Consider the following 56,875-nt stretch of genomic DNA (forward strand, 5'->3'; position numbering starts at 1 on the left):
CTGGGATTGAACCAGTGACCCCTACCGTGTCAAGGTAGTGCTCTCCCGCTGAGCTAATCGCGCCTGGTGTGGCGGTCCTGCAGCAGACCCCGAAGGATCCGACGTGCGCGATACTGGGATTGAACCAGTGACCCCTACCGTGTCAAGGTAGTGCTCTCCCGCTGAGCTAATCGCGCCTGGTGTGGCGGTCCTGCAGCAGACCCCGAAGGGCCCGACGTGCGCGATACTGGGATTGAACCAGTGACCCCTACCGTGTCAAGGTAGTGCTCTCCCGCTGAGCTAATCGCGCGGGGAGGTCTTCCGGTGGAACCGGTCGAACCTCTTGGAGGTGGAGACGGGATTTGAACCCGTGTACACGGCTTTGCAGGCCGTTGCCTCGCCTCTCGGCCACTCCACCAGGCAACACACGAGGAACGATCTTACACTGTTCCTCATCGAGCGGACGACGAGATTCGAACTCGCGACCCTCACCTTGGCAAGGTGATGCTCTACCAACTGAGCCACGTCCGCCTGTCTCCCGGGATCTTCACCGCTTTTCTTCGGCTGCGCTCCCTGGCGACGTGTTGAACTCTAGCGGATTCCCGGGCCAGCTAAAAATCCGTTCCCGCAGCGTGCCGAGGGGATGCCCGTCGAGCACCTCCCCGTCGCCCCCCGGAACCGGTCACCGGCCGCCACCTGCGGCGCTTCCGGACGATCATCCGCAGGTCACCCGGCGCACACCCGCGCGACGCCCGCCGGTGCTCACGCCCCGGGCCGGGCCCGCACTCCCGACCTACACTTCAGGCACCGCCGCCCAGCACGACCGCGCAGGAGAACCGTGTCCGGCCCCATCGACCCCCGCACCCCGCTCGCCCGATTCGGCGGCCGCCTGGCCACCGGTCTGCGCGACGTCACCTCGGACCCGGCCGCCCTGGACTCCACCGGCTACTGGGCCGTCGCCTACGACTTCGAGGGCCGGCTGACCTGCGCCCGCTTCGACGACGTCCGCCCCGCCCCCGCGCCGCCCTCCGGCGCAGGCTGGCGCGGACCGGAGGCCGGCGGCTGGCACAGCTCCCTGGACCGGGCCGCCTACACCGCGGGCGTACGCCGCATCCGCGAGCACATAGCCGCCGGCGAGGTCTACCAGGCGAACCTCTGCCGCGTCCTGTCCGCGCCGCTGCCCGACCCGGCCCGCAGCGACGTCGACGCCCTCACCGGCCTCCTCGCCCACGGCAACCCCGCCCCCTACGCCGGCACCATCCGCCTGCCCGAGCACGGGGTCGAGATCGCCACCGCCTCGCCCGAGCTGTACCTGCGCCGCACCGGCCGCACCGTCTCCTCCGGCCCGATCAAGGGCACCGGCCGCACCGAGGACGACCTCCTCGACAAGGACCACGCCGAGAACGTGATGATCGTGGACCTGGTCCGCAACGACCTCGGCCAGGTCTGCGCGACCGGCAGCGTCACCGTCCCCGACCTCTGTGCCGTCGAGAAGCACCCCGGCCTGGTCCACCTGGTCTCCACCGTCGAGGGCACCCTGCGCGAGGGCGCCGGCTGGCCCGAACTGCTCGCCGCCACCTTCCCGCCCGGCTCCGTCACCGGCGCCCCCAAGTCCAGTGCGCTGCGGATCATCGACGCCCTGGAGACCGCCCCGCGCGGCCCCTACTGCGGCGCCGTCGGCTGGGTCGACGCCGACCGCGGCGAGGGCGAACTCGCCGTCGGCATCCGCACCTTCTGGCTCGACCGGGCCGACCCCGAGGCCCCCGTCCTGCGCTTCGGCACCGGCGCGGGCATCACCTGGGGCTCCGACCCCGACCGCGAGTGGGCGGAAACCGAACTGAAGGCCGCCCGCCTGGTCGCGATAGCGTCGGGCAGCGAATCCGACCCCGCCGGGGCATAGGTCGCACGCACCGCCCCCACCCTCGCCCTAGGAGCAGCCCTCGATGCCGAACCCGACCACCAGCTGGGTCAACGGGACGCTCGTCGACTCCACCGCCGCCGCCGTCTCGGTCCTCGACCACGGACTCACCACCGGCGACGGGGTGTTCGAGACCATGAAGGCCACCGACGGCCGGGCCTTCGCGGTCACCCGCCACCTCGACCGGCTCACCCGCTCCGCCCGCGGCCTCGGCCTGCCCGACCCCGACCACGACCTGGTCCGCGAGGCCTGCGCCCGGGTGCTCGCCGCCAACCCGGCGCCGCTCGGCCGCCTGCGCGTCACGTACACCGGCGGCAACGCCCCGCTCGGCTCCGAGCGCGGCACCACCGGCCCCACCCTCGTCGTCGCCCTCGGCGCGATCAACCGCCGCCCCGACGAGACCGCCGCCGCCGTCGTCCCGTGGCGCCGCAACGAGCACAGCGCCGTCGCGGGCCTCAAGACCACCTCGTACGCCGAGAACGTCGTCGCCCTGGCCGCCGCCCACCGCGCCGGTGCCTCGGAGGCCCTGTTCGCCAACACCGCCGGCCTGCTCTGCGAGGGCACCGGCTCCAACGTCTTCGTCGTCCTGGGCGGCCGCCTGCTCACCCCCACCCTCTCCTCCGGCTGCCTGGCCGGCATCACCCGGCAGCTCGTCATCGACTGGTGCGGCGCCGAGGAGACCGACCTGCCGCTGAGCGCCCTCCAGGACGCCGAGGAGGTCTTCCTGACCTCCACCACCCGCGACGTCCAGGCCGTCACCCGGGTGGACGACCGCGAACTGCCCGGCGTCGGCCCCGTCACCGCCAAGGCCATGGCCGTCTTCGCCGAGCGCAGCGGCGACGACCTCGACCCGTGACCCCCGCCCGGCGTCGGAAGGACCGGCCGCCGCACCGGCGGCGCACAGCGGCGACACGGGCATAGGGCTCCGGGCGCGGGGAAGGGACCATCACATGACCACGACGCTGCGCCCCGAGGGCCCCGAGACACCCACCGCCGCCGGTGGCCGCACCAGGCGCTGGCAGATCTGCGCCAACGGCCGCCAGGTCGGCGCGCTGCGTACCACCGCCGTCCCGCATGGCAGTCAACTCTGGGGTGAGATAGCGGAGTTGGAGGTGAGAGAAGGCCGCGGTCGGGGCCGCGGCACGTTCGGCGCGCTGGCCGCGGAGGAGGTGCTGCGCGGCTGGGGCTGCACCCGGGTGGATGCCAACATCCCCGAACCGGCACGGATCGCCCGGGCGCTCGCCACCACCCTCGGCTACACCGAGCGGATGCGGAACCTGGCCAAGCGGCTGACCGCCTCCCCGGCCCTGCCCGCCGGCGTCACCGCCGACCGGATCGGGCCCGCGGAGTTCCCGGCCTGGCTCGACGAGACCGCCGAGGGCTACGTCCGCTCGCTCGTCGAGTCCGGCCTCAGCGAGGAGCAGGCCCGCGCCAAGTCGTACGTCGACCACCTGCGCCAGCTCCCGCAGGGCGCCGACAGCCCCGGTGTCGCCCTGCGCCGCCTGCGCGCGGCCGGCGGGTCCGAGCCGCTCGGCTCGCTCTGGGTGGACCTCCACCTGCGCGACCTGCCGGGCGGCGAGCCGCTGGCCTGGGTGATGGTCGTCGAGGTGTCCCCGGCCCACCGGGGCCGGGGACACGGCCGGACGCTGATGCTGCTCGCCGAACGCGAGTGCCTGGCCGCCGGGGTGCACAACCTCGGGCTCAACGTCTTCTCCGACAACGAGGTCGCGATCCGGCTGTACGCCTCGCTCGGCTACCGGGTCACCAACCGCATCTACGGAAAGTCGCTGTGACCCGGCATGTCGTCAGGAAGCCTTCGCCGCCTCGATGAGGGCCACGATCCGGTCCCGCAGGCCGTCCTGGCTCTGCCCGCCGTCCAGCCGCGTACCGCCGATCACGTACGTCGGCGTGCCCGTGACACCGATCGCCCGGCCCTCGGCCTGGTCGGCGTCCACGGTGAGCATGTGCCGCCCGTCGATCAGCGCGGTGTCGACCTCCTCGGCGTCCACCCCGACCGCCCGGGCCACCTCCAGCAGCACCAGCTGCCCCCGTGCGTCCAGCTCCTCGACCCGGGCCAGCAGCGCCTCCACGAACGGCCAGCCCAACCCCTGCGCGAACGCCTCCTCGGCGGCCTCCGCGGCCGCGTAGGCGTGCTTGTGCTTCGTCAAGGGGAAGTGCCGGACCTCGACGGGCAGCGCGTCGCCGTACTGCGCGCGCAGGGCCCGTACGTCGTCCAGCGCGGTGCGGCAGTCCGGGCACTGGAGGTCGCACCAGAACTCGAGCCGGGGGAGGGAACCATCGATCATTCCCCCAGTGTTTCACTAGTGGGCGCCCGCTCCGGCCGACGGTGCGCCCCTGCGAAGGCCGACAGGGAGGCAGTGATGACCAGGACGACCGGACGCGAAGGGGTGCAGCCGTGCTGACCGCGGCGATCAGCTTCGCCCTCACGGCGGGCGGGGTGGCCGTCGCCGGTCTGCGGGCCTACCGGCGGCGCTTCCTGTCCGCGACCCGCTGGCTGGCGGTGGCCCTCGTGCCGGCGGGGCTCTACCTGACCGGCCTGTTCCCGGTGGCCAGGACGATCGGCAGCGAGTTCGCCGCCTGGGCCACGAAGCTGGTGTTCGACCCCCGGGTCTGGACCGGCATCGTGCTGCTCGGCGTCTCCGCGGTCCTGCTGGTCACCACCCGCTGGGTGGGCCGCCGGGGCGCCGTGGACTCCGCGCCGGAGCGCCCGGCTGCCGCGGCCGCTGCGCCCGAGCGCCCGGCGGTGGCCTCCGCGCCGCCGAAGAAGCCGGCGGCGAGCAGGCGGGACGACGGCCTCGGCGACTTCGCCGACATCGAGGAGATCCTCCGCAAGCGCGGCATCTGAACCCCGCGGGGGGCAGAACGGCGTCAGGCGGAGGGCACGGCCTCCGCCGAGCGCTGCCGCGCCCGGTAGGCGGCGACGTGCATGCGGTTGCCGCAGGTGCGGCTGTCGCAGTAGCGCCGGGAGCGGTTGCGGGAGAGGTCCACGAAGACCCGCGCGCAGTCCGGTGCCTCGCACCGGCGCAGCCGCTCCCGCTCGCCCGCCATGAGGATGAAGGCCAGCGCCATGCCCAGCTCGGCGGCGAGGTGGTCACCCAGCGCGGCGTGCGGAGCGAAGTAGTGGATGTGCCAGTCGTGGTGGTCGTGGTTGGTCAGCCGCGGCGTCGTACCGGCGGCCGCGACGATCCCGTTGACCAGCTCGGCGGCCTCCGCGGTGGACTCCGCCCCGAACACCTCGCGCAGCCGGGTGCGCAGCCGCTGCACCTTGCGCAGGTCGTCCTCGGTCAGCGAGTCGATCTCGCTGATCTCCTGGCGGACCACGAAGGCGTCCAGCGCGGCCACGTCCGGCAGCTTCTCGGTGCCGCACACCTCGGGTGCGGTGTTGAGCAGCTCGACGAGGATGCTCAGCGCGCACTCGGTGTCATGGGTGATCAGCACGTTGGGGACTCCTCGCGCAGGGGGACTCCGGTACCCCGGTCCACGGTTACCCCAGACCATACCGGGCCGTGCGGCGGAAGGGCGGTGGGTTCTTTCGAAGCCCTGTACGGATTCCGTCAGGGCCCCGCCGCCGGGCCTCGTCGGGTGGACGGCGCCCGGCCGGACGGGCTCGCGCAGGAGCATCCGGACAGGCGACGGCGCCCGGCACCGAGGCCGGCCACCCGTATGGATGGCCGGCCTCGGTGCCGGGCGCCTGCGGTGTCGCGGACCCGCACCGGTGGGAGCGGGCCGTTCACCGGCCCCGAGACCGCGTCGTGCGCGGCTGAGTCTGCTGCCGTGCCCCCGAGTAGGACGGCTGCGGTGACGGCAGGAGGTAGCGACCCCGCTGACGGCGGGGCGTGACGGCCTCCGGACGGGGTCAGCTTTCAGCGAGGATGTGGGACAGCTCCCGGTCGAGGTCGAAGTGGCGGTGTTCGGTGCCGGGGGGCACCGCGGCGTCCGTCCGCTTGAGGAACGACTCAAGCGCCCGGGCCGGGGCCTCCAGCAGGGCTTCTCCTTCCGGAGAGCTCAGCGCGATGCAGACCACCCCTTGCCCGTGGCTGCGCGACGGCCAGACCCGGACGTCGCCGGTGCCCGTGGGTCGGTGCAGCCCCTCCGCAAGGAGATCTCGGGCGAACACCCACTCCACGGTCTCGTCCGCGCCCGTGTGGAACGTGGCGTGCACGGCGTAGGGGTCGGCGGTGTCATAGCGCAGGCCCGCGGGGACGGGCAGTGAGGACTCGCTGGACACGATGAGGCGCAGGTGCAGCTCGCAGCTGACCGTGGTGTTCATAAGCGCCATGGCCTTTCGCTCAGTGTGCGCTCGGGGAATCGCACGTCGGCGAACGGACCATCCCACCCCCAAGACCGATGTAAACCCCTCTGTCCCGATTCGGGCGCGAGTCGTACCCCTTACGGCGCATTGCGGAATCGTCCCGGAGTGGACGGGTCGGGCATTACCGGGCCGCTACTCGGTTAGTTTCCTGGCATGACTGTGCGAAACGACAAGACCGGCAAGAACACGGGAACGGGTGAAGCGGTCACGGCGGATGACGCAGCCGGCTCCGCGGCCGTCGACGGCGGCCGGGCGGTCGGCTCCCGCGCCCCGGCGTTCGTCCGCCGCTCACGGCCGCTGCACCGCACCTGGCAGGTGGTGATCTTCCTGGCCGGCCTCGCCGTGGTCGTGCTCGGCGTGATCATGCTGCCGCTGCCCGGGCCCGGCTGGGTGGTGATCTTCCTGGGCATGGGGATCTGGGCCACCGAGTTCGTCTGGGCCCAGCTGGCACTGCGCTGGACCCGCCGCAAGGTCGCCGAGGCCGCCCAGTGCGCCATGGACCCGCGGGTGCGCCGCCGCAACCTCACCGTCACCGCGATCGGCCTCGTCGCGCTCGTCGGGATCGGCGGCTGGTACTTCGCCCGCTACGGCCTGGTCGTCCCCTGGCAGGCGGGTGAGAGCTGAGCGACCCGGGAGCTGGGGCGGCCGCCGACCGGGGTGTTCGGACCACCCTCCGGGATGCGGTAATGTTTTCCCTGCACCCGGGCGATTAGCTCAGCGGGAGAGCACTTCGTTCACACCGAAGGGGTCACTGGTTCGATCCCAGTATCGCCCACCGGAATGCATTGTGATACGTGAGGCCCAGCCGATTATCGGCTGGGCCTCACGTGTATTTCCGGAATCCCCCCGGAGAACCCCCCGGGAATGCGGCTGAGGCTCAGTCATGTTCCGTGCGGAGCGCGAGTTCTGCGGGTGCGCCAGTGGTGCCCCGGAAGGGACGAGTTGTACGACGACCGCCAAATGGTGCTACAGTTCTTCTCGTTGCCCGGGCGATTAGCTCAGCGGGAGAGCACTTCGTTCACACCGAAGGGGTCACTGGTTCGATCCCAGTATCGCCCACCGGACAGCACGCAGGCCCTGACCAGGAAACCGGTCAGGGCCTGCGGCACGTTCGGGAGCCGGTGCCCGGCGGCCACCGCTAGGCCGCCGCCTCGCAGCCGTGCTCGGGCTCCAGCCGGCGGCCGCAACCGCACCGGGCGGGCCGCAGCGGCCAGGACGGGTCCACCCGCTCCGGCGTCCCCGACCGGTCGAACCAGTTCTGCAGCCCCCGCGCCTGCGCCGCGTGCCAGACCTCCTGGCGCAGATGCAGCTCCGCCGCCGTCAGCCCGCCCAGCGCCGCCGGGTAGCGGGCGCCTATCCGCCGGGTCAGCGCCAGTGCCGCCGTCGCGTCCACCGCCGCGTCGTGCGCCCCGGCCAGCTCCACGCCGTAGTGCGCGCACAGGTCGGTCAGCGTCCGGCGGCCCTTGCGGTAGCGGTCCACGTGCTTGTCCAGCACCCGCGGATCCAGCACCACCAGCCCGTCCGGGCCCAGCCCGCCGGCCAGCGTCCGCCCGTGGTGGCGACGCAACTCCCGGTCGAGCAGCGTCAGGTCGTAGGGCGCGTTCATCACCACCACCGGGTACCCGGCCCGTGCCTGGTCCGCCAGCGCGCGGGTGACCTCGGCCACCACCACGCCGATCGGGCGGCCGTGCGTCCGGGCGTGCTCGTCGGTGATGCCGTGCACCGCCCGCGCGCCGTCCGGGATCGGGACACCCGGATCGGCGAGCCAGGTGGTGGTCCGCACCGGTCCGTCCGGCGCGAGTTGGACGACCAGGGCGGCCGAGACGATCCGGTCGGTCTCGACGTCCACGCCGGTGGTCTCAGTGTCGAAGGAGGCGAGTGGGCCGGTGTACCAGTGCTGCTGCATGACTGCCCCTCAGGCGAAACGTTCCGCGCCCGGTTGATACCCGGTTCTGACGCCTGTTCAACCGTTTGGCGCAGGCCCGGCCGGGGATCCTGCCTTTGGGTCCGGGACGTTCCGTTCGAACCCGGACGGGCCCGGAGCCGGGGGAGGCCACGGGGCGATGGCACTGACGCAGCCGCAGCCCGAGGAGGCGGCGGCCGTTCTACGGGGGAACCTGGCGGTCACCGCGTGCATGGAGACGCTGCAGGTCGGCTACCTGCACGCGGTCGCCGCCGCCGCCGGCTGCTCGCTCTCCCAGCCGTTTCCGGACAACGGCATCGACTGGCAGGTCAGCCACGGCTCCCGGGCCCACGAGGTGGACGACGAGGTCACCATCAAGATCCAGCTCAAGGCCACCCAGCAGATCGCGGCCGACCCGGCCGGGCCGTTCTTCAGCTTCACCCTCGACAACGACCACCTGCGCAAGCTCGCCCGGGCGAGGGTCGCTGTGCCCCGCATCCTGGTCGTGATGCTGCTGCCGCGCCGGGTCGACCGCTGGCTGCACGCTGGCCCGGACGCGCTGGAACTGCGGCACTGCTGCTACTGGGTCAACCTGGCCGGCCACCCGGTCACCGGGCGACGGCGCACCAACGTCCGGGTGCCCACCGGCAAGGTCTTCGACGACCGCGCGCTCTGCGACATCATGGCCCGGGTCGGCGCCGGCGGCAGCCCGTGACCGCCCGGCCCGGCCCCGGCCCCCGGCAGCGAGGAGCAGCACCCATGACACCGCCGCACGCACCCGGCGAGCCGGTCCAGGCCCTGCCCGACCCCGCCGCCGTCGACCCGGCCGTGCTCGCCACCTTGCTCGCCCGGCACGGCTGGGTCCGGCGCGGCGGCCCCGCCGCCCGCTATGGCCGCTGGACGCCCCCCGACGACGAGTCCGGCACCAGCCTCCTCGTCCCCGCGGGGGACGGCTTCGACGACGCCGTCGACCTCCTCGCCGACGCCGTCGCCGCGCTGTCCCGCTCGTCCACCCCCTCCGCCGGCGCCATCCTGCTCGCGCTCGCCGTCCCCGGCGACGAACTGCGCTGGCACCGGGAGACGACCGGACCGGCCGAGGCCACCTCCTGGGACGACGCCGAGCGGCTCCAGCGGGCGGCCCGCGCGATGCTCGCCGCCGGGGCCAAGGCCGGCCGGGCCACGGCCGCCTACTTCGGGGCCCGGCTGGACGCCTACGCCGGGGACTTCCTGGACCGCGTCCTGGTCGTCGAGCAGGGCGCCGCCCTCACCGCCTACACCCCCGCCCCCGACGGCCGGGCCTCCGTCACCACCCTGGTCCGCGCCCTGGAGGCGCTGCGCGACGCCGTCGACTACCGCCGGGTCAGCGGCGGGCCCGAGGCCTTCGAGAACGCCGTCCAGGCCGGGGTCAGCCGGGAACTCGTCCAGTCCGTCGAGGACCTGGTCCGCGGCGCGACGGCGGCCCGACTGGCGGTCGCCTGGTCGGCCGCCGCCGGGACCCCGGGCGGCTTCGGGGACCGCCGGGTCGTCCTCGACTTCTCTCCCGGCGACCTGCCCGCCCTGGCCGAGGCCGCCGAACTGCTGGAACGGATCGAGCCCGCCGTCGCCGTCACCGTCGTCGGCGTGGTCGTCCGGCTCAAGCGCGCCGACCCGGCCGGACCGGGCGCGGTACGGCTGCGCGTGCTCGGCGGCGCCGAGGTCCGCGAACTCAAGCTCCGGCTGCCCGACCCCGACTACCGGCTCGCCGCCGGGGCCCACCTCGCGGGCCTGCCGGTCCGGGTCTCCGGCCGGCTGGAAAGCCGCGGCGGCTTCCGCCGGCTCACCCGCCCGCAGGGCCTGGAACTGTGCGGCTGGGAGGACGCCGAGCGCGAGCGGCTGCTGAAGTCCCTCGGCGAAGGGCTGGGCGAAGGGCTCGGGGACGGCCTTGAGGAAGGGGCAGCGGGGGCGTAGGTGCGCGGCCGGGGTGACGCGCTCGGTACCATCGTCACGCGCAGCGCAGTGTTGCGTCCTCTGAATCCAGCACGTCAGGAGAGACCGGTGACGGACGTCCGGGTAATCATCAGCCGCGAACCCGATCGGGAAGAGCGCGTGGTGACGACGGGCACTACGGCCGCCGAGCTCTTCGCCGACGACCGCTCGATCATCGCCGCCCGCGTCGGCGGCCAGCTCAAGGACCTCGCCCACGTCCTCCAGGACGGCGAGGAGGTCGAGCCGGTCGCGATCGGCAGCAAGGACGGCCTGGACATCCTGCGCCACTCCACCGCGCACGTCATGGCCCAGGCCGTGCAGCAGCTCTTCCCCGAGGCCAAGCTCGGCATCGGCCCGCCGGTCAAGGACGGCTTCTACTACGACTTCGACGTCGAGAAGCCGTTCCACCCCGATGACCTCAAGGCCATCGAGAAGAAGATGCAGGAGATCATCAAGCGCGGGCAGAAGTTCTCCCGCCGCGTGGTCACCGACGAGTCCGCCCGCGAGGAGCTGGCCGCCGAGCCGTACAAGCTGGAGCTGATCGGCCTCAAGGGCTCCGCCGCCACCGCCGGCGAGGGCGCCGACGTCGAGGTCGGCGCCGGCGAGCTCACCATCTACGACAACCTGGACGCCAAGACCGGCGAGCAGTGCTGGGGCGACCTCTGCCGCGGTCCGCACCTGCCCAGCACCCGGAACATCCCGGCGTTCAAGCTGATGCGCAACGCGGCCGCCTACTGGCGCGGCAGCGAGAAGAACCCGATGCTGCAGCGGATCTACGGGACCGCCTGGCCGACCAAGGACGAGCTGAAGGCCCACCTCGACTTCCTGGTCGAGGCCGAGAAGCGCGACCACCGCAAGCTCGGCAACGAGCTCGACCTCTTCTCCATCCCCGAGGAGATCGGCTCCGGCCTCGCCGTCTTCCACCCCAGGGGCGGCATCATCCGTCGCGCCATGGAGGACTACTCGCGCAAGCGGCACGAGGAAGAGGGCTACGAGTTCGTCTACACCCCGCACGCCACCAAGGGGAAGCTCTTCGAGAAGAGCGGCCACCTCGACTGGTACGCGGACGGTATGTACCCGCCCATGCAGCTCGACGAGGGCGTGGACTACTACCTCAAGCCGATGAACTGCCCGATGCACAACCTGATCTTCGACGCGCGCGGCCGCTCGTACCGTGAACTGCCGCTGCGCCTCTTCGAGTTCGGGACGGTGTACCGCTACGAGAAGTCCGGCGTCGTGCACGGCCTGACCCGGGCCCGCGGCTTCACGCAGGACGACGCGCACATCTACTGCACCCGCGAGCAGATGGCGGACGAGCTCGACTCGACGCTCACCTTCGTGCTGAACCTGCTCCGCGACTACGGTCTGACCGACTTCTACCTGGAGCTGTCGACCAAGGACCCGGAGAAGTACGTCGGCTCGGACGAGACGTGGGAGGAGGCCACCGCCGTCCTCGCGAGCGTGGCCGAGAAGCAGGGGCTGCCGCTGGTTCCGGACCCGGGCGGCGCGGCCTTCTACGGCCCGAAGATCTCGGTGCAGGCGCGGGACGCGATCGGCCGTACCTGGCAGATGAGCACCATCCAGCTCGACTTCAACCTCCCCGAGCGTTTCGATCTCGAGTACACGGCGGCGGACGGCTCGCGTCAGCGGCCGGTCATGATCCACCGGGCGCTGTTCGGCAGCATCGAGCGGTTCTTCGCGGTGCTGCTGGAGCACTACGCCGGCGCCATGCCGCCGTGGCTGGCCCCGGTCACCGTCACCGGCATCCCGATCACCGACGAGCACGTCCCGTACCTGCTGGAGGTCGCGGCCGAGCTGAAGAAGCACGGGATCCGGGTCGAGGTGGACACCTCGGACGACCGCATGCAGAAGAAGATCAGGAACGCGCAGAAGGCCAAGACCCCCTACATGCTCATCGCCGGCAACGACGACGTCGAGGCGGGCGCGGTGTCGTTCCGCTACCGCAACGGCGAGCAGAAGAACGGCGTGCCGGTGGCGGATGCCGTCGCCGAGATCGTGGACGCGGTGAAGAACCGCATCCAGGTGTGACGCCGTTCCCCGGCTGAGCGGGGGCGCGCGGGGCGGGCTCTCGATGAGTCCGCCCCGCGCGGCTTTGCAAGCAGCGCCGGGCGAATATGCTGATCAGCATGACGACTGAGCCGGAACTGCAGCGGGGCGTCGGCGAGCCGGACGGCTTCCGCCGCCTGTGGACCCCCCATCGGATGGCGTACATCCAGGGTGAGAACAAGCCCACCGGCCCGGCTCCGGACGACGGTTGTCCGTTCTGCTCGATCCCCGCGCTGAGCGACGAGGACGGGCTGGTCGTCGCCCGCGGTGGTGCCGTGTTCGCGGTGCTGAACCTGTACCCGTACAACGGCGGCCACTTGATGGTGGTCCCGTACCGGCACGTGGCGGACTACACCGACCTGGACGAGACGGAGACGGCCGAGTTGGCCGACTTCACCAAGCGGGCGATGGCCGCGCTGCGGGCGGCCTCGGGGGCGCACGGGTTCAACATCGGGATGAACCAGGGCGCGGCGGCCGGTGCCGGGATCGCAGCGCACCTGCACCAGCACGTGGTGCCGCGCTGGGGCGGGGACACCAACTTCATGCCGGTGGTCGGCCACACCAAGGTGCTGCCGCAACTGCTGGCGGACACCCGGAAGATGCTGGCCGAGGCCTGGCCGCAGGACTGACCGGGAACGCCGAAGGGGCCCGTCACCGCTGAGTCGGTGGCGGGCCCCTTCGGCATCGGCGCGGGGTTACTCGAACTGGTCGACCTTGTACGGGCGGGTGCCCTGGGCCTCGGACTTGATGATCGAGGCGCGGTTCTTGAAGCGGTCGGTGTCCAGGTCGTGCTCCTCCAGGAACTCCAGCGTGGCGGCGTGCACCGCGCCGAGGACCGGGACGGAGGCGTTGAGCGCGTTGTCCGTCATGAAGCGGCTGCCCCACGGCGGGCTCGCCCAGGCGTGCCGGAAGCCGAACGGCTCGGGCAGGCCCAGGCCGCCGCCGAGCCAGGAGAGCAGTCCGGGGGCGCGGGTGAACGGGGCGCGCAGGGCCTGGCGGATCACCTCGTCGTTGTCGATCAGGGGGAGCTGGACGGTGCGCTCCTCCCAGAACTTGCCCGTCTTCTGGACGGTCTTCTCCTTGGGCGAGGGCTTGTCGCCGAAGACGCCGTTGACCGGGCCGAGCGCGTAGCCGGCGACGGTGACGGTGAGGGTGTTGGCGAGCAGGGTGACGGTGACGGTGAAGGTGATGATCAGCTTTCCGTCGAAGGTGATGAACTGGGTGGCGAGGTAGTGCCGGGGGCCGCCGCCGGCGAAGGTCTGCTTGTCGGCGATGGTCTGGAGGGCGAAGTCGCGCATCCGGTCGCCGTCCATGTCGGCGTTGCCGGGGCGGGAGATCTCGTCGGCGTTCTCGCCGATTTCGAGGACCGCCCACTGCTTGACCGTGATGTTGGTCATCCCGCTGTTGGCGACCTCGCTGACGGCGAGGCCCTTGAGGTGCGAGGAGATCTTCCGGACCAGGTCCCAGGGGTGGAAGGCGCGGAAGTCGGAGTGCCCGGCGGCCGGCCGCATCACGTCGACCAGGCGCCATTCGCCCCAGCGCTTGCCGACGCCGAGGATGCCCTTGGGGCCGGCGTAGTGCTGGACGTTGGTCTCCTGCTCGGCCTCCATGCGGGCGAGCTTGTCACGCAGGTCGACGGCCTTCTTGTCGAGGTCGTCGCGGGGGACGGCCTTGGCGACGGTGGCGGCGACGGAGTTGCCCTCGACGAGGGCCAGCCAGCGTTCGCGGAGTTCCTTGGTGGAGCGCAGCACGATGCGTCGGGCCAGGATCCAGCCGATGATCGGCGGGACCATGGAGACGCGCAGGTAGACGCCGAGCGGGCCGTGGGCGGGTGGCTTGACCAGGAACAGGACGGAGACCACGGCCGCGGCCAGGAGGGCGAGGCTGCCGTAGAGCTCGTCCTGGAGGGTCTTGCCCTTCATGAGGTAGAGGCGCAGGTAGAACGCGCCGATCCAGATCAGGGTGCCGGGCAGCGCGAGCAGGCCGAAGAGCAGGGTGACCACGGTGAGTTTACGGTCGCGTGCGGCCCGCAACTCCTGGGCGGCGAGGCAGTGTTCGACGATCTGGCGGGTGTCGGTGCCGAACGAGGGCACGATCGGCTTGCGCCCGGCGCCGACGGTGCGGGAGATGACGGCGGCGCTGAACGCCTCGCCGAGGTTGGCCTCGAAGAGTTTGAACCTGGGCTTCTTGTGGGTCGCGGCGGTGACCTTGCCGACGAAGTCCTCGATCTTGCCGTCGCGGTACGCGACCGAGGAGAGAGCCGGGGTGACTCCGGTCTGCGGCCCGGCGTCGGTCCGGGGTATCTGCGCACCCGGGGTCATGTCCAGTGTGGTCACGGTGGCGTCCCCTCCTCCCCTTGTCAGCGGCAGGTTATCGTGCCGTGGTGCCGCCGCGCTCATGATCGTCTGAAGTGCCGTCACGATCGGGCCGCGTTCGGCTTGAGAGGCATGATGCCCAGCTTCGGGCGGGTCGATACCCGCCGGGGACGACGGGTGGGGGATGGGGCACGATGGTGACGACGGCGAGGAAGGGAGCCCGGACGATGGACCCGGTGCTGGTGTTCGACGGGGACTGCTCGTTCTGCTCGTCCTGCGTGCGGTGGGGGGAGCGCCATCTGCGGCAGACGCTGGCCTCGGGGGGCTGGGAGGCGGTGCCGTTCCAGTTCGCGGACCTGGCGGCGCTGGACGCGCGCGCGGGCGGGCTGGGTGAGGTCACCGCGGAGCGGGCGGAGCGCGAGGTGCTGTGGGTGACGCCGGCGGGCCGGGTGTACGGGGGCGCGCAGGCGGTGGCGCGGCTGCTGATGCGCTCGGGCGGCGCGTGGGCGTACCTGGGGGCGGTGTTGGCGCTGGCGCCGGTGCGACCGGTGGCGGGCCTGGCGTACCGCTGGGTGGCGCGCAACCGGCACCGGATGCCGGGCGGCACGGCGGCGTGCGCGCTGCCGCACCGTCCGGGCACCGCTTCGTCGGTGTAGGGCCGGTCCGGCAGGATCGGCCGGGCAGGCTCTGGGCGCTCAGTCGTCGTAGCGGGCGGCGAGGGCGGCGGGCATGGGTTCGTGACGCAGGTAGGCGCGGGAGAACTCGGCGGTGCCGTGGGTGAGTGAGCGCAGGTCGATCGGGTAGCGGACGAGTTCGAGCTCGGGGACCTCGGCGCGCAGCAGGGTCAGGCCCGGGCCGCCGGTCTCGGTGCCGAGGACGCGGCCGCGGCGCGCGGAGAGGTCGCCGAGGACGGCGCCGAGGTAGCCGTCGGGCAGCAGGACGGTGACGGCGGCGACGGGTTCGAGCAGGCGGATGACCGCGTGTTCGGCGGCGTCGCGCAGGGCCAGGGCGGCGGCGGTCTGGAAGGCCGCGTCGGAGGAGTCCACGGAGTGGGCCTTGCCGTCGGTGAGGGTGACCCGGACGTCGACGAGCGGGTGGCCGGTGACGACGCCCTTGGCGAGTTGGGCGCGCAGGCCCTTCTCGACGGAGGGGATGAAGTGCTTGGGCACGGCGCCGCCGACGACGTGTTCCTGGAACTCGAAGCCGGAGCCGGCCGGGAGGGGTTCGACCTCCAGGTCGCAGATGGCGTACTGACCGTGGCCGCCGGACTGCTTGACGAGCCGGCCGTGGCCGGCGGCGGCGGTGCCGAAGGTCTCGCGGAGGGCGACTTTGGGTTCGACGGTGTCGACGTGGACGCCGTGCCGGGTGCGCAGGCGGTCGAGGACGACCTCGGCGTGGGCCTCGCCGGTGCACCAGAGGACTAGCTGGTGGGTGTCGGGGTTCTGTTCGAGGCGCAGTGCCGGGTCCTCGGCGGTGAGGCGTGCGAGGGCCTGGGAGAGCCGGTCGTCGTCGGCCTTGCCGTGGGCCTCGACGGCGATCGGGAGCAGCGGCTCGGGCAGGCGCCAGCCGTCGAGGTCCACGGGGTGGCCGGGGTCGTGGACGGTGTCGCCGGCGCGGGCGGTGGTGAGTTTGGCGACGCAGACGAGGTCGCCGGCGACGGCGTGCGGGACGGGCCGCTGGAGCTTGCCGAACGGGCTGGTGAGGGCGGTGACGCGTTCGTCGCCGTTCTGGTCGGCGGTGTGGGCGGGGCCGGACAGGTGGATCCGGGTGTCGGGCCGCAGGGTGCCGGCGTACACGCGCAGCAGGCTGATCCGGCCGACGTAGGTGTCGCCGGTGACGCGGACGACCTGGGCGGCGAGCGGGGCGTCGGGGTCGCAGTCGGGGGCGGGGCGGGTGCGTTCGGTGGGGTCGGGGAAGGTGTGGACGACGAGGTCGAGGAGTTCCGCGGCGCCGAGGCCGTTCTCGCTGGTGGGGACGGCGGGGTGGAGGGTGCAGCTGAGGACTTCGCGGCGCAGGCCGGCTTCGAGGGCGTCGGTGTCGAGGGTGTCGCCGTCGAGGTAGCGCTCCATGAGGGTGTCGTCCTGGCCGGAGATCGCTTCGACGAGGCTGTCGTGGGCGGGGCCGGTGTCAGGCGGCGGGGTGGCCCGGCCGTAGGTGTCGCCGGTGAGCAGGTCGATGCTGCCGTCGGGGTGGCCGTCGTGCAGGACGGGCAGGAAGAGCGGGCGGAGGGTGTCGGGGCCCAGGTCGAAGGCGTCGTGGCAGGCGCTGAGGATGTCGTCGAAGCCGGTGCGGGCGAGGTCGAGCTTGGCGACGGCGACGGCGCGCGGGATGCCTTCGGCGGCGCATTCGCGCCAGAGTGCGCGGGTGGGGGCGGTGACCGGGTCGGTGGCGGAGACGACGAAGACGGCGGCGTCGGCGGCGTGCAGGGCGGCGCGCAGGTCGGCGGTGAAGTCGGGGTGGCCGGGCGGGTCGATCAGGTTGATCTTGACGCCCTTCCATTCGAGTGGGAGCAGCGAGAGCTGGACGGAGCGCTGTTGCTGGTGCTCGATGTCCTCGTGGTCGGAGACGGTGGTGCCGTCGGTGACGCGCCCGGCCCGGCCGGTGGCGCCGGCGGCGAGGGCGAGGGATTCGGCGAGGGTGGTCTTGCCCACACCGCTGGAGCCGATGAGGACGACGTTGCGCAGGTCCCGGGGGCCGGTGACGGCGGGTGCCTGGGCGGCTCGTGCCGTGCTGCGGTCGGGCATCGGGGTCTCCTCCCCTCGCGCCGGGGCTGTCTTTCGAAAGTGTAGGTGCGGGTCTCGGGACGGCGCGTGTCGTGCGGCCGCCCGGTGACCGTCCGTGTGCGCGGGTGCGGCTGGTGTGTCGTCGGGCGGTGCGTGCGACGGAGCGTGTCCCCGGCCTGGCTACGATGGGTGCGCCGGGCGGGCTGATCCGTCCGGCCGTCTGCCGCGCGTGTTGCGCCAGGCGGGTACCAGGAGATTCGGAGCGGTCGGGAAGGCCATGCTCAACAAATACGCGCGTGCCTTCTTCACACGTGTTCTGACCCCGTTCGCCGCGTTCCTGATCCGGCTGGGCGTGAGCCCGGACGCCGTGACGCTGATCGGTACCGCCGGTTCGGTGGCCGGTGCGCTGGTGTTCTTCCCGCGTGGGGAGTTCTTCTGGGGCACCATCACGATCACGCTGTTCATCTTCTCGGACCTGGTGGACGGGAACATGGCCCGCCAGCTGGGTCGGAGCACCAGATGGGGGGCGTTCCTGGACTCCACGCTGGACCGGGTCGCGGATGCGGCGATCTTCGGCGGGCTGGCGATGTGGTACGCGGGCAAGGGGGACGACAACCTGCTGTGCGCGGTGGCGATCTTCTGCCTGGCGAGCGGTCTGGTGGTGTCCTACACCAAGGCGCGGGCGGAGAGCCAGGGGCTGCCGTGCGACGTGTCGGGGCTGGTGGAGCGGGCCGAGCGGCTGGTGGCCAGCCTGGTGGCGGCCGGGGTCGCGGGTCTGCACAAGTTCGGGGTGCCGTACGTGGAGTGGCTGCTGCCGGTGGCGCTGTGGCTGGTGGCCGCGGGCAGCCTGGTGACGGTGTTCCAGCGGATGCTGACCGTGCGCCGGGAGGCGTTCGAGGCCGACCGAGCGGCGGCCGGGAGCTGATGGGGGGAGTCCTGCGGTGACGGACCGACTGGTGTACTGGGCGTACGCGCTGGGCTGGGCGGTGCTGAAGCACCTGCCGGAGCGGGTGGCTCGGGGCCTGTTCGACGGGCTGGCGGACTACGCCTGGCGGCGGCGCGGCAAGCGGGTGCTCCAGCTGGAGGCGAACCTGCGGCGGGTCCGTCCCGGACTGGACGAGGCGGGGATGCGGGCGCTGTCCCGGGCCGGGATGCGCTCGTACCTGCGGTACTGGATGGAGTCGTTCCGGCTGCCGGTCTGGAGCCCGGACCGGGTGGCCCGGGACGTCCAGGCGGAGGGCCTGGAGAACCTGCGGGCGCCGATCGAGGCCGGGCGGGGTGCGATCATCGCGCTGCCGCACATGGGCAACTGGGACCTGGCGGGCACCTGGGTGGCGCAGCAGGGCTTCCCGTTCACCACGGTCGCGGAGCGGTTGAAGCCGGAGCGGCTGTTCGACCGGTTCGTGGAGTTCCGGGAGGGCCAGGGCATGGAGGTCCTGGCGTTGACCGGTGGTGGGGTGAACGTGATCGGCACCCTGGCGCGACGGCTGCGCGAGGGTCGGCTGGTCTGCCTGGTGGGGGACCGGGACCTCTCGGAGGCGGGCGTCGAGGTGTCGTTCTTCGGGGAGGCGACCCGGATGCCGGCCGGTCCGGCGGCGCTGTGCCAGCGGACCGGGGCGGCGCTGCTGCCGGTGACGCTCTGGTACGACGGCCCGGTGCTGCGGGCGTGGATCCACCCCGAGGTGCCGGTGCCGCAGGAGGGCGACCGCAAGGAGCGGACGCAGGCGATGACGCAGGCGCTGGCGCAGGTGTGGGAGCAGGGGATCCGCGAGCACCCCGAGGACTGGCACATGCTGCAGCGGTTCTGGCTGGCCGACCTCCCGGTCCGTGAGACGGTGGGGGAGGCGGCCGGACCGCGTCCCGAGGCGGCCCGGGCGGCCGCGCCGGATCCGGTCGGCGAGCCGGCGGCGGAGGCGTCCGGGTCCTGAGCCCGGGCCTCGGGGCCGGGAGCCGACGTCCGGGCGCCGAGCCCTGGCCGCCCCGCCGGTGTCTGTCGGTGTCTGCGCAGGAGCATTCCGAAGGAGCATGAGGAACCCGTGAAGATCGGCATCGTCTGCCCGTACGACTGGGACGTCCCCGGCGGGGTGCAGTTCCACATCCGGGACCTGGCCGAGCACCTGATCAGCCTGGGCCACGAGGTGTCGGTGCTGTCGCCGGCCGAGGACGAGGAGGCGCTGCCGCCGTACGTGGTCTCGGCCGGGCGGGCGGTGGCGGTGCCGTACAACGGGTCGGTGGCGCGGCTGAGCTTCGGCGTCCTGTCGGCGGCGCGGACGCGGCGGTGGCTGCACGAGGGGCGGTTCGACATCCTGCACGTGCACGAGCCGGCCGCGCCGAGCGTGTCGATGCTGGCCGCCTGGTCGGCGTCCGGGCCGATGGTGGGGACGTTCCACACCTCCAACCCGCGCTCGCGGGCGATGATCGCGGCCTCGCCGATCCTGCAGCCGGGCCTGGAGAAGATGCGGGCCCGGATCGCGGTGTCGGAGTACGCCCGGCGGACGCTGGTGGAGCACCTGGGCGGGGACGCGGTGGTGATCCCGAACGGCGTGGACGTCGGCTTCTTCGCGGAGGCCGAGCCGGACCAGCGCTGGAGCGGCGGTGCGAGGGACGGCGAGCCGGGCACGATCGGCTTCGTCGGTCGGATCAACGAGCCGCGCAAGGGCCTGCCGACGCTGCTGGCGGCGCTGCCGACGATCCTGGCGGAGCGGCCGGGCGTGCGGCTGCTGGTGGCGGGCAAGGGTGACGAGGAGGAGGCCGTCGCGGGCCTGGCGCCGGAGGTCCGCCGGCAGGTGGAGTTCCTCGGCATGGTCAGCGACCGGGACAAGGCCCGGCTGCTGCGCAGCGTGGACCTGTACGTGGCGCCGAACACCGGCGGCGAGAGCTTCGGGATCATCCTGGTCGAGGCGATGTCGGCGGGCGCACCGGTGCTGGCCAGCGACCTCGACGCGTTCAAGCAGGTGCTGGACGGCGGGGAAGCGGGCGAGCTGTTCCCGGTGGAGGACGCGGACGCGCTGGCCCGGACGGCGCTGCGGCTGCTGGGTGACCCGGCGCGGCTGGAGGAGCTGCGGAAGGCGGCCTCCCGGCACGTGCGGCGGTTCGACTGGTCGACGGTCGGCGCGGACATCCTGGCGGTGTACGAGACGGTGGCGTCGGGGGCCGCGGCGGTGGTCGAGGAGGACGTGCGCAGCGGCCGGCGCGGCCGGTTCGGGCTGGCCCGGGACTGAAACCGGTCGGCCGGGACTTTCCGGGGCGTCGGCGGGGTTAGGGTCGGTCGACCGTAACGGGCGTGACGCATGGGGGCACCGATGCCGCAGATATCCGTCGACTACTCGCCGAGCCTGGCCGGCTCCTTCGACCGCCGGGCGCTGGGCGTGGCGATCAACCGGCTCGCGGTGCGGACGATCGACGCGAAGCCGGAGGCGTGCAAGACGCTGTTCCGGCAGAACGACGACGTCGTGGTGGGGGAGGGCGAGGGGGTCGACGCGCAGCTGTACGTCGAGTTCCAGATCTTCCCCGGCCGTACGCCGGAGGCCAAGGCGGCGCTCAGCGAGGGCGTGCTGGCGCTGCTGGCCGAGCACGTCGCGCCGGCGCCGGGCACCCGGCTGCACACCGCGGTCCACGTCGCCGACATCGACCGTGACGCTTACCGCAGCACGAGCGCGCAGGGGTGAACCGGTGACACCCGGTAGCGTTGCGCCCCGTGACTACCTGGATCTGGGCCGGCGTGGCCGTGGTGCTCTTCGGCATGTACCTGAGTTGGACGGCCGGTCGGTTGGACCGGCTGCACGCCAGGATCGACGCCGCACGGGCGGCACTGGACGCGCAGCTGGTCCGTCGCGCCTCGGTGGCGATGGAGCTGGCCACCTCCTCGCTGCTGGACCCGGCGGCCTCGCTGCTGCTGCTGGACGCGGCGCACGCGGCCCGGCAGGCGGAGGACGAGCAGCGTGAGGTGGCGGAGAGCCAGCTGAGCCTGGCGCTGCGGGCGGTGCTCGCCGAGCCGGAGCAGGTGGCGGCACTGGTGGCCGAGCCGGGCGGCGAGGACGCGGTGCGGGACCTGACGGCGGCGGTGCGCCGGGTGCCGATGGCCCGCCGGTTCCACAACGACGCGGTGCGGGCGGCCCGGGCGGTGCGCGAGCACCGTCTGGTGCGGTACTTCCGGCTTGCCGGGAAGGCGCCGTTCCCGATGGCGTTCGAGATGGACGATGCCGCGCCGCCCGCTCTCACGCCCGAGGGAGCGCCCGCCTAGGCTGTGCTCGGATACGGCCCGTTTGTCGCATCCCGTCGTCCGGGCTGGACTTGGTGGCGCATGGTCGGGTCACCCGTTCCGCCTACCATAGGGCGATAGCACTGGTTCATCTTCGAGTGAGGTCTCACGTGTCCACCACCCCCACCACCGCAGACCAGCCGCAGATCGGCACCGCCCGGGTGAAGCGCGGCATGGCCGAGCAGCTCAAGGGCGGTGTGATCATGGATGTGGTCAACGCCGAGCAGGCCAAGATCGCCGAGGACGCCGGCGCGGTGGCCGTCATGGCTCTGGAGCGGGTTCCGGCCGACATCCGCAAGGACGGCGGCGTGGCCCGCATGTCCGACCCCAACATGATCGAGGAGATCATCGAGGCGGTCTCCATCCCGGTGATGGCCAAGTCGCGGATCGGCCACTTCGTCGAGGCCCAGGTCCTCCAGTCGCTCGGTGTCGACTACATCGACGAGTCCGAGGTGCTGACCCCGGCCGACGAGGTCAACCACTCCGACAAGTGGGCCTTCACCACCCCCTTCGTCTGCGGCGCCACCAACCTGGGCGAGGCCCTGCGCCGCATCGCCGAGGGCGCGGCCATGATCCGCTCGAAGGGTGAGGCCGGTACCGGCAACGTCGTCGAGGCCGTCCGCCACCTGCGCCAGATCAAGAACGAGATCGCCAAGCTGCGCGGCTTCGACAACAACGAGCTGTACGCCGCCGCCAAGGAGCTGCGCGCCCCGTACGAGCTGGTCAAGGAGGTCGCCGAGCTCGGCAAGCTGCCGGTCGTGCTGTTCTCCGCCGGTGGCGTGGCCACCCCGGCCGACGCCGCGCTGATGCGCCAGCTCGGTGCCGAGGGCGTCTTCGTGGGCTCCGGCATCTTCAAGTCGGGTGACCCGGCCAAGCGCGCCGCCGCCATCGTGAAGGCCACCACCTTCTTCGACGACCCGAAGATCATCGCGGACGCCTCCCGCAACCTCGGCGAGGCCATGGTCGGCATCAACTGCGACACCCTGCCGGAGACCGAGCGCTACGCCAACCGCGGCTGGTAATCGCCCGCGACCGCTGTGCCGGCCCGCCGCAGCGCCCTCGGCGCGCGGCGGGCCGCGCCACGTACTTCCGTAGAACGATCGAAGAGGTTGAAGACCGTGAGCACTCCAGTCATCGGCGTTCTCGCCCTGCAGGGCGACGTCCGCGAGCACCTGGTCGCGCTGGCCGAGGCCGACGCGCTCGCCCGTCCGGTGCGCCGTGCCGAGGAGCTGGCCGAGGTCGACGCGCTGGTCATCCCCGGTGGGGAGTCCACCACCATGTCCAAGCTGGCGCTGCTGTTCGGCGTGATGGACCCGCTGCGCGAGCGGGTCGCCGCCGGGATGCCGGTGTACGGCACCTGCGCGGGCATGATCATGCTGGCCGACAAGATCCTGGACGGCCGGGACGACCAGGAGACCGTCGGCGGCATCGACATGACGGTGCGCCGCAACGCCTTCGGCCGCCAGAACGAGTCCTTCGAGTCCGGGATCGCCTTCCAGGGCCTGGACGACGCGCCGGTGCACGGCGTCTTCATCCGCGCACCCTGGGTCGAGGGGGTCGGCGCGGGCGTCGAGGTGCTGGCGGAGCTGCCCGCCGCGGACGGTCCGGAGAGCCGGATCGTGGCCGTGCGCCAGGGCAACCTGCTGGCCACCTCCTTCCACCCGGAGCTCACCGGCGACCACCGCGTGCACGCCTACTTCGTCGCGATGGTCGAGGAGCACCTGGCGGGCAAGTAGGCCGTGTTGACCGTGTGCGCCTCACCGGTGACGACACCGGTAAGATCTCATCTGTTTCATTTCCCTTTGGCGACGTAAAGGAGCTGGCGATGTCCGGCCACTCTAAGTGGGCTACCACCAAGCACAAGAAGGCCGTGATCGACGCCAAGCGCGGCAAGCTCTTCGCCAAGATGATCAAGAACATCGAGGTGGCGGCGCGCACCGGCGGTCCCGACCCGGCCGGCAACCCGACCCTCTACGACGCCATCCAGAAGGCGAAGAAGAGCTCGGTCCCGATCGACAACATCAACCGCGCCGTCAAGCGCGGTGGCGGCCTGGAGGCCGGCGGCGCCGACTACCAGACCATCATGTACGAGGGCTACGGCCCGAACGGCGTCGCGGTCCTGATCGAGTGCCTCACCGACAACCGCAACCGCGCCGCCTCCGACGTGCGCGTCGCGATGACCCGCAACGGCGGCTCGATGGCCGACCCGGGTTCGGTGTCGTACCTGTTCACCCGCAAGGGCGTCGTGATCGTCCCCAAGGCTGACGGCGTGGACGAGGACAAGCTCTTCGAGGTCGTCCTCGACCAGGAGCCGGAGGAGATCAACGACCTCGGCGACTCGTTCGAGATCGTCTCCGAGGCCTCCAAGATGGTCGCCGTGCGCACCGCGCTGGTGGACTCCGGCGTCGACTACGACTCGGCCGAGGCCAACTTCCTCCCGAGCATGCAGGTCGAGCTGGACGTCGACGGCGCCCGCAAGATCCTCAAGCTGATCGACGCGCTGGAGGACAGCGACGACGTGCAGAACGTCTTCGCCAACTTCGACATCTCCGACGAGGTCGGTGCGCAGCTCGACGCCGAGTGATCCTCGCCGACCGCTCCCGGTGGAGCGGTTGCGTGGGAGTGATCGTCGGTGAGTGATCGTTCTCACCGTCCGGCCCGGTGGTCCCAGGACCGCCGGGCCGGTGTCGTCGGTCGGGTTGTCGGACCCGGACGGTAGCCTTCGCAGGTCGGAGACGAGAGGCGGGGCTGTGGTACGGGTACTGGGCGTGGACCCGGGGCTGACCAGGTGCGGGATCGGCGTGGTCGAGGGTGCGCCGGGCCGGCCGCTGCGGATGGCCGGGGTCGGCGTGGTGCGCACCCCCGCCGAGGCCGAGATCGGGCCGCGGCTGCTGCTCGTGGAGCAGGGCATCGAGGGCTGGCTCGACGAGCACCGGCCGGACCTGGTCGCCGTCGAGCGGGTGTTCGCCCAGCACAACGTCCGGACGGTGATGGGCACCGCCCAGGCCAGCGCGGTCGCGATGCTCTGTGCGACGCGGCGCGGCATCCCGGTCACCCTGCACACTCCGAGCGAGGTCAAGGCGGCCGTCACCGGCTCCGGCCGGGCCGACAAGGCGCAGGTCACGGCCATGGTGCAGCGCCTGCTGCGGCTGGACGCCCCGCCCAAACCGGCCGACGCCGCCGACGCGCTGGCGCTGGCCATCTGCCACATCTGGCGCGGCGGGGCGACGAACCGCCTGGAGGCCGCGGTACGGGCGGCCCGCGCCACCCCCCTGAAAGGAAGCAGCCGGTGATCGCCTTCGTGCAAGGGCCCGTGGCGGCCATCTCCTCCGGGCTCGCCGTGGTCGAGGTCGGCGGGGTCGGCATGGCCGTGCAGTGCACGCCGAACACGCTGGCCGGGCTGCGGCTGGGTGAGCCGGCCCGGCTCGCGACCTCGCTGGTGGTCCGGGAGGACTCGCTGACCCTGTTCGGCTTCGCGGACGACGACGAGCGCGCCGTCTTCGAGATCCTGCAGGCCGCGCCGGGCGTCGGCCCGAAACTGGCGCAGGCGATCCTCGGCGTGCACAGCCCCGACGCGCTGCGGGCCGCGGTGGCCGGCGGCGACGAGAAGGCGCTGGTGGCCGTCCCCGGCATCGGGAAGGCGAAGGCGGCCAAACTGCTGCTGGAGTACAAGGACAAGCTCGGCGCCCCGCACGGCGCGGTGCCGGCGCAGAAGCCGATCGCGGCCGGCCCCGCTCCCTGGAGCGAGCAGCTGCACTCGGCACTGACCGGTCTCGGCTACGCTCCGCGCGAGGCGGACGAGGCGGTCGTGGCCGTCACACCCGAGGCGGAATCCCAGCAGACGCCGGACGTCGGCGCGCTGCTCCGGCTCGCCCTGCGCGGCCTCAACCGGTCCCGCTGAAGCCCGCCAAAGCCATCTGACGATCTGTCCTCTTGTCGACATTGGAGCCTGCAGCACGTGAGCGAGCGAAGCGGGGAGGGCGGATGAGCGAGCGGAGCGAGCTCACGGTCGAGAGGTGCGCGTGGGCGAATGCCCCTGCCGGGCGAAGCGGGGAGGGCGGATGAGCGAGCGGAGCGAGCTCACGGTCGAGAGGTGCGCGTGGGCGAATGCCCCCGCCGGGCGAAGCGGGGAGGGCGGATGAGCGAGCGGAGCGAGCTCACGGTCGAGAGGTGCGCGTGGGCGAATGCCCCCGCCGAGCGAAGCGAGGAGGGCGCATGAGTCCGTACGACGCGGACCCGGTCGACCGGCTGGTGACGGCCGCCGCCGACGGTGAGGACCAGGCGGTCGAGGCGGCGCTGCGCCCCAAGCAGCTGGACGAGTTCATCGGGCAGGAGCGGGTGCGCGAGCAGCTGTCCCTGGTGCTCCAGGCGGCCCGCAAGCGCGGCAGCGCGCCCGACCACGTGCTGCTCAGCGGGCCGCCCGGACTCGGCAAGACCACCCTTTCCATGATCATCGCCGCCGAGCTGGGCGCCCCGATCCGGATCACTTCCGGCCCGGCCATCCAGCACGCGGGGGACCTCGCGGCGATCCTCTCCTCGCTCACCGAGGGTGAGGTGCTCTTCCTCGACGAGATCCACCGGATGTCCCGGCCGGCCGAGGAGATGCTCTACATGGCGATGGAGGACTTCCGGGTCGACGTGATCGTCGGCAAGGGCCCGGGCGCCACCGCCATCCCGCTGGAGCTGCCGCCCTTCACCCTGGTCGGCGCCACCACTCGGGCCGGTCTGTTGCCGCCCCCGCTGCGCGACCGCTTCGGCTTCACCGGGCACATGGAGTTCTACGCCCCGGTCGAGCTCGAACGCGTGGTGCGCCGCTCGGCCGCGCTGCTGGACGTGGAGATAGACCCGGCCGGCGCCGCCGAGATCGCCGGCCGCTCGCGGGGGACCCCGCGCATCGCCAACCGGCTACTGCGCCGGGTCCGCGACTTCTCGCAGGTGCGGCACGACGGCCTGGTCACCGCCGAGATCGCCGCCCGGGCGCTGGACGTCTACGAGGTGGACGCCCGCGGTCTGGACCGGCTGGACCGCGCGGTGCTGGACGCCCTGCTGCGGCTGTTCGGCGGCGGTCCGGTCGGTTTGTCGACACTCGCGGTCGCGGTGGGGGAGGAGTCCGAGACGGTCGAGGAGGTCGCCGAGCCCTTCCTGGTCCGGGAGGGCCTGCTCGCCCGGACCCCGCGTGGGCGGATCGCCACCGCGGCCGCCTGGCAGCACCTCGGGCTGACGCCTCCGGTCCAGACCACTCGGGGCGCCGTGCCGGCCCAGTCCGAGCTTTTCCCGGCCGACGAGGGCTGAACGGGTGATCGGCGTCCACCGGTTCCCGCCGGGCGCCGACACACCGCCCCGGTGAGCGGTCCGCGCGCGAGCCGGGGGAGAAGTCCGGGGAAACAGTGCAGGCGGAGGGTCGCCACTTTCGGCGGCAGGATGCGATGCTTGGCGTTGTCCGATCAGTTCGGGGTCGCCTAGACTCCGCCGGACCGCCCCGCTCACCTGACGGGCCGACCATTACCACACAGGCCGCCGGTCGGCGGCCCGTAAAGGACCCTGGCTGCAGTGAACTTCATCATCCTTCTCCTCCCGATCATCGCGATCGTGCTCATGTTCCGGTCGCAGAAGAAGCGCCAGCAGCAGATGCAGCAGATGCAGACGGCGCTGGAGCCAGGGGCGGGGGTGCGCACCATCGGCGGCCTGTACGCCCGGGTGAAGGCGGTCAACGAGGAGACCATCGAGCTGGAGATCGCGCCCGGCGTGGTCACCCACTTCACCAAGAGCGCGGTCGCGGCCGTCCTGGACCCCCAGGAGTACGACGCGATCATCAACGGTCGCCCCGCCGATGACGAGCTGCCCGAGCCGGAGGCCGAGGACGCCGACCCGGTCGAGGACAAGCCGCTGACGCTCACCAAGGACGTCGCCGAGAAGAGCGATGTCGAGGGCGGGGCTCCCGCGAGCAAGTAGTACGGTCGGGCACCAGCCCGGCCGCGCGGCGCAGTGCCGCGAGCCCACAGGACCTCAGGGCCGCAGAACCGCCATGCCCCCGTCCCGCCACAAGCCGGACGGGGGTCCGGTCGGGGAGGTGGCATGGACAGGGAGAAACGAGCAAGGTGGCAACACCCAAGTCGCGCCCGCGCGACGGCTACCCAGGGCGGGCGCTGGCCCTCATCCTGGTCGTCACCGTCGGACTGGTCGCCCTCATGTTCGGGACGGGCCACACCAAGCCCCGGCTCGGGATCGACCTCGCCGGCGGCACCAGCATCACGCTGACCGCGAAGTCGACCGACCCCAAGGCGATCAACAAGTCCAGCATGGACATCGCCACCGGGATCATCGAGCGTCGCGTCAACGGCATGGGTGTCTCCGAGGCGGAGGTCCAGACCCAGGGTGACAACACGATCATCGTGAACATCCCCAAGGGTGGCGACCGGCAGAACGCGGCGGACCAGGTGGGTACCACCGCCAAGCTGTTCTTCCGCCCGGTCCTCGCGGTGGCGCCCAGCGGCTTCACGCCGCCCGCGCCCACCGCCTCCCCCTCGACCGGTGCCACCGGCACCCCGGGTGCGACCCCGTCCGCGGGCGCCACCGCCTCGCCCTCGGCCGGCGCCAGCGCCGCCGCCGGTACGCCGAGCGCCACCAAGCAGGGCCGCGCGGTCGGTGAGGCGCTGGCCGCCGAGGGCAGCAGCCCGAGCGCCGCCGCCACGGGCGCGAGCACCGCCCCGAGCGCCGCCACCGGCACGCCGTCGGCCGCCGCCACACCGCCCAGCGCCGCCGACGTCAGCGCCGCGATGACCCAGGGCACCGTGCCGCCGGAGCTGTCCGCGGCCTTCGCCGCCCTGGACTGCACCAAGCCCGAGGTCCGCGCCGCCCAGACCGGCGCCGAGGACAAGGCCGTCCTCGCCTGCTCCCAGAAGCCGGAGAACGGCTACTACGAGAAGCTGGCCCTCGGCCCCGTCGCCGTGAAGGGCTCGGACGTCTCCAAGGCCCAGCCCGGCCTGGACACCCAGACGGGTGCCGGCTGGCAGGTCCAGCTGCAGTTCAACGGCACCGGCACCGACGCCTTCACCAAGGTCACCGGCCAGCTGGCCACCCAGGCGCCGCCGAACAACCAGTTCGCGATCGTGCTGGACAACCAGGTCGTCTCGCACCCGGAGGTCAAGAACGCGATCCCCGGCGGCAGCGCCGTGATCACCGGCCGCTTCACCCAGACCGAGGCGCAGGACCTGTCCAACGTGCTGGGCTACGGCGCCCTGCCGCTGGAGTTCGCCAAGGGCGACATCACCACCGTCTCCCCGGCGCTCGGCAGCGACCAGCTGGAGGCCGGCCTGATCGCCGGCGCGATCGGCATGCTGCTGGTGGTCCTCTACTCGCTGGTCTACTACCGCGGCCTCGGCCTGGTCTCGATCGCCGGTCTGCTCGTCTCGGCGGCCCTGACCTACTCGATCATGAGCCTGCTCGGCGCCGGGATCGGCTTCGCGCTGAACCTGCCGGCGGTCTGCGGCGCGATCGTCGCGATCGGTATCACCGCCGACTCCTTCATCGTCTACTTCGAGCGCATCCGCGACGAGGTCCGCGAGGGCGCCCCGCTGCGCCCGGCGGTCCAGCGGGCCTGGCCGCGCGCCCGGCGCACCATCCTGGTCTCGGACTTCGTGTCCTTCCTCTGTGCCGCCGTGCTCTACGTGGTCTCGGTCGGCAAGGTCCAGGGCTTCGCGTTCACCCTCGGTCTGACCACCGCGCTCGACGTCGTGGTGATCTTCCTCTTCACCAAGCCGCTGATCACGCTGCTGGCCCGGCGCAAGTTCTTCTCCGACGGCCACCCGTGGTCGGGCCTGGACCCGAAGCGGCTGGGCGCCCGCCCGCCGCTGCGCAGCAGCCGTCGCCGTAGCCCCTCCTCTGCCGCCGTGAAGGAGGCCTGACACCGTGTCACGCTTCTCCAATCTGGGTCACCGGCTCTACCAGGGCGAGGTCAGCTTCGACTTCGTCGGCCGCCGCAAGGTCTGGTACTCCATCTCCGGCGTGATCGTGCTGATCGCGGCGATCGGTCTGGCCATGGGCCTGCACCTGGGCATCGAGTTCAAGGGCGGCTCGGTCTACACCGTGAGCAAGCCCGGGCTGACCGTCTCGCAGGCGCAGGAGACGGCGGACAACGTCGTCTCCTCGCACCCGCTGGTGCAGTCGACCGACAACGGCAAGATCCGCATCCAGGTCAGCGTCGAGGAGCAGAAGAGCTCGGACGAGATCCGCGCCCAGCTCTCCGAGAAGCTCGCGGTGCCGCTGGACACCGTCGAGGCCCAGGTGATCGGCCCCAGCTGGGGCAAGCAGATCTCCCAGAAGGCGCTCACCGGCCTGATCGTCTTCATGGTCCTGGTGACGATCTACCTGGCGATCGCCTTCGAGTGGCGGATGGCGGTGGCCGCCCTGGTCGCGCTCATCCACGACCTCCTGATCACCATCGGCGTGTACGCCCTGGTGGGCTTCGAGGTCACCCCCGGTACGGTGATCGGCTTCCTGACCATCCTCGGGTACTCGCTCTACGACACGGTCGTCGTCTTCGACACCGTGAAGGAGAACACCAAGGGGCTCACCAAGCAGAACAGGCTCACGTACAGCGAGGCGGCCAACGCGGGCCTCAACCAGACCCTGGTGCGTTCGCTCAACACCACCGTGGTCGCCCTGCTCCCGGTCGCCGCGCTGCTGTTCATCGGCGGCGGCCTCCTGGGCGCCGGCACGCTGAACGACATCTCGCTCGCGCTGTTCATCGGCCTCGCGGCCGGTGCCTACTCCTCGATCTGTGTCGCCACCCCGCTGCTGGCGCAGCTCAAGGAGGAGCAGCCGGAGATGAAGGCGCTGCGCAAGCGGGTCCTGCAGCACCGGGCCGCGGCCGCCGCCAAGGCCGCGGGGGACGCGGCTCCGGAGGGCGAGGAGATCGCGGACGAGGATCTGCCTGCGGGTATGGTCGGTCAGCGCGGCCGGGCGGCCGGCACCACGCGTGCCAAGGGCCGTCCGTCCACCAAGCGCTGAACCGACCCGACCGTAAGGACAAGCCGTGACCACCGCCGACACCACCCTGGCCGACCTGCTGAACAGCAGGATCCGGGACGTCCCGGACTACCCGAAGCCGGGTGTGCTGTTCAAGGACATCGCGCCGCTGCTCGCCGACGCCGACGCCTTCAGCGCCCTCACCAGGGCACTGGCGGACCGGGCGCAGGCGCTCGGGGCGACCAAGGTGGTGGGCCTGGAGGCGCGCGGCTTCGTGCTGGCGGCTCCGGCGGCCTTCGCGGCCGGACTCGGCTTCGTGCCGATCCGCAAGCAGGGCAAGCTCCCCGGCGCGGTGTTCCGGCGCTCGTACGAGCTGGAGTACGGCTCGGCGACGCTGGAGGTGCAGTGCGACGCCTTCGCACCCGGTGAGCGGGTGCTGGTGGTGGACGACGTGCTGGCCACCGGTGGCACCATAGGCGCCTCGCTGGACCTGGTGAAGGAGGCCGGCGCCGAGCTGGCGGGCGTCGTGGTGCTGATGGAGCTGGGCTTCCTGGACGGCCGGGAGCGGCTGGCCGGGCACCTGAACGGCGCCCCGCTGGAGACGCTGGTCACGGTCTGAGGGACCTGAGCGCAGGGCGGTGGTCGGATCATCCGACCGCCGCCCTTCCGTTTCCGGGCCGGGCGGATGAACACCGGGGCGCCCGGCTCGGTACCATGAAGATTCATCCCCTCCCGGTTGCGTCGCACCGTACGGGCCGCGGCAGGGGTAGGCCCCGGTGCCCCGAGGAGAGTCCTTGCCCGACGAGGTTGTGCCCACGGCCGAAGCGGCCGCCCCCGACGACCGTCCCACGCCCTCGGGGGCCACCCCGGCACGCCCGGCGCCGACCTCCTCGCGACCGATCGGCCCCACCGGCCGCGGCTCCTCCTCGGGCGGCATGCGCGCCCGCCTGGCCCGCCTCGGCGGTCAGCGCACCAGCGTGCTCAACCCCGTCCTGGAACCGCTGTTCCGGTCGATCCGGGCGAACGACCCGAAGGCCGACCCGGCGCTGCTGCGGGACATCGAGCGGGCCTACGCCGTCGCCGAGAAGTGGCACCGCGGGCAGAAGCGCAAGAGCGGCGACCCGTACATCACCCACCCGCTGGCGGTGGCCACCATCCTGGCCGAGCTGGGTATGGACGCCCCGACCCTGATGGCCGGGCTGTTGCACGACACCGTCGAGGACACCGACTACGGCCTGGAGACCCTGCGCAAGGACTTCGGCGACTCGGTGGCCCTGCTGGTGGACGGCGTCACCAAGCTCGACCGGGTCAAGTTCGGCGAGGCCGCGCAGGCCGAGACCGTCCGCAAGATGGTCGTCGCGATGGCCAAGGACCCGCGGGTCCTGGTGATCAAGCTGGCCGACCGCCTGCACAACATGCGCACGATGCGCTACCTCAAGCGGGAGAAGCAGGAGAAGAAGGCCCGCGAGACGCTGGAGATCTACGCCCCGCTGGCGCACCGGCTGGGCATGAACACCATCAAGTGGGAGCTGGAGGACCTCGCCTTCGCGATCCTCTACCCCAAGATGTACGACGAGATCGTCCGGCTGGTCGCCGAGCGCGCCCCCAAGCGCGACGAGTACCTGGCGACCGTCATCGACCAGGTCCAGGGCGACCTGCGCGGCGCCCGGATCACCGCCTCCGTCACCGGGAGGCCGAAGCACTACTACTCGGTCTACCAGAAGATGATCGTCCGGGGCCGGGACTTCGCCGAGATCTACGACCTGGTGGGCATCCGGGTCCTGGTCGACACCGTCCGCGACTGCTACGCGGCGCTGGGCACCATCCACGCGCGGTGGAACCCGGTGCCGGGGCGGTTCAAGGACTACATCGCGATGCCCAAGTTCAACATGTACCAGTCGCTGCACACGACGGTGATCGGCCCCGGTGGCAAGCCCGTCGAACTCCAGATCCGCACCTTCGACATGCACCGCCGGGCCGAGTACGGCATCGCCGCGCACTGGAAGTACAAGCAGCGCGCGGTGGCCGGCGCGTCCAAGGTCCGCACCGACACCCCGACCCAGGTCCGCAAGGACGACAAGGCCGGCGCCGTCAACGAGATGGCCTGGCTGCGGCAGCTGCTGGACTGGCAGAAGGAGACCGCCGACCCGGGCGAGTTCCTGGAGTCGCTCCGCTTCGACCTGGCCAGCAACGAGGTCTTCGTCTTCACGCCCAAGGGGGACGTGATAGCCCTGCCGGCCGGTGCGACCCCGGTCGACTTCGCCTTCGCGGTGCACACCGAGGTCGGCTACCGGACGATAGGGGCCCGGGTCAACGGGCGGCTGGTGCCGCTGGAGTCGACGCTGGAGAACGGCGACGCCGTCGAGGTGTTCACCTCCAAGGCGGAGAACGCCGGCCCGTCCCGGGACTGGCTGGGCTTCGTCAAGTCGCCGCGCGCCCGCAACAAGATCCGCGCCTGGTTCTCCAAGGAGCGCCGCGAGGAGGCGATCGAGCACGGCAAGGAGGCGATCGTCCGGGCGATGCGCAAGCAGGGCCTGCCGATCCAGCGGATCCTGACCGGCGACTCGCTGGTCACCCTGGCCCACGAGATGCGCTACCCCGACATCTCCTCGCTCTACGCCGCGATCGGCGAGGGCCACGTCGCCGCGCAGAACATCGTCCAGAAGCTGGTCCAGGCGCTCGGCGGCGAGGAGGGCGCCACCGAGGACCTCGCCGAGACCGCGACCCCGACGCACGACAACCGCCGGGCGGTGCGCCGCCGGGCCAAGGGCGATCCGGGCGTGATCGTCAAGGGCGTCGAGGACGTCTGGGTCAAGCTGTCCCGCTGCTGCACCCCGGTGCCGGGCGACCCGATCGTCGGCTTCGTGACCCGCGGCAACGGCGTCTCGGTGCACCGCGCCGACTGCGTCAACGTCGAGTCGCTGAGCCAGCAGCCGGAGCGGATGATCGACGTCGAGTGGGCGGCCACCCAGTCCTCGGTCTTCCTGGTGGCCATCCAGGTCGAGGCGCTGGACCGCTCCCGGCTGCTCTCGGACGTCACCCGGGTGCTCTCGGACCAGCACGTCAACATCCTCTCGGCGGCGGTGCAGACCTCCCGCGACCGGGTCGCGATGAGCCGCTTCACCTTCGAGATGGGCGACCCGAAGCACCTCGGCCACGTGCTCAAGGCCGTGCGCGGCGTCGAGGGCGTGTACGACGTCTACCGCGTGACCTCGGCCCGCAAGTAGCACCGCACGCGAAAGGCCCCCGGGAGCCGGGGGCCTTTCGCGTGCAACGGGCCTGGACGGTCAGCCGCTGAACTCCTCCTGGCTCTTGTGCGCCTGCTCCAGCAGGGTCTGCACGCCGGCCAGCTCGTTCTCCAGCTTGGCGATCCGGCCGGCGTTCCCGGCGGCGCGGGCCTTGGCCAGGTCGGCCTGGATCTTGTCGGCCTTCGCCTGGAACAGGCCGACCATGCCGGCGGCCCGGGCCTTGGCCTCCGGGTTGGAGCGCTTCCACTCGGCGTCCTCGGCCTCGCGGATGGCCCGCTCGACCGCGTTCAGCCGGCCGTCCAGCTTCGGACGGGCGTCGCGCGGCACGTGCCCGATCGCCTCCCAGCGCTCGTTGACCTCGCGCAGCGCGGCCTTGGCGGCCTTCAGGTCGGTGATCGGCAGGATCGCCTCGGCCTCGACGGCCAGCGCCTCCTTGAGCTTCTGGTTGGCCACCTGCTCGGCGTCCCGCTCGCTGAACACGGCGGAACGGGCCTGGAAGAAGACGTCCTGCGCGCCGCGGAACCGCGCCCACAGCTCGTCCTCGACGTCCCGCTGGGCCCGGCCGGCGGCCTTCCAGCGCGCCATCAGGTCGCGGTAGCCGGCCGCGGTGTCGCCCCACTCGGTGGACGAGGACAGCGCCTCGGCCTCGGCGACCAGCGCCTCCTTGGTCTGCCGGGCCTGCTCGCGCTCGGCGTCCAGGGTCGCGAAGTGCGCCTTGCGGTGCTTGGAGAAGACCGAGCGGGCGTGCGAGAAGCGGTGCCACAGCTCGTCGTCGCTCTTGCGGTCCAGCCGGGGCAGGCCCTTCCAGGTCTCCACCAGGGCGCGCAGCCGGTCGCCGGCCTCCCGCCACTGGGTGGACTCGGCGAGCTGCTCGGCCTCGGAGACCAGGGCCTCCTTGGCGGTGCGGGTCTCGTCCTGGGCCTTGGCGCGGGCGGCCTTGCGCTCCTCGCGCCGGCTCTCGATCTCGCCGGCGAGCGTGTCCAGCCGCTTGGCCAGGGCGTCCAGGTCGCCGACCGCGTGCCCCTCGGTCACCTGAGCGCGCAGGTGGTCCAGCGCGGCCTGGGCGTCCTTCGCGGCCAGGTCGGTGGTGCGCACCCGCTTCTCCAGCAGGCCGATCTCCACCTCGATGCCCTGGTACTTGCGCTCGAAGTAGGCGAGGGCCTCCTCGGGCGAGCCGGCCTGCCAGGAACCCACGACGCGTTCGCCGTCGGCCGTCCTGACGTAGACCGTGCCCTGCTCGTCGACACGGCCCCACGGGTCGCTGCTCATAGCGCGTCCTCCACATGACGTCGCGCCCGCGCCGGGGCGGCGCGCGTCCGTCGTCCACAGTTGATGTGCGGCGGACCGATGAGTCCGCCGTCCCCGTCCGCCGTGTCTTGCTGCCGAGGGTGACGGCTAGGCGGGTCCGGGCACCCTATACAACGCCAACATAGGCGACCAGCCCCGGTGCTGTCCGCATCCGGGCCGGGCGATTTCGGGCCGGGGCCGCGCGAAGGCGCCGCGGGCGCCTTTCACGGGCGGCCCCGGGATCGGTCAACCCTTCGTGGTGGTCACCGAGTTGAAGGTGACGTCGGCCATCGGGTGGCCGTCCGGGGCGCCCTCCAGGGTGCCCGCGGCGGCGATCTTCTGGACCACGTCCAGGCCGCCGGTGATCTTGCCGAAGGGGGTGTAGCTCGGGGGCAGGTTGGTGTCCTTGTAGACCAGGAAGAACTGGCTTCCGTTGGTTCCCGGGCCGGAGTTGGCCATCGCCACGGTGCCCGCCGGGTAGGTCGCGCCGGTCAGGTTCTCGTCCGCGAACTTGTAGCCGGGGCCGCCGGTGCCGCCCGGGACGGTCGCGCTGGCGGTCGGGTCGCCGCACTGCAGCACGAAGATGCCGTCGGTGGTGAGCCGGTGGCACTTGGTGTGGTCGAAGTACTTCTCGCCGGACAGGAAGGCGAAGGAGTTCACCGTGTGCGGGGCCTTGGCCGCGTCGAGCGCGATCGTCACCTTGCCGCAGTTGGTCTCCAGCGTCGCGGTGTACGAGGCGCCCGTGTCGACCGACATCGCCGGCTCGGCCTGCCACTGCTTGCCGTTCGGCGCACCCGGCGCCGGGTCGGCGCAGCCCTCGACCGGCTTGCGGGTCGGGCTGGTCGGCTCGGTGCTCTGGGACGCGGCCTGGGCGGACTTGTCCTTGCCGTCCGAGCTGAACGCACCGGTGCCGACCAGCGCGCCGCCGCCGGCCAGCACCACGACGGCGAGCGAGGCGCCCAGGATCGTGTTGCGGCGCCTGCGCGCGGTCCGCGCCGCGTTCCGGCGCTCCATCTGGCGCTCGTACTTCTCGCGGGCGAGCTGCCGCCGCCGCTGTTCGCTGCTGACCACCGGCCGTGTCTCCTACGGATGTGCTGGAAAAGTGGATGGATACCGAAGCGGATCATCGCATCCATCGGCGGCCAAGTGTAGGGACCGGGCCCGTAAGAACGCGGTGAACCTGCCGGTGCGAACCGCGCCCGCCACCGGCATCTGGTTCGCAACCGGACCCGCACCGCCGGTAGGCTGCCCCTACATCACTGGTAGCCGCACCACCGGCCGGCCGCATCGCCGGCAGTCACACCCCGTAGCCGCCACTGCCGACCGCATCACGAAGGACGCGCGTGTTCATCGCCGGATTCCCTGCTGGAGCCTGGGGCACCAACTGCTACCTGGTCGCTCCGGCGCCGGGCGAGGAGTGCGTCATCGTCGATCCCGGCCACCAGGCGGCGCGCGGCGTCGAGGAGATGGTCCGCGAGCACCGGCTCAAGCCGGTCGCCGTGCTGCTCACGCACGGCCACATCGACCACGTGGCATCGGTGGTCCCGGTCTGCGGCGCCCGCGGTGTCCCGGCCTGGATCCACCCCGAGGACCGGTACATGATGTCCGACCCGGAGAAAGCCCTCGGCCGCTCGCTGGGCACCCAGCTGATGGGCGAACTCACCGTCGGCGAGCCCGACGACGTGCGCGAACTGACCGACGGCGGCGTGCTGGAGCTCGCCGGCCTGCAGCTCACCGTGGACCACGCCCCGGGCCATACCGGGGGGTCGGTGACCTTCCGGACGCCCGGTGCCGAGGACCTCCCCCCGGTGCTGTTCTCGGGCGACCTGCTGTTCGCCGGCTCCATCGGGCGTACCGACCTCCCGGGCGGGGACAGCGAGGCGATCATGCGGTCGCTGGCCCGGGTGTGCCTGCCCCTCGACGACACCACCGTGGTCCTCTCCGGCCACGGCGGACAGACCACCATCGGCCGCGAGCGCGCCACCAACCCCTACCTCCGACAGGCAGCGGGGGCGGCCGGCGCCCCGGCTTTCCCGCGACGAGGAATGTGACGGAAGAGAAGTTGAGCACCTTCACCGCCCCCAAGGGCACCTACGATCTGCTGCCCCCCAGCTCCGCGACCTTCCTGGCGATCCGCGAGCGCATCGCCGCGCCCGCCCGCCGGGCCGGGTACGGCTACATCGAGACCCCGGTCTTCGAGGACGTGAAGCTCTTCTCCCGCGGCGTCGGCGAGTCCACCGACATCGTCAGCAAGGAGATGTACAACCTCACCACCCGCGGCGGCGACGAGCTCGCGCTGCGTCCGGAGGGCACCGCCTCGGTGCTGCGCGCCGCCCTCCAGGCCAACCTGCACAAGCAGGGCAACCTGCCGGTCAAGCTCTGGTACTCCGGCTCGTACTACCGCTACGAGCGGGCCCAGAAGGGCCGCTACCGCCAGTTCTCCCAGGTCGGTGCCGAGGCGATCGGGGCCGAGGACCCGGCGCTGGACGCCGAGCTGATCATCCTCGCCGACGACGCCTTCCGCTCGCTCGGCCTGAGCGACTACTCGCTGCTGCTCAACAGCCTCGGCGACAAGCAGTGCCGTCCGGTCTACCGCGCCGCCCTGGTCGAGTTCCTGGCCGGACTGGACCTGGACGAGGACACCCGCCGCCGTGCCGAGATCAACCCGCTGCGCGTCCTGGACGACAAGCGCGAGTCGGTGCAGGCCCAGCTCGTCGAGGCGCCCAGGCTGCGCGACTACCTGTGCGAGGAGTGCAAGGCGTACGACGAGAAGGTGCGCGAGCTGCTCACCGCGAACGGCGTCGCCTTCGTCGACGACCCGAAGCTGGTCCGCGGCCTGGACTACTACACCCGCACCACCTTCGAGTTCGTGCACAACGGCCTCGGCGCCCAGTCCGCGATCGGCGGCGGCGGCCGCTACGACGGCCTGTCCGAGATGATCGGCGGCCCGGCGCTGCCGTCCGTCGGCTGGGCCCTCGGCGTGGACCGCACCTTCCTGGCGATGGAGGCCGAGGGCGCCGCCCTCGACCTCCCCGCCGCCACCTCCGTGTACGCCGTCGCGCTCGGCGAGGAGGCCAAGAACGTCCTGTTCGCCAAGGTCGTCGAGCTGCGCCGGGCCGGCGTCGCCACCGACCTGGCCTTCGGCGTCAAGAGCATCAAGAACGCCATGAAGTCCGCCGACCGATCCGGCGCCCGCTTCGCCCTCGTCGCCGGGGAGCGGGACCTCGCCGACGGCGTCGTCCAGCTCAAGGACCTGACCACCGGCGAGCAGAACCCCGTCGCCCTCGACGCGCTCGTCACCACCCTGAAGGAGAAGCAGCTGTGATCCGCACGCACGACGCGGGCACGCTCCGCCCGGAGCACGCAGACACCACCGTCACCCTGGCCGGCTGGGTCGCCCGCCGCCGCGACCACGGCGGTGTCGCCTTCATCGACCTGCGCGACGCCTCCGGCACCGTGCAGATCGTGGTCCGCGACCTGGACTCGGTGCACGGCCTGCGCGCCGAGTACTGCGTCAAGGTCGTCGGCGACGTCCGGGTGCGCCCCGAGGGCAACGAGAACCCCGACATCCCGACCGGTGCGGTCGAGGTCGTCGTCAGCGAGATCGAGGTCCTCTCCGAGGCCGCCCCGCTGCCGTTCCCGGTCGCCGAGTACGAGCCCGGCACGGTCAACGAGGAGGTCCGGCTGCGCTACCGCTACCTGGACCTGCGCCGCGAGGGCCCGGCCAAGGGCCTGCGGCTGCGCTCCAAGGTCAACAACATCATCCGCCGGGTGATGGAGGAGAACGACTACCTCGACATCGAGACGCCGTACCTCACCCGCTCCACCCCCGAGGGCGCCCGCGACTTCCTCGTCCCGGTCCGCCTGCAGCCCGGTCACTGGTACGCGCTGCCGCAGTCGCCCCAGCTGTTCAAGCAGCTGCTGATGGTGGCCGGCATGGAGCGCTACTACCAGATCGCCCGCTGCTTCCGCGACGAGGACTTCCGCGCCGACCGGCAGCCGGAGTTCACCCAGCTCGACATCGAGGCCTCGTTCGTCGACCAGGAGGACATCCTGGCCCTCGGCGAGAAGATCGTCGGTTCGATCTGGCGCGAGGTGCACGGCTACGAGCTCCCCAACCCGCTGCCCCGGATGACCTACGCGGACGCGATGGCCCGCTACGGCTCCGACAAGCCGGACGTCCGCTTCGGCCAGGAACTCACCGACCTCACCGAGTACTTCAAGGGCACCGAGTTCCGCGTCTTCCAGGCCCCGTACGTCGGCGCCGTGGTGATGCCCGGCGGCGCCTCGCAGCCCCGCAAGGCGCTCGACGCCTGGCAGGACTGGGCCAAGGCGCGCGGCGCCCGCGGCCTGGCCTACGTCGTCATCGACGCCGAGACCGGCGAGCTGCGCGGCCCGGTCGCCAAGAACCTCTCCGCGGAGCACCTGGCCGGCCTGGCCGCCGCCGCGGGTGCCAAGAACGGCGACGCGATCTTCTTCGCGGCCGGCAAGCAGCGCCCCTCGCAGGAACTGCTGGGCGCCGCCCGGCTGGAGATCGGCCGCCGCTGCGAGCTGATCGACGAGTCGCAGTGGGCCTTCCTCTGGGTCGTCGACTTCCCGATGTTCGAGCCGATCGAGGACGACAAGGGCGAGTTCCAGGGCTGGCACGCGGTGCACCACCCGTTCACCGCCCCGACCGCCGAGTCGCTGGCCACCTTCGACACCGACCCGGGCTCGGCCCTGTCCAACGCCTACGACCTGGTCCTCAACGGCTCGGAGCTGGGCGGCGGTTCGATCCGTATCCACCAGCGCGAGGTGCAGAAGCGGGCGTTCGACGCGATCGGCCTCTCCGAGGAGGAGGCGGCCTCGCAGTTCGGCTTCCTGCTGGACGCCTTCAACTACGGCCCGCCGCCGCACGGTGGCGTCGCCTTCGGCCTCGACCGGATCGTCACGCTGCTCGGCGGGTACGACACCATCCGCGACGTCATCGCCTTCCCGAAGACGTCCACCGGCGGTGACCCGCTGACCGGCGCCCCGACCCCGATCACCCCGGCCCAGCGCCGGGAGGCCGGCGTGGACGCCAAGCCCAAGGTGCGCGAGGACGCCGCCAAGTCCGACTCCTGACACCGGATCCGCTAACCTTCAACGGCCCCGGACGGTCCACCCACCGTCCGGGGCCGGTCCACAGCGACGTGTGACACAGGGAGGGTTGACTCATGCAGGTGACGACAAGGGTCGAATGTCCGGACGACGCCCCGGCGACCAGACGCGTTCACATGGCCGCGTTCCCCGGCCCGGACGAGGCTGACCTGGTGGACGCGCTGCGCCGCGATCCGGCCTGGCTGCCCGGGCTGTCGCTGGTCGCGGTCGACGAGGCCGGGCTGGTGATCGGGCACGCGCTGCTGACCCGGCTGTGGGTCGGAGAGGACGGCGAGGGCCTCGCGCTCGCGCCGGTCGCCGTCGCGCCCGAGTGGCAGCGCAAGGGCGTCGGCGAACTCGTCGTCCGGGCCGCGCTGTCGGCGGCCGAGGAGGCGGGCGAGCGGCTCGTGGTCGTCCTCGGCGACCCGGACTACTACGGGCGGTTCGGCTTCAGCGCGGCCGGGCGGCACGAGGTCAGCGGCCCGTTCGAGGTGCCGGACGCCTACTTCCAGGCGCTGCCGCTGCCCGCGTACGACGGTGCTCCGCGCGGGCTCTGCCGCTATCCCGAGCCCTTCGTGGCGGTCTAGTTCCCCCGGTTCGGATCCCCTCGGCCTGGTTCCCCCGGTCCAGGCCTCCCGGTCTACACCGACTCCGCGTCGACCCGACCGAACGGCACCGTGCTCCGGCAGCTGCGCACGAACGCGGCCATCGCCGGCGTGAGCTCACGGTCCTTCGGCCAGTACAGCCCGACCTGGCTCGGGCTGAGCCCCCGCACCGGCCGGTAGGCGACGTCATCCCGTACGGCCAGCCGGCTCATCGTCTCCGGTGCGAAGCCGACGCCCTGACCGCACACCACCGCGGCCAGCCACTCGTCGGTGTTGTGCGCCACCGCGCCGATCCGCACCGGACGCCCGCCCCGCTCCCGGGCCGCCAGCCAGTACTCGCGCCAGTGCCCGGCCTCGTGCGGTATGGCCACGAACGGTTCGTCCACCAGGTCCTCGACGCACAGCTCGGCCCGGGCCGCCAGCCGGTGCCCGGCCGGCAGCGCCGCGACCCGCGCCTCCTGGCCGAGCACGGCGACGTTGTAGTGCTCGGACAGCCACGGCGGGCCGTGCCAGAGCGTCAGGTCGATCTCGCCGGTGGCCAGGCCCGAGGTCGGATCGAACCAGTTGTTCTGCCGCAGCTCGACCTGCCAGCCGGGCATCCGCCGGGCGAAGTCGGAGACGGTGCTTCGGGTCATCAGATTGATGATCCCGCCCTCGAATCCCACCCGCAGCACCGAGCCCTGCGCGGCCGCCGCCGCCCGGGTGGCGCGCAGCGCGTCCTCCCAGCCGGCCAGCATCGGCCCGGCGTACTCCGCCAGCGCCCGCCCGGCCGGGGTGGGCGCCATGCCACGCCGTGAACGTTCGAACAGCTCCACCCCGAGCAGTGCCTCCAGCTGGCGGATCTGCTTGGTGAGCGTCGGCTGGGAGACGAACAGCCGGGCCGCCGCGGCGGTCAGCTGTCCCTCGTCGCAGACCGCGGCGAAGCTGCGCAGCAGGCGGGTGTCGACATCCATGCCCCAAGGTTATGGAACCGGATATTGGACCCGGTTGGCAGGTGTGGGCCAAGGTTGATCGTTCGGTGTCAGCGCCGAGCCTACGGGGGAGCGTGGCAGCGGCGGTTCAGGGGGCCGCCGCTGCCGCGCCCGGGCCGGCCGGCCACCCCCGTCCCCGCTCCGACCTGCGCGACCGGCGCCCAGCGCCTACGGTGAGTGCTCATCAGCATCAGCCGGACGGAGGACCCCAGGTGGCCAAGGAGCAGCGGACCGCGGAGCCGGAGCGACTGGCGAGGAAGCCGTACGAGCGGGAACTGCTGCGGCTCCAGGAGGAGCTGGTGAAGCTCCAGGAGTGGGTGCGGGTCGAGGGTGCCCGGCTGGTGGTGGTCTTCGAGGGGCGCGACGCGGCGGGCAAGGGCGGCGCGATCAAGCGGGTGACGGAGTATCTGAACCCGCGCATCGCCCGGGTCGCGGCGCTGCCGACCCCGACCGAGCGGCAGAAGACCCAGTGGTACTTCCAGCGGTACGTCGAGCAGCTGCCCGCCGCCGGGGAGATCGTGCTCTTCGACCGCAGCTGGTACAACCGGGCCGGCGTCGAGCGGGTCATGGGCTTCTGCACGGACGAGGAGTACTGGCAGTTCCTGCACCAGTGCCCGACCTTCGAGCGGATGCTGATCGAGGAGGGCATCCTGCTGCGCAAGTACTGGTTCTCGGTGAGCGACACCGAGCAGGAACGGCGGTTCCGGGACCGGCTGGAGGACCCGATGAAGCGCTGGAAGCTCTCCCCGATGGACGTCGAGTCGATCACCCGCTGGGAGGACTACTCGCGGGCCAAGGACGAGATGTTCGTCTACACCGACACCCCGGACTCGCCGTGGCACGTGGTGGAGAGCGACGACAAGCGCCGGGCCCGGATCAACATGATCGCCCACCTGCTCTCCACCGTGCCGTACCACGAGATCACCGCCCCGCAGATCGACCTGCCGCCCCGCCCGGCCCCGCGCGGCTACCAGCGGCCCCCGCGCGACCTGCAGAAGTACGTGCCGGACCACGCGGCCGGACTCGACTAGGGCCTGTCCGGTGGGGTGCCCCGGTCGGGCGGGTGTGTCGGCGGCCTCGCATAGGCTTCCGGTGTGGACGAACCGGACCTCTTCACCGCCGCCGCCGAGGAACGCCAGACCAGGGAGCCCGGCCGGGCGCCGCTGGCCGTACGGATGCGCCCGCGCACCCTGGACGAGGTGGCCGGACAGCGGCAGTTGCTGAAGCCCGGGTCGCCGCTGCGGCGCCTCGTCGGGGGCTCGCGCGGGCCGGCGGCGACCAGCTCGGTGATCCTGTGGGGCCCGCCCGGCACCGGCAAGACCACGCTGGCGCACGTGATCAGCCAGGCCGTGGAGGGCCGCTTCGTCGAGCTGTCCGCGATCACCGCCGGGGTCAAGGAGGTCCGGGCGGTGATCGACGGTGCCCGGCGGGCGGTCGGCATGTCCGGCCGGGAGACGGTGCTGTTCCTGGACGAGATCCACCGCTTCTCCAAGGCCCAGCAGGACTCGCTGCTGCCGGCCGTGGAGAACCGCTGGGTCACCCTGATCGCCGCGACCACCGAGAACCCGTACTTCTCGGTGATCTCCCCGCTGCTGTCCCGCTCGCTGCTGCTCACCCTGGAGTCGCTGACCGACGAGGACATCCGCGCCCTGCTGCGCCGCGCGGTGGCCGACGAGCGCGGCCTGGACGGCGCGCTGGAGCTGACCGCGGAGGCCGAGGACCACCTGGTGCGGCTGGCCGGCGGGGACGCCCGGCGAGCGCTCACCACACTGGAGGCGGCAGCCGGGGCGGCGCTGGAGAAGGACGAGGCGGCCATCACGCTGGCCACCACGGAGACGGCCGTCAACCAGGCGGCGGTGCGCTACGACAAGGACGGCGACCAGCACTACGACGTGGCGAGCGCGCTGATCAAGTCGATCCGGGGCAGCGACGTGGACGCCACCCTGCACTACCTGGCCCGGATGATCGAGGCGGGGGAGGACCCGCGGTTCATCGCCCGCCGGCTGATGATCTCGGCCAGTGAGGACGTCGGCCTGGCCGACCCGACGGCACTGCAGACGGCCGTCTCGGCGGCCCAGGCGGTGGCCCTGATCGGCTTCCCGGAGGCGCGGATCATCCTGTCCCAGGCGGCGATCGCGCTGGCCCTGGCGCCCAAGTCCAACGCGGCCTACCTGGCGATCGACGCGGCGCTGGCGGACGTCCGGCAGGGCCTGGCGGGCGCGGTGCCGCCGCACCTGCGGGACGCGCACTACGGCGGTGCGGGCAAGCTCGGCCACGGTCAGGGCTACCGGTACCCGCATGACCTGCCGGAGGGCATCGCGGCGCAGCAGTACGCGCCGGACGCCGTGCACGGCAAGGAGTACTACCAGCCGACCCGGCGCGGCGGCGAGGCCCGCTACGCGGACGTCGTGGAGTGGACGCGGGGCCGGCTCAGGGGAGAGCGCCGGAGCGAGCGGAAGCCCGAGCAGGAGCCCGAGCACAAGGGCGGGTGATCCACCGGTATACTCGGTCGGAGTGCCATGTCCCGGGACGGCGGCGGGGGAGACCCCACCGACCGGCCGCACCAGCGGGACATCGGCCGTAGGCCCCTTCCGAGGGGCCCGCACCAGGAGCGTCGCGCACCGTTATCGGTGTCGCGGGCGGCCCGGCTTCCGGGTCTTCCGTGTGACCAGCACTTTCGTGCCCGGCTCCGGAGAGCGGCTGATCCCACTGCGCAGGCGGCGGGGTTTTCTCCGGGTCGCGACGTGCGACCTCCGTCAACACCTGGTGAAGCCGTATTCGTAAGCAAGGAAGGTTTGGTTCATGGCGAACCAGAAGCGTCCCAAGGTCAAGATCGCGCGTGCGCTCGGCGTGCCGCTGACCCCGAAGTCCGTCAAGTACTTCGAGGCCCGCCCGTACCCGCCCGGCCAGCACGGCCGTGGTCGCAAGCAGAACTCGGACTACAAGGTCCGTCTGCTCGAGAAGCAGCGTCTGCGCGCCCAGTACGACCTGAGCGAGAAGCAGATGGCGCGCGCGTTCGACCGCGCGAAGAAGGCCGAGGGCAAGACCGGTGAGGCGCTCGTCGCCGAGCTGGAGACCCGTCTGGACTCCCTGGTGCTGCGTTCGGGCATTGCCCGCACCATCTACCAGGCCCGCCAGATGGTCGTCCACGGCCACATCGAGGTCAACGGTGGCAAGGTCAACAAGCCGTCGTACCAGATGAAGCCGGGCTACGTGGTGACCGTCCGCGAGCGCAGCAAGGAGAAGGTCCCCTTCCAGGTCGCCCGTGAGGGTGGCTACGCGGGTGAGGGCCAGACCCCGAAGTACCTCGAGGTCAACCTGAAGGCCCTGGCCTTCCGCCTGGACCGTGCGCCGCAGCGCAAGGAGGTCCCGGTGATCTGTGACGAGCAGCTGGTCGTCGAGTACTACTCGCGCTGACCCGCGCCGGTTCCGCACCTGCGGTACCTCAGCGAGCCCCCGTCGCCTTTCGAGGCGGCGGGGGCTCGCCGTTTCCGCTGCTCCGGTTACCAGTCCTCGCCGGTCATCGCGGCGGCCAGCCGCAGGTGCGGGCGGGCCTCCTCGTGGCGGCTCTGGCGCTCCAGGGTGCGGCCGAGCATCAGCCGGGCGTAGTCCTCGACCGGGTCGATGTCGAGGATCCGGCGCAACTCGGCCTCGGCGCGGTGGAGTTGGGCGGAGTGGTAGTAGCTGCGGGCCAGCAGCAGCCGGACGGAGAGGTTGGCCGGCTCCTCGGCCAGCACGCCCTCCAGCATGCGGGCGGCGTCGGTGTACGCCTTGGACTCGAAGTAGAACGTCGCGAGGCGGTACTCGTCGGCGGCGGTGTTCACGGCCACGGGGTGCTCCTTCCGGGTGGTTCCTTGCCTCCTCAAGCAATGGACAAGTTTCAACTATTCCGCACCGGCGAGGGCGCCGGTGCGGGCGGCACCGAGCACGGCCCGGCTCCCGGCTCCGGGCCGTCCGCCGACCCGCCGCCGCCGAACGCCCGGGAGACCGCGGCGTCCAGGTCGAGCCGGGCCCCCGCCTCGTAGTGCTCCTCGTACTCCTGTTCGGTCAGCCCCGCCCGGGCCCGCTCCGCACACTCCTGGTGCGGGCCGAAGAAGGACCGCGAGCCCAGGAAGGGCATGCCGACCGTGCGCCAGATCCGGTGTGAGGCGCCCTGCAGCACCCGGGCCTCGCACAGGTCGCCCGGCGCGTCGGGGCCGTTCGACTCGGTCTCCAGCAGGGCCAGCAGGTCGATCGCCAGCACGATGCCCAGCAGGTCGTGGAACAGGTGGTTCAGCCGCAGGCTCTCCCGGGCCAGCGCGCGGGCCTGCCGGACGGCGCCGTCCAGCCAGTGCGCGTACGCCATCGCGTACAGCACGTACGCGTACGCCCACTGCTCGCCGTGCTCCTCGCACAGCTCGCGGGCCTGGCCGAACCAGAGCTCGCCGCTCTCCAGGTCGCCCTGGAACAGGCAGGCGAGGCCCAGCTCGAACATGGCCATCACGACGTTGCTGTTGAGCTCGCCGATGGTCCGGTAGTGCCAGAGCGCCTCCTCGAAGAGCTCGGCGGCGCGGTCCGGGTCGTCGCCGATCAGGGCCGCGCAGCCCTGCCGGTGGACGGCGTAGGCGAGCGCCCGGTCGTCGCCGGTGCTCAGGGCCTGGCGGCGGCACTCCTCCAGCGCCGGGCGGGCCGTCTCCAGGTCGCCCTGCAGGGTGGCCATGTAGCCGGTCACCCAGAGGGCCTTGGCGCGGGCCTCGGTCGGCTCACGGTCCAGGGTGAGCGCGCGCTCCAGCCAGTGCCGGCCTTCGCCGAGGTGGCCGCAGCCGACCCAGTAGAACCACAGCGTGCCGGCCAGCAGCAGGGCGATCTGCTCCTCGCCGGGCTCGACCAGGCAGAACTCCAGCGCCGCGCGGAGGTTGGTGTGGGCGAGCCCGGTGCGCTCGGCGGTCTCCGCCTGTCGGGGACCGAACCACTCGACCTCGCCCCAGGTGGCCACGCCCAGGTACCAGTCGCGGTGGCGGTGCAGCAGCCGCCGCTCCTCGCCGGCGGCGCGCAGCCACTGGCCGCCGTACTCGCGCAGGGTGTCCAGCAGTCGGAAGCGGACGCCGAAGGCGCTGTCCTCGCGCAGCACCACGGACTTGCCGACCAGTTCGTCGAGCAGGTCGAGCACGTCCTCGGCCGCCAGGCCCTCGCCGGCGCAGACGTACTCGGCGGCCTCCAGGTCGAAACTGCCGGCGAAGATCGACAGGCGGGCCCAGAGTAAACGTTCCTGCACGGTGCAGAGCTCATGGCTCCAACCGATCGTCGTGCGCAGCGTCTGGTGTCGTGGCAGGGCCGTCCGGGAGCCGCCGGTGAGCAGCCGGAACCGGTCGTCCAGCCGCGCGGTGATCTGCTCCACCGACAGCGCCCGCAGCCGCCCGGCCGCCAGTTCCACCGCCAGCGGGATGCCGTCCAGACGGTGGCAGAGCAGGCTCACCGCCTCGGCGTTGGCCTCGGTCACCGCGAAGGACGGCAGCACCGCCCTGGCCCGGTCGGCGAACAGCCGCACCGCGTCCGGCAGCCCGTCGGGCCCTGCCAGGCGGGCCGGGAGCGGGCCGGCCGGCAGCGGGGCCAGGGTGAGCAGGTGCTCGCCCGTGGCCCGCAGCGCGGCGCGGCTGGTGGCCAGCACCCGCAGCCCGGGCAGTGCCCGCAGCAGCGCGTCCGCCAGCTCCGCGCAGGCCTCCACCAGGTGCTCGCAGCCGTCCAGCACCAGCAGCAGGCGCCGACCGGACAGCCGCTCGGTCAGGACGTCCAGCGGCGGGCGGGCGGTGCCGTCGGTCAGCCGCAGTGCCTCCAGCACCGCGTGGCCGAGCAGCAGCGGGTCCTGCACCGGGGCCACCTCCACCAGCCAGGTGCCGTCCGGGAAGGCGCCGGTCGCCCGGGCCGCCGCGCGCAGCGCCAGCCGGCTCTTGCCGACCCCGCCAGGGCCGGTCACCGTCACCAGCCGGGCGGCGGCCAGCAGACCCGCCAGCTCGGCCAGCTCCCGCCGCCGTCCGACGAAGCACGTCACCTCGGCCGGCAGTCGGCCGGGCTCCGGCTCCCGCGGCCACGCCCCGGGCTCCCCGGGCTGTGTTGTCCAGTCGCCGGCCAACCGCTGCTCCCCGTGTTCCTGGCCCGGACCGACACGGCCCGGACGTGCGTCGGGCCGTACGGGCGACGGCCCGCCTGGCAGAACGAGGTGACCGGCCGGTAGGTTACGCGCGCGGTTCGCACATCCGACCGGATCCACCGGGTGGGCCCGCCGATAACCCGGTCCGGAAACCGGGCGTCGGCGCGATAGGGTTCCGTTTGGAGAACAGCAAGGCGAGGGAGCGCGCAAAGGTGTCCGTGGGAGAGCTGGCCGGGTTGCTCGTCGCCGTGTTCTGGGCGGTCCTGGTCACCCTGCTCGCCGTGGTGCTGGTCCGCCTCTCGCGGGTGCTGAAGGAGGCCACCGTCCTGGTCTCCGCCGTCACCGAGCAGGCCGTCCCGCTGTTGAGCGACGCGGGCGCCGCCGTGCGCAGCGCCAACGAGCAGCTGGAGCGGGTGGACGAGATCACCGCGAACGTGCAGGACGCCGCCGCCAACGCCAACGCGCTGTCCTCCACCGTCGCCGCGACCCTGGGCGGGCCGCTGGTGAAGGTCGCGGCCTTCAGCTACGGCGTCCGCAAGGCCGTCGCCAAGCAGCAGGGCGGCCAGCCGTCCCTGTCGTCGCAGAGCGGCGAGCGCGAGGAGCTGGCCCGGCTGATCCGGGCCGAGGTGCGCGCCGCGACCGCGCCCAGGAACGGCCTGCTCTCCCGGGTCCGGCGCGCGGTGAGGGGCTGACGGCATGGTGCGACGCGTCTTCTGGATGGCGGTCGGTGCCGGTGCCACCGTCTGGGCCATGAACAAGGCCAACGAGGCCGTGCACCGGCTCACCCCGGACAGCCTCTCCGGCACCGCCACGCGCGGTGCGCTGCACCTGGGCGACCTGGCCAAGCAGTTCGCCCAGGACGTGCGGGCGGGCATGACCGAGCGCGAGGAGCAGCTGCGCGACGACCTCGGACTGCACGGCACCGCCGTCGTCGAGCCCCGGCGCCGCCGGGTGGCCAGGGGCGAGCCGCAGTACCGAGCTATCTCGGCGGCGCCCGGCAGCCCGGCCGCCGCCCTGCCTTCGTCCAGCAGTGCCCGCACCACACCCCAAGCCACTGAAGAAACGCCCCGCCGCGCGCTGCCGCAGCGGGGCGGCACCCCGAACCGGAAGGACCAATAATGGAGTCGGCTGAGATCCGCCGCCGCTGGCTGCGCTTCTTCGAGGAGCGCGGCCACACCGTCGTTCCGTCGGCGTCCCTGGTCGCCGACGACCCCACCCTGCTGCTGGTCAACGCCGGCATGGTGCCGTTCAAGCCCTACTTCCTGGGCGAGGTCAAGCCGCAGTTCTCGCGCGCCACCAGCGTCCAGAAGTGCGTGCGCACCCTGGACATCGAGGAGGTCGGGAAGACCACCCGGCACGGCTCCTTCTTCCAGATGTGCGGCAACTTCTCCTTCGGCGACTACTTCAAGGAAGGCGCCATCAAGTTCGCGTGGGAGCTGCTCACCAGCTCCGTCGCGGACGGCGGCTACGGCCTGGAGAAGGAGAAGCTCTGGATCACCGTCTACCGGGACGACGACGAGGCCGAGCAGATCTGGCGTGACGTCATCGGCGTCCCCTCCGAGCGCATCCAGCGCCTCGGCATGAAGGACAACTTCTGGTCGATGGGCGTCCCCGGCCCGTGCGGCCCGTGCTCGGAGATCAACTACGACCGCGGCCCCGCGTACGGCGAGGAGGGCGGCCCGGCCGTCAACGGCGAGCGCTACCTGGAGATCTGGAACCTGGTCTTCATGCAGTACGAGCGCGGCCACGGCGACGGCAAGGACGGTTTCGAGATCCTCGGCGACCTGCCGAGCAAGAACATCGACACCGGCCTCGGCCTGGAGCGCCTGGCCGCCATCCTGCAGGGCGTCGACAACCTCTTCGAGATCGACACCAGCCGGATGATCCTCGACCGCGCCGCCGAGCTGACCGGCCACACCTACGGCGCCGACCACAAGTCGGACGTCTCGCTGCGCGTGGTCACCGACCACATCCGCACCGCGCTGATGCTGATCGGCGACGGCGTCACCCCCGGCAACGAGGGCCGCGGCTACGTGCTGCGCCGCATCCTGCGCCGCGCCATCCGCAACATGCGCCTGCTGGGTGCCACCGGTCCGGTCGCCAAGGACCTCACCGACATCGCCATCAAGGCGATGGCCCCGCAGTACCCGGAGCTGGAGAGCGACCGCAAGCGCATCGAGACGGTCGTCGTCGGCGAGGAGGCGGCCTTCCTGCAGACCCTGAAGGCCGGCACCAGCCTGCTGGACGCCGCGGTCACCGAGACCAAGCAGGCCGGCGGCGCGGTGCTCTCCGGTGACCAGGCCTTCAAGCTGCACGACACCTACGGCTTCCCGATCGACCTCACCCTGGAGATGGCCGAGGAGCAGGGCCTCCAGGTGGACGAGGCCGGCTTCCGCCGCCTGATGCAGGAGCAGCGGGACCGCGCCAAGGCGGACGCCAAGGCCAAGAAGATGGGCCACGCCGACGTCGCCGCGTACCGCGAGGTCGCCGACAAGTCCGGCGCGAGCGTCTTCACCGGCTACAGCCTCACCGAGGGCGAGGCCACCGTGGTCGGCCTGCTGGTGGACGGCGTTCCGTCGCCGGCCGCCTCCGAGGGCGACGAGGTCGAGATCATCCTCGACCGCACCCCGTTCTACGCCGAGGGCGGCGGTCAGCTCGCCGACCACGGCCGGATCCGGCTGGAGTCCGGCGCGGTGGTGGAGATCCGCGATGTGCAGCAGCCCGTCCCGGGTGTCATCGTGCACTCCGGCGGGGTGCTGTTCGGCGAGGTCGTGCTCGGCGCCTCGGCGTACGCCACGATCGACGTCGACCGCCGCCGGGCGATCGCCCGCGCCCACTCGGCCACCCACCTGACCCACCAGGCGCTGCGCGACGCGCTCGGCCCGACGGCCGCCCAGGCCGGCTCCGAGAACGCGCCCGGCCGCTTCCGCTTCGACTTCGGCTCGCCCGCCGCCGTCCCGGGTAGCGTGCTGGTCGACGTCGAGCAGAAGATCAACGACGTGCTGGGTCGCGAACTCGACGTCACCGCCGAGGTCATGACGATGGATCAGGCCCGCAAGGCCGGCGCCATCGCGATGTTCGGCGAGAAGTACGGCGACGAGGTCCGGGTCGTCACCATCGGCGACTTCTCCAAGGAGCTGTGCGGTGGCACGCACGTCGGCAACACCGCCCAGCTGGGTCTGGTGAAGCTGCTCGGCGAGTCCTCGATCGGCTCCGGCGTGCGCCGCGTCGAGGCGCTGGTCGGCGTCGACGCGTACAAGTTCCTGGCCCGCGAGCACACCGTGGTCTCCCAGCTGACCGACCTGGTCAAGGGCCGCCCGGAGGAGCTGCCGGAGAAGATCTCGGGCATGCTCGCCAAGCTCAAGGACGCCGAGAAGGAGATCGAGCGCTTCCGCGCCGAGAAGGTGCTGGCCGCCGCGGCGGGCCTGGCCGACTCGGCCGAGGACGTGCACGGCATCTCCGTGGTCGCCGCCCAGGTCGCCGACGGCGTGGGCGCGGACGAGCTGCGCAAGCTGGTGCTGGACGTGCGCGGCCGGCTCGGCTCGCGCCCGGCCGTGGTCGCCGCCTTCACCGTGGCGAACGACCGCCCGCTGACCGTGATCGCCACCAACGAGGACGCCCGCGCCCGCGGCATCAAGGCCGGCGAGCTGGTCCGGGTCGCCGCCAAGACCCTCGGCGGCGGCGGTGGCGGCAAGGACGACGTCGCCCAGGGCGGCGGCTCCAACCCGGCCGCGGTCGGCGAGGCCGTCGCCGCGGTGCGCGGCCTGGTCGCGGAGCGCGCCAGCTGATGGAGCAGGTGGAAAGACCCTTCCGGCGCGGACGGCGGATCGCCGTCGACGTCGGTGACGCCCGGATCGGGGTCGCGTCCTGCGACCCCGACGGGGTGCTCGCCACCCCCGTGGAGACCGTCCCGGCCGGAGCGAAGTCGCAGGCCAGGATCGCCGCCATCGTCGACGAGTACGAGGCGATGGAGGTGATCGTCGGGCTGCCGCGCTCGTTGAGCGGCAAGGAGGGCCCGGCGGCGGAGAAGGTCCGCGGGTATGCCGCCCGGCTGGCCAACCGGCTCTACCCGGTGCCGGTCCGGCTGGTCGACGAACGGATGTCGACCGTCACCGCCACCCACGGGCTGCGCGCCTCGGGGGTCAAGGCGAAGAAGGGTCGCTCGGTGGTCGACCAGGCCGCCGCGGTGGTGATCCTGCAGACCGCCCTTGAGTCCGAACGGGTGAGCGGGCGCCCGCCCGGTGAGAGCGTCGAGGCGGTTGGCTGACCGGCCTGATCTAACGTCCCGGTGAGGGGTCCGTGCGGACGCGTCCGCACGGACCCTTTTCGTTCGTTCCGGGACCGCCGAGGGGACGCGAGCCATGACCGACCAGGACTTCCACCCGGGGCTCACGCCCGGGCACCTGGGTGCGCCGGTGCTGGAGCCGGAGGGTCGCCCGCCGGGCGCGCCCCGTACGCGCTCCGATGCGCCGGATCCGCACCGACGGCGTAACGGGCTGGCCTGCGCGCTCACCGCGCTCTCCCTGATCGGGGTGTTCGGCGGGGCGGGCCTCACCGGCTACGCCTGGTTGCAGGAGCAGCGCAAACCCCGGGTCGCCGCCGACTACGCGGGGCAGGGCACCGGCAGCGTCCAGGTCTCGGTGCCGGAGGGGGCGGGACTGTCCCAGATCGCGTACGCGCTGGTGCGCAACGGGGTGGTCGCCAGCTCGCTCGCCTTCACCCGGGAGGCCAAGGGCAGCGCCGCGGCGGCCGGGCGGATCCAGCCCGGCACGTACACGATGAAGCAGCGGATGTCGGCCGCGGCCGCGCTGGCCGTACTGATCGACCCGGCCAACGCCAACGGCCTGACCATCCCCGAGGGCTGGCGCGGTTACCAGATCTACGCGGCGATCGACCGGAAGCTGGGCCTGCCGGACGGCACCACCCAGCGCACCGCCCAGGAGCAGGGCGCCGAACTGGGCCTGCCGGACTTCACCAAGGGCAGCCCCGAGGGCTACCTGTTCCCCGCGACGTACAGCGTCACCGACGGGACCACCGCGATCGAGCTGCTGAAACAGATGGTGGACCGGGCCGGCAAGGAGTTCAGCCGGGATGACGCGAACGTCGTCGCGCAGAACCTCGGGCAGAGCCTGTACGGGCTGGTGACGGTGGCCAGCATGGTCCAGGGCGAGGCCGACAACACCGAGGACATGGGCCGGGTGGCGCGGGTGATCTACAACCGGCTGGCCAGGGCGATGCCGCTGCAGCTCGACTCCACGATCAACTACGCGCTCGGCCGGTCGACCCTGAACACCACGGTGACCGACACCAGGCTGGACTCCCCGTACAACACCTACCTGCACCCAGGGCTGCCGCCCACGCCGATCTCCAATCCGGGGCGGCAGGCGATCATGGCGGCACTGGACCCGGTGCCGGGGGACTGGCTCTACTTCGTCACCGTGAAACCGGGGGACACCCGATTCACCGACAGCTTCGAGGTGCAGCAGCGCAACGTCGCGGAGTTCAACGCCAACCGGGCGTCGGCGAAGCCGAGCGACCCGGCCGCGCCGTCGGGTTCGCCCTCCGGTTCGCCGTCGGGGGTGCCCTCGGGGTCGCCTGCGGGTTCCGCCGCCGCGTCGGCGGCGGCCTCCGGCTCGGCCGCCGCCTCCGCTCCGGCGGCGCCGATGGACGGTGCCACCGGCGGGTGAGGTCGGACACCGGTGGCGCATCCGCCCTGCCAGGGGCACGACTGCGGTACGGTAACGTCTCCTCCCAGGCGCTGCGCTAGCACGCCGGTTCGAGAATCAGCCGGGACCGCGTCCCGGACGGCCGGTCCGATCCTCCGGCCGTCTTCGTCGGTTAAGGGGATCAATGACCGATCTGGGTCGGGGCTACGGCCCCCAGGGCTCCGAGCCGTGGCACCCCGGTGACCCCGGGTACGGCGGCCAGCAGCCGGTCCCCGGCCAGCAGGACGGCCAGTGGCAGCAGCAGCAGTATTCCCAGCAGGGCCAGCCGGTCCAACAACCGTACGGGGACGGGCAGCAGCAGGGGTACCCGCAGCAGCAGATGCCCCAGCAGATGGCGCAGCAGGGGTACCCGCAGGGGTATCAGCAGCAGGGGTTCCCGGGCGAGCAGCAGCAGTATCCGCAGCAGCAGATGCCGCAGCAGGGCTACCCGCAGCAGCAGGTGGCACAGCAGGGCTACCCGCAGCAGCAGGGGCAGCAGGGGTACCCGCAGCAGCAACAGGTGCCGCAGCAGGGGTATCCGCAGCAGCAGATGCCGCAGCAGGGCTACCCGCAGCAGCAGGTGGCGCAGCAGGGGTACCCGCAGCAGCAGGGGCAGCAGCCGGGGATGTCCCCGCAGCAGCAGGGGCAGCAGCCGGGGATGTCCCCGCAGCAGCCCGGTGTGCAGCAGCAGCCGGGGATGCCGCAGCAGGGCGCGCAGCCCGGGCAGCCGCAGGGCCGGCGGCGGGCGGCGCCGGAGCCGGAGCCGGTCGCGCCCGCGGGCCCCGGCCCGGACGGCATCGACTGGGAGGCCGAGGCCGCCGCGCTGGAGGCCGGCGCCGACCCGGTGGGCGGGCACGGGCCCGAGACCGACGAGTGGGACGGCCACGAGGAGGGCCCGCACGGGGACGACCTGTACGAGGACGGTCTCCACGAGGACGCCGAGTACCGGGACGAGGACGGCGACCCCGAGCAGGCCGGCTTCCTCGGCGAGGAGGACGACTCCCGCGACGCGAAGAAGAAGCGCAAGGAGAAGGGCAAGAAGTCCGGCCGCCGCAACGGCGGGGCCTGCCTGCTGGTCGCGCTGGTGCTGGTCGGCGCCCTGGGCGGCGCCGGCTGGTGGGGCTACGGCTTCTACCAGGACCACTTCGGCCCGCCGCCGGACTTCCAGGGCCAGGGCACCGATTCCGTCCAGGTCGAGGTCAAGTCAGGCGCGGTCGGCGGGCAGATCGGCCTCGCGCTGAAGACCGCCGGCGTGGTCAAGAGCGTCGACGCGTTCAGCAAGGCCTGCAGCGCCGAGCCCAAGTGCACCACCATCCAGCCGGGCTTCTACGCGCTGAAGAAGGAGCTGCCGGCCGCGGCCGCGCTCCAGGGCCTGCTCCAACAGGCCGGTGGCGAGGGGCTGGTCATCCCCGAGGGCAAGACCGCCGCCGACATCTACACCATGATCGACGGGAAGCTGAAGCTGTCGCCGGGCACCACGGCGGGCGTCGCCAAGGCCCAGGTCGCCAACCTCGGCCTGCCCCCGTACGCGAACGGCAACATCGAGGGCTTCCTCTGGCCGACGCGTTACAACATCGCCGAGGGCATGAAGCCCGAGGACCTGCTCAAGCAGATGGTGAAGAACGCCACCGACAAGTACGCGAACCTGGACGCCGAGGCCTCCAAGGCCGGTCTCAAGACCGCGTACGAGGTGGTCATCGAGGCGAGCATCCTGCAGCGCGAGGGCAACAACACGGACGACTTCGCCAAGATGGCGAGGACCATCCAGAACCGCCTCTCCAGCGACGCGACGCAGCACACCCTCGGCATGGACACCACGCTGCAGTACTCGCTCGGTCGCACGCAGCTCGACAAGAAGGAAATCGACGACGCGTCCAACAAGTACAACACCTACCGAAACCCGGGCCTGCCGCCCACCCCGATCTCCAACCCGGGCGACGCGGCGATCAAGGCGGTGCTCAACCCGGCGGACGGCAAGTGGCTGTACTTCATCGCGATGGACCCGACCCATACCCTCTTCGCGGAGACGGACAAGGAGCACGCGGCCAACGTCGAGAAGTACTGCAAGGCGGCCGGCCAGGGCTTCGACAAGGTGCGCGTCCACTGCACCACCGCCAAGTAGCCTGCTCGGGCGAGTCGTTCAGGGAGAAGCAGCGTTGACCAGCAAGCACCGGGCGGCCGTCCTCGGCTCGCCGATCGCCCACTCGCTCTCGCCGGACCTGCACCGGGCCGCCTTCGCGGCGCTCGGGCTGGACGGCTGGCGCTACGACCGCTTCGAGGTGGACGAGGCCGGTCTGCCCGGCTTCCTCGCCGGGCTGGACGAGGCCGAGTGGGCGGGGCTGTCGCTGACCATGCCGCTGAAGCGGGCGATCATCCCGCTGCTGGACGAGGTGAGCGCGACGGCCCGCTCGGTGGACGCGGTCAACACCGTGGTGTTCACCGCCGACGGGCGGCGCACCGGGGACAACACCGACGTCCCCGGGCTGGTGAACGCGCTGCGCGAGCGCGGCATCACCGAGGTGCCGGGCGCGGCCGTGCTGGGCGCCGGGGCCACCGCCTCCTCGGCGCTGGCGGCGCTCGCCCAGGTCTGCACCGGCGAGGTGACCGTCTACGTGCGCAGCGCGGAGCGGGCCCGGGAGATGGCCGAGCTGGGCGAGCGGCTGGGCGTCGTCGTGCGCACCGCCGACTGGGAGCGCGGGGCCGAGGCGCTGGCGCAGCCGCTGACCGTCTCCACCACGCCCGTCGGCGCGACCGACGCCTTCGCCGGGGCGCTGCCCGCCGCGCCGGGGGCGCTGTTCGACGTGCTCTACCACCCGTGGCCGACGGCGCTGGCCGCCGCCTGCGCGGAGCGCGGGGCGACCGTCCTGGGCGGGCTGGACCTGCTGGTGCACCAGGCGGTGCTGCAGAGCGAGGCCTTCACCGGGCGGTCGCCGGGGCCGCTGGCGGCGATGCGCGAGGCGGGCGAGAAGGCCCTCGCCGGGCGCTGAGGCCGCGCCGGTGACCGGATCTCGCCGACCACTGCCGCGCCGGGTGGCCGGAATCGCGCCGACCACCGTCCCGCCGGGTGGCCGGTTGCCGTCCGTCACGCGGACTCCGCTCCCGGGTGCCGCCGGGGCATGAAAGGATTCAGTCACAAGGCACGTCCGGGCGGGCCCCGGCGGTGCCGTGGCCGGTCCGCTGATGAAGGAGCTCCGTTGGGTACGTTGCGCTGGCTGACGGCGGGGGAGTCGCACGGCCCCGCACTCGTCGCGACGCTGGAGGGCCTGCCCGCCGGTGTACCGGTCACCACCGCGGTGGTGGCCGACGCGCTGGCGCGCCGCCGGCTCGGTTACGGCCGCGGCGCACGGATGAAGTTCGAGCAGGACGAGGTGACCTTCCTCGGC

The 56,875-nt window shown here is 72.2% G+C and carries 52 protein-coding genes and 6 tRNA genes (1 of these 58 running past the window's edge); 43 read left to right on the plus strand and 15 right to left on the minus strand.

The window, feature by feature from the left end; translation table 11 throughout:
* Window positions 1-104 precede the first annotated feature (104 nt).
* From ACIO5E_RS12945 to ACIO5E_RS12960, 4 genes are all read right to left on the minus strand, one after another.
* Window positions 105-176, minus strand: a tRNA-Val gene (locus ACIO5E_RS12945).
* 41 nt (window positions 177-217) lie between these two features.
* Window positions 218-289 (minus strand) — tRNA-Val (locus tag ACIO5E_RS12950).
* Between the two features lie 34 nt (window positions 290-323).
* Window positions 324-397: transfer RNA gene (locus ACIO5E_RS12955), tRNA-Cys, on the minus strand.
* Window positions 398-437: 40 nt separating this feature from the next.
* Window positions 438-510: transfer RNA gene (locus ACIO5E_RS12960), tRNA-Gly, on the minus strand.
* A gap of 307 nt (window positions 511-817) precedes the next feature.
* On the opposite strand from ACIO5E_RS12960, the gene ACIO5E_RS12965 reads away from it, so the two are divergent.
* The 3 genes from ACIO5E_RS12965 to ACIO5E_RS12975 all read left to right on the plus strand — a co-directional run bounded on the left by ACIO5E_RS12965 (window position 818) and on the right by ACIO5E_RS12975 (window position 3,690).
* Entirely contained in the window at window positions 818-1,879 is a 1,062-nt protein-coding gene (locus ACIO5E_RS12965) for a chorismate-binding protein (RefSeq protein WP_400666688.1), read from the plus strand.
* Window positions 1,880-1,922: 43 nt separating this feature from the next.
* Window positions 1,923-2,753, plus strand: coding sequence for an aminotransferase class IV (locus tag ACIO5E_RS12970; RefSeq protein ID WP_400666690.1), 831 nt, complete (start codon window positions 1,923-1,925; stop codon window positions 2,751-2,753).
* A 94-nt stretch (window positions 2,754-2,847) separates the two neighbouring features.
* Window positions 2,848-3,690: a GNAT family N-acetyltransferase gene (locus ACIO5E_RS12975; RefSeq protein ID WP_400666692.1), complete on the plus strand. Its 843-nt coding sequence runs from the start codon at window positions 2,848-2,850 to the stop codon at window positions 3,688-3,690.
* Between the two features lie 12 nt (window positions 3,691-3,702).
* Here ACIO5E_RS12975 and ACIO5E_RS12980 read toward each other — a convergent pair whose 3' ends face one another.
* Window positions 3,703-4,203, minus strand: coding sequence for a DsbA family protein (locus ACIO5E_RS12980; protein ID WP_400666694.1), 501 nt, complete (start codon window positions 4,201-4,203; stop codon window positions 3,703-3,705).
* A gap of 110 nt (window positions 4,204-4,313) precedes the next feature.
* Here ACIO5E_RS12980 and ACIO5E_RS12985 point away from each other — a divergent pair, with 110 nt between their 5' ends.
* Window positions 4,314-4,763, plus strand: a complete 450-nt coding sequence (locus ACIO5E_RS12985) for a hypothetical protein (RefSeq protein ID WP_400666696.1) — start codon at window positions 4,314-4,316, stop codon at window positions 4,761-4,763.
* A gap of 23 nt (window positions 4,764-4,786) precedes the next feature.
* On the opposite strand, the gene ACIO5E_RS12990 is transcribed toward ACIO5E_RS12985, so the two are convergent.
* Both ACIO5E_RS12990 and ACIO5E_RS12995 read right to left on the minus strand, forming a co-directional pair.
* Entirely contained in the window at window positions 4,787-5,356 is a 570-nt protein-coding gene (locus tag ACIO5E_RS12990) for a CGNR zinc finger domain-containing protein (RefSeq protein WP_400666698.1), read from the minus strand.
* 418 nt (window positions 5,357-5,774) lie between these two features.
* Window positions 5,775-6,188: an SsgA family sporulation/cell division regulator gene (locus ACIO5E_RS12995; RefSeq protein WP_030056266.1), complete on the minus strand. Its 414-nt coding sequence runs from the start codon at window positions 6,186-6,188 to the stop codon at window positions 5,775-5,777.
* Window positions 6,189-6,383: 195 nt separating this feature from the next.
* On the opposite strand from ACIO5E_RS12995, the gene ACIO5E_RS13000 reads away from it, so the two are divergent.
* The 3 genes from ACIO5E_RS13000 to ACIO5E_RS13010 all read left to right on the plus strand — a co-directional run bounded on the left by ACIO5E_RS13000 (window position 6,384) and on the right by ACIO5E_RS13010 (window position 7,289).
* Window positions 6,384-6,854 (plus strand): TIGR02611 family protein, encoded by a 471-nt coding sequence (locus ACIO5E_RS13000; RefSeq protein WP_400666700.1) that lies wholly within the window; start codon window positions 6,384-6,386, stop codon window positions 6,852-6,854.
* A gap of 79 nt (window positions 6,855-6,933) precedes the next feature.
* Window positions 6,934-7,005: transfer RNA gene (locus tag ACIO5E_RS13005), tRNA-Val, on the plus strand.
* Window positions 7,006-7,217: 212 nt separating this feature from the next.
* Window positions 7,218-7,289: transfer RNA gene (locus ACIO5E_RS13010), tRNA-Val, on the plus strand.
* A gap of 79 nt (window positions 7,290-7,368) precedes the next feature.
* Here the strand turns inward: ACIO5E_RS13010 and ACIO5E_RS13015 are convergent.
* Window positions 7,369-8,136, minus strand: coding sequence for a 3'-5' exonuclease (locus ACIO5E_RS13015; protein ID WP_400666702.1), 768 nt, complete (start codon window positions 8,134-8,136; stop codon window positions 7,369-7,371).
* 157 nt (window positions 8,137-8,293) lie between these two features.
* Here ACIO5E_RS13015 and ACIO5E_RS13020 point away from each other — a divergent pair, with 157 nt between their 5' ends.
* From ACIO5E_RS13020 to ACIO5E_RS13035, 4 genes are all read left to right on the plus strand, one after another.
* Entirely contained in the window at window positions 8,294-8,848 is a 555-nt protein-coding gene (locus tag ACIO5E_RS13020) for a DUF4365 domain-containing protein (RefSeq protein WP_400666704.1), read from the plus strand.
* 44 nt (window positions 8,849-8,892) lie between these two features.
* Window positions 8,893-10,080, plus strand: a complete 1,188-nt coding sequence (locus ACIO5E_RS13025) for a hypothetical protein (RefSeq protein WP_400666706.1) — start codon at window positions 8,893-8,895, stop codon at window positions 10,078-10,080.
* A gap of 87 nt (window positions 10,081-10,167) precedes the next feature.
* A complete protein-coding gene (gene thrS, locus ACIO5E_RS13030) occupies window positions 10,168-12,147 on the plus strand; it encodes a threonine--tRNA ligase (protein WP_400666708.1) in 1,980 nt (659 codons plus the stop codon).
* An 86-nt stretch (window positions 12,148-12,233) separates the two neighbouring features.
* Window positions 12,234-12,794: an HIT family protein gene (locus ACIO5E_RS13035; protein ID WP_400666710.1), complete on the plus strand. Its 561-nt coding sequence runs from the start codon at window positions 12,234-12,236 to the stop codon at window positions 12,792-12,794.
* A 66-nt stretch (window positions 12,795-12,860) separates the two neighbouring features.
* On the opposite strand, the gene ACIO5E_RS13040 is transcribed toward ACIO5E_RS13035, so the two are convergent.
* A complete protein-coding gene (locus ACIO5E_RS13040) occupies window positions 12,861-14,501 on the minus strand; it encodes a hypothetical protein (protein ID WP_400666712.1) in 1,641 nt (546 codons plus the stop codon).
* Between the two features lie 206 nt (window positions 14,502-14,707).
* Between ACIO5E_RS13040 and ACIO5E_RS13045 the strand changes: the two genes are divergently transcribed.
* On the plus strand, window positions 14,708-15,136 hold the full coding sequence (locus ACIO5E_RS13045) for a thiol-disulfide oxidoreductase DCC family protein (protein ID WP_400666714.1): 429 nt from the start codon (window positions 14,708-14,710) through the stop codon (window positions 15,134-15,136).
* Between the two features lie 39 nt (window positions 15,137-15,175).
* On the opposite strand, the gene ACIO5E_RS13050 is transcribed toward ACIO5E_RS13045, so the two are convergent.
* Window positions 15,176-17,224, minus strand: coding sequence for an elongation factor G-like protein EF-G2 (locus ACIO5E_RS13050; RefSeq protein ID WP_400666716.1), 2,049 nt, complete (start codon window positions 17,222-17,224; stop codon window positions 15,176-15,178).
* A 256-nt stretch (window positions 17,225-17,480) separates the two neighbouring features.
* Here ACIO5E_RS13050 and pgsA point away from each other — a divergent pair, with 256 nt between their 5' ends.
* The 16 genes from pgsA (at window position 17,481) to ACIO5E_RS13130 (ending at window position 33,658) form a co-directional block, all read left to right on the plus strand.
* Window positions 17,481-18,128, plus strand: coding sequence for a phosphatidylinositol phosphate synthase (gene pgsA, locus ACIO5E_RS13055; protein ID WP_280682988.1), 648 nt, complete (start codon window positions 17,481-17,483; stop codon window positions 18,126-18,128).
* Between the two features lie 16 nt (window positions 18,129-18,144).
* Window positions 18,145-19,131, plus strand: coding sequence for a phosphatidylinositol mannoside acyltransferase (locus ACIO5E_RS13060; RefSeq protein ID WP_400666719.1), 987 nt, complete (start codon window positions 18,145-18,147; stop codon window positions 19,129-19,131).
* 108 nt (window positions 19,132-19,239) lie between these two features.
* Window positions 19,240-20,424 (plus strand): glycosyltransferase family 4 protein, encoded by a 1,185-nt coding sequence (locus tag ACIO5E_RS13065; protein WP_400666721.1) that lies wholly within the window; start codon window positions 19,240-19,242, stop codon window positions 20,422-20,424.
* Window positions 20,425-20,505: 81 nt separating this feature from the next.
* Complete coding sequence (locus ACIO5E_RS13070) at window positions 20,506-20,871, plus strand: 5-carboxymethyl-2-hydroxymuconate Delta-isomerase (protein WP_400666723.1); 366 nt, start codon at window positions 20,506-20,508, stop codon at window positions 20,869-20,871.
* A gap of 74 nt (window positions 20,872-20,945) precedes the next feature.
* Entirely contained in the window at window positions 20,946-21,446 is a 501-nt protein-coding gene (locus ACIO5E_RS13075; protein WP_400667075.1) for a hypothetical protein, read from the plus strand.
* Between the two features lie 128 nt (window positions 21,447-21,574).
* Window positions 21,575-22,486: a pyridoxal 5'-phosphate synthase lyase subunit PdxS gene (gene pdxS / locus ACIO5E_RS13080; protein WP_063346811.1), complete on the plus strand. Its 912-nt coding sequence runs from the start codon at window positions 21,575-21,577 to the stop codon at window positions 22,484-22,486.
* 96 nt (window positions 22,487-22,582) lie between these two features.
* Complete coding sequence (gene pdxT, locus ACIO5E_RS13085; protein ID WP_400666726.1) at window positions 22,583-23,200, plus strand: pyridoxal 5'-phosphate synthase glutaminase subunit PdxT; 618 nt, start codon at window positions 22,583-22,585, stop codon at window positions 23,198-23,200.
* 89 nt (window positions 23,201-23,289) lie between these two features.
* Window positions 23,290-24,048, plus strand: coding sequence for a YebC/PmpR family DNA-binding transcriptional regulator (locus tag ACIO5E_RS13090; RefSeq protein WP_280682976.1), 759 nt, complete (start codon window positions 23,290-23,292; stop codon window positions 24,046-24,048).
* 166 nt (window positions 24,049-24,214) lie between these two features.
* On the plus strand, window positions 24,215-24,757 hold the full coding sequence (gene ruvC / locus ACIO5E_RS13095) for a crossover junction endodeoxyribonuclease RuvC (RefSeq protein WP_280682974.1): 543 nt from the start codon (window positions 24,215-24,217) through the stop codon (window positions 24,755-24,757).
* Window positions 24,754-25,365: a Holliday junction branch migration protein RuvA gene (ruvA, locus tag ACIO5E_RS13100; RefSeq protein ID WP_400666729.1), complete on the plus strand. Its 612-nt coding sequence runs from the start codon at window positions 24,754-24,756 to the stop codon at window positions 25,363-25,365. The genes ruvC and ruvA overlap by 4 nt, the downstream gene beginning before the upstream one ends.
* A gap of 314 nt (window positions 25,366-25,679) precedes the next feature.
* On the plus strand, window positions 25,680-26,756 hold the full coding sequence (ruvB, locus tag ACIO5E_RS13105; protein WP_400666731.1) for a Holliday junction branch migration DNA helicase RuvB: 1,077 nt from the start codon (window positions 25,680-25,682) through the stop codon (window positions 26,754-26,756).
* Between the two features lie 258 nt (window positions 26,757-27,014).
* Window positions 27,015-27,416, plus strand: coding sequence for a preprotein translocase subunit YajC (yajC, locus tag ACIO5E_RS13110; protein WP_400666733.1), 402 nt, complete (start codon window positions 27,015-27,017; stop codon window positions 27,414-27,416).
* 146 nt (window positions 27,417-27,562) lie between these two features.
* Complete coding sequence (gene secD / locus ACIO5E_RS13115) at window positions 27,563-29,368, plus strand: protein translocase subunit SecD (protein ID WP_400666735.1); 1,806 nt, start codon at window positions 27,563-27,565, stop codon at window positions 29,366-29,368.
* Window positions 29,369-29,372: 4 nt separating this feature from the next.
* Window positions 29,373-30,473, plus strand: coding sequence for a protein translocase subunit SecF (secF, locus tag ACIO5E_RS13120; protein WP_400666737.1), 1,101 nt, complete (start codon window positions 29,373-29,375; stop codon window positions 30,471-30,473).
* Between the two features lie 25 nt (window positions 30,474-30,498).
* Window positions 30,499-31,050, plus strand: coding sequence for an adenine phosphoribosyltransferase (locus ACIO5E_RS13125; RefSeq protein ID WP_400666739.1), 552 nt, complete (start codon window positions 30,499-30,501; stop codon window positions 31,048-31,050).
* 190 nt (window positions 31,051-31,240) lie between these two features.
* The gene (locus ACIO5E_RS13130) at window positions 31,241-33,658 is read left to right on the plus strand and encodes a RelA/SpoT family protein (RefSeq protein WP_400667077.1); all 2,418 of its coding nucleotides are present in this window, start codon (window positions 31,241-31,243) and stop codon (window positions 33,656-33,658) included.
* A 60-nt stretch (window positions 33,659-33,718) separates the two neighbouring features.
* Here ACIO5E_RS13130 and ACIO5E_RS13135 read toward each other — a convergent pair whose 3' ends face one another.
* Both ACIO5E_RS13135 and ACIO5E_RS13140 read right to left on the minus strand, forming a co-directional pair.
* Window positions 33,719-34,948 (minus strand): DUF349 domain-containing protein, encoded by a 1,230-nt coding sequence (locus ACIO5E_RS13135; RefSeq protein ID WP_400666741.1) that lies wholly within the window; start codon window positions 34,946-34,948, stop codon window positions 33,719-33,721.
* Between the two features lie 264 nt (window positions 34,949-35,212).
* Window positions 35,213-36,037, minus strand: coding sequence for a peptidylprolyl isomerase (locus ACIO5E_RS13140; RefSeq protein WP_400666743.1), 825 nt, complete (start codon window positions 36,035-36,037; stop codon window positions 35,213-35,215).
* 272 nt (window positions 36,038-36,309) lie between these two features.
* Here ACIO5E_RS13140 and ACIO5E_RS13145 point away from each other — a divergent pair, with 272 nt between their 5' ends.
* From ACIO5E_RS13145 to ACIO5E_RS13160, 4 genes are all read left to right on the plus strand, one after another.
* Window positions 36,310-37,017 carry an MBL fold metallo-hydrolase gene (locus ACIO5E_RS13145; RefSeq protein ID WP_400666745.1) on the plus strand — a complete coding sequence of 236 codons (708 nt, stop codon included), beginning with the start codon at window positions 36,310-36,312 and terminating at the stop codon, window positions 37,015-37,017.
* Between the two features lie 11 nt (window positions 37,018-37,028).
* Window positions 37,029-38,291, plus strand: coding sequence for a histidine--tRNA ligase (gene hisS, locus ACIO5E_RS13150; protein ID WP_280682951.1), 1,263 nt, complete (start codon window positions 37,029-37,031; stop codon window positions 38,289-38,291).
* Window positions 38,288-40,069, plus strand: coding sequence for an aspartate--tRNA ligase (gene aspS / locus ACIO5E_RS13155; RefSeq protein ID WP_400666748.1), 1,782 nt, complete (start codon window positions 38,288-38,290; stop codon window positions 40,067-40,069). Before hisS ends, aspS begins: the two co-directional genes overlap by 4 nt.
* 152 nt (window positions 40,070-40,221) lie before the next feature.
* Window positions 40,222-40,671: a GNAT family N-acetyltransferase gene (locus ACIO5E_RS13160; protein ID WP_400666750.1), complete on the plus strand. Its 450-nt coding sequence runs from the start codon at window positions 40,222-40,224 to the stop codon at window positions 40,669-40,671.
* A 53-nt stretch (window positions 40,672-40,724) separates the two neighbouring features.
* On the opposite strand, the gene ACIO5E_RS13165 is transcribed toward ACIO5E_RS13160, so the two are convergent.
* On the minus strand, window positions 40,725-41,642 hold the full coding sequence (locus tag ACIO5E_RS13165; protein ID WP_400666752.1) for a LysR family transcriptional regulator: 918 nt from the start codon (window positions 41,640-41,642) through the stop codon (window positions 40,725-40,727).
* A 230-nt stretch (window positions 41,643-41,872) separates the two neighbouring features.
* Between ACIO5E_RS13165 and ppk2 the strand changes: the two genes are divergently transcribed.
* From ppk2 to rpsD, 3 genes are all read left to right on the plus strand, one after another.
* Window positions 41,873-42,691, plus strand: coding sequence for a polyphosphate kinase 2 (gene ppk2 / locus ACIO5E_RS13170; protein WP_400666754.1), 819 nt, complete (start codon window positions 41,873-41,875; stop codon window positions 42,689-42,691).
* Between the two features lie 63 nt (window positions 42,692-42,754).
* Complete coding sequence (locus ACIO5E_RS13175) at window positions 42,755-44,152, plus strand: replication-associated recombination protein A (RefSeq protein WP_400666756.1); 1,398 nt, start codon at window positions 42,755-42,757, stop codon at window positions 44,150-44,152.
* Between the two features lie 310 nt (window positions 44,153-44,462).
* Window positions 44,463-45,077 carry a 30S ribosomal protein S4 gene (rpsD, locus tag ACIO5E_RS13180; protein ID WP_218200264.1) on the plus strand — a complete coding sequence of 205 codons (615 nt, stop codon included), beginning with the start codon at window positions 44,463-44,465 and terminating at the stop codon, window positions 45,075-45,077.
* A gap of 86 nt (window positions 45,078-45,163) precedes the next feature.
* On the opposite strand, the gene ACIO5E_RS13185 is transcribed toward rpsD, so the two are convergent.
* Both ACIO5E_RS13185 and ACIO5E_RS13190 read right to left on the minus strand, forming a co-directional pair.
* Window positions 45,164-45,484, minus strand: a complete 321-nt coding sequence (locus tag ACIO5E_RS13185; protein ID WP_400667079.1) for a tetratricopeptide repeat protein — start codon at window positions 45,482-45,484, stop codon at window positions 45,164-45,166.
* A gap of 56 nt (window positions 45,485-45,540) precedes the next feature.
* Window positions 45,541-47,688 (minus strand): ATP-binding protein, encoded by a 2,148-nt coding sequence (locus ACIO5E_RS13190; RefSeq protein WP_400666759.1) that lies wholly within the window; start codon window positions 47,686-47,688, stop codon window positions 45,541-45,543.
* Between the two features lie 311 nt (window positions 47,689-47,999).
* Between ACIO5E_RS13190 and ACIO5E_RS13195 the strand changes: the two genes are divergently transcribed.
* From ACIO5E_RS13195 to aroC, 8 genes are all read left to right on the plus strand, one after another.
* Window positions 48,000-48,479 (plus strand): DUF948 domain-containing protein, encoded by a 480-nt coding sequence (locus ACIO5E_RS13195; protein ID WP_400666761.1) that lies wholly within the window; start codon window positions 48,000-48,002, stop codon window positions 48,477-48,479.
* Window positions 48,480-48,483: 4 nt separating this feature from the next.
* Window positions 48,484-48,906, plus strand: a complete 423-nt coding sequence (locus ACIO5E_RS13200) for a DUF6167 family protein (RefSeq protein ID WP_280682927.1) — start codon at window positions 48,484-48,486, stop codon at window positions 48,904-48,906.
* Entirely contained in the window at window positions 48,906-51,575 is a 2,670-nt protein-coding gene (alaS, locus tag ACIO5E_RS13205; protein WP_400666763.1) for an alanine--tRNA ligase, read from the plus strand. The genes ACIO5E_RS13200 and alaS overlap by 1 nt, the downstream gene beginning before the upstream one ends.
* Window positions 51,575-52,054 carry a Holliday junction resolvase RuvX gene (gene ruvX, locus ACIO5E_RS13210; RefSeq protein WP_280682922.1) on the plus strand — a complete coding sequence of 160 codons (480 nt, stop codon included), beginning with the start codon at window positions 51,575-51,577 and terminating at the stop codon, window positions 52,052-52,054. The genes alaS and ruvX overlap by 1 nt, the downstream gene beginning before the upstream one ends.
* Window positions 52,055-52,148: 94 nt before the next feature.
* Window positions 52,149-53,474 (plus strand): endolytic transglycosylase MltG, encoded by a 1,326-nt coding sequence (gene mltG, locus ACIO5E_RS13215; RefSeq protein WP_400666766.1) that lies wholly within the window; start codon window positions 52,149-52,151, stop codon window positions 53,472-53,474.
* 163 nt (window positions 53,475-53,637) lie between these two features.
* Window positions 53,638-55,614, plus strand: coding sequence for an endolytic transglycosylase MltG (gene mltG, locus ACIO5E_RS13220; protein WP_400666768.1), 1,977 nt, complete (start codon window positions 53,638-53,640; stop codon window positions 55,612-55,614).
* Between the two features lie 34 nt (window positions 55,615-55,648).
* Window positions 55,649-56,479, plus strand: coding sequence for a shikimate dehydrogenase (locus ACIO5E_RS13225; protein WP_400666770.1), 831 nt, complete (start codon window positions 55,649-55,651; stop codon window positions 56,477-56,479).
* Between the two features lie 207 nt (window positions 56,480-56,686).
* Window positions 56,687-56,875 carry the beginning of a chorismate synthase gene (gene aroC, locus ACIO5E_RS13230; protein WP_280682908.1) on the plus strand. It continues 996 nt past the right edge of the window, so 189 of the gene's 1,185 nt are visible here — the first part of the coding sequence; it begins with the start codon at window positions 56,687-56,689; its stop codon lies off the right edge, out of view.

It is taken from the genome of Kitasatospora sp. NPDC087314, from assembly GCF_044744365.1.
Lineage (GTDB): Bacteria > Actinomycetota > Actinomycetes > Streptomycetales > Streptomycetaceae > Kitasatospora.

Coding starts and splice junctions, on each gene's coding strand:
- ruvX (WP_280682922.1), top strand. CDS start 51,575: ATGGAGCAGGTGGAAAGACCCTTCCGGCGCGGACGGCGGATCGCCGTC.
- ACIO5E_RS13135 (WP_400666741.1), bottom strand. CDS start 34,948: ATGAGCAGCGACCCGTGGGGCCGTGTCGACGAGCAGGGCACGGTCTAC.
- ACIO5E_RS12975 (WP_400666692.1), top strand. CDS start 2,848: ATGACCACGACGCTGCGCCCCGAGGGCCCCGAGACACCCACCGCCGCC.
- ACIO5E_RS13020 (WP_400666704.1), top strand. CDS start 8,294: ATGGCACTGACGCAGCCGCAGCCCGAGGAGGCGGCGGCCGTTCTACGG.
- ACIO5E_RS12970 (WP_400666690.1), top strand. CDS start 1,923: ATGCCGAACCCGACCACCAGCTGGGTCAACGGGACGCTCGTCGACTCC.
- ACIO5E_RS13160 (WP_400666750.1), top strand. CDS start 40,222: ATGGCCGCGTTCCCCGGCCCGGACGAGGCTGACCTGGTGGACGCGCTG.
- ACIO5E_RS13090 (WP_280682976.1), top strand. CDS start 23,290: ATGTCCGGCCACTCTAAGTGGGCTACCACCAAGCACAAGAAGGCCGTG.
- ACIO5E_RS13050 (WP_400666716.1), bottom strand. CDS start 17,224: ATGCCCGACCGCAGCACGGCACGAGCCGCCCAGGCACCCGCCGTCACC.
- ACIO5E_RS12980 (WP_400666694.1), bottom strand. CDS start 4,203: ATGATCGATGGTTCCCTCCCCCGGCTCGAGTTCTGGTGCGACCTCCAG.
- ACIO5E_RS13035 (WP_400666710.1), top strand. CDS start 12,234: ATGCTGATCAGCATGACGACTGAGCCGGAACTGCAGCGGGGCGTCGGC.
- ACIO5E_RS13075 (WP_400667075.1), top strand. CDS start 20,946: ATGTACCTGAGTTGGACGGCCGGTCGGTTGGACCGGCTGCACGCCAGG.
- ACIO5E_RS13200 (WP_280682927.1), top strand. CDS start 48,484: ATGGTGCGACGCGTCTTCTGGATGGCGGTCGGTGCCGGTGCCACCGTC.
- pgsA (WP_280682988.1), top strand. CDS start 17,481: ATGCTCAACAAATACGCGCGTGCCTTCTTCACACGTGTTCTGACCCCG.
- ACIO5E_RS13000 (WP_400666700.1), top strand. CDS start 6,384: ATGACTGTGCGAAACGACAAGACCGGCAAGAACACGGGAACGGGTGAA.
- alaS (WP_400666763.1), top strand. CDS start 48,906: ATGGAGTCGGCTGAGATCCGCCGCCGCTGGCTGCGCTTCTTCGAGGAG.
- ACIO5E_RS13165 (WP_400666752.1), bottom strand. CDS start 41,642: ATGGATGTCGACACCCGCCTGCTGCGCAGCTTCGCCGCGGTCTGCGAC.
- ACIO5E_RS13025 (WP_400666706.1), top strand. CDS start 8,893: ATGACACCGCCGCACGCACCCGGCGAGCCGGTCCAGGCCCTGCCCGAC.
- ACIO5E_RS12995 (WP_030056266.1), bottom strand. CDS start 6,188: ATGAACACCACGGTCAGCTGCGAGCTGCACCTGCGCCTCATCGTGTCC.
- mltG (WP_400666766.1), top strand. CDS start 52,149: ATGACCGACCAGGACTTCCACCCGGGGCTCACGCCCGGGCACCTGGGT.
- ACIO5E_RS13045 (WP_400666714.1), top strand. CDS start 14,708: ATGGACCCGGTGCTGGTGTTCGACGGGGACTGCTCGTTCTGCTCGTCC.
- rpsD (WP_218200264.1), top strand. CDS start 44,463: ATGGCGAACCAGAAGCGTCCCAAGGTCAAGATCGCGCGTGCGCTCGGC.
- ruvB (WP_400666731.1), top strand. CDS start 25,680: ATGAGTCCGTACGACGCGGACCCGGTCGACCGGCTGGTGACGGCCGCC.
- ACIO5E_RS13070 (WP_400666723.1), top strand. CDS start 20,506: ATGCCGCAGATATCCGTCGACTACTCGCCGAGCCTGGCCGGCTCCTTC.
- ACIO5E_RS13015 (WP_400666702.1), bottom strand. CDS start 8,136: ATGCAGCAGCACTGGTACACCGGCCCACTCGCCTCCTTCGACACTGAG.
- mltG (WP_400666768.1), top strand. CDS start 53,638: ATGACCGATCTGGGTCGGGGCTACGGCCCCCAGGGCTCCGAGCCGTGG.